Annotated in this window: 49 protein-coding genes (1 of these 49 running past the window's edge); 24 read left to right on the top strand and 25 right to left on the bottom strand. The window is 43.5% G+C overall.

The window, feature by feature from the left end; genetic code table 11:
- Together INT03_RS12420 and INT03_RS12415 are read left to right on the top strand one after the other, a co-directional pair.
- Window positions 1–1,149 carry the 3' portion of a flavin monoamine oxidase family protein gene (locus tag INT03_RS12420; protein ID WP_045452247.1) on the top strand. Its footprint begins 453 nt before the window's first position, so only the last 1,149 of its 1,602 coding nucleotides appear in the window; the start codon falls outside the window, past its left edge; its stop codon occupies window positions 1,147–1,149.
- A gap of 104 nt (window positions 1,150–1,253) precedes the next feature.
- Window positions 1,254–1,886: a c-type cytochrome gene (locus INT03_RS12415; RefSeq protein ID WP_193009199.1), complete on the top strand. Its 633-nt coding sequence runs from the start codon at window positions 1,254–1,256 to the stop codon at window positions 1,884–1,886.
- Window positions 1,887–2,040: 154 nt separating this feature from the next.
- Here INT03_RS12415 and INT03_RS12410 read toward each other — a convergent pair whose 3' ends face one another.
- The 5 genes from INT03_RS12410 to tolQ form a co-directional block, all read right to left on the bottom strand.
- Window positions 2,041–3,342, bottom strand: coding sequence for a PD40 domain-containing protein (locus INT03_RS12410; RefSeq protein WP_109591351.1), 1,302 nt, complete (start codon window positions 3,340–3,342; stop codon window positions 2,041–2,043).
- A 91-nt stretch (window positions 3,343–3,433) separates the two neighbouring features.
- A complete protein-coding gene (locus tag INT03_RS12405; protein WP_193009188.1) occupies window positions 3,434–3,877 on the bottom strand; it encodes a cell envelope integrity protein TolA in 444 nt (147 codons plus the stop codon).
- Between the two features lie 61 nt (window positions 3,878–3,938).
- Window positions 3,939–4,916: a cell envelope integrity protein TolA gene (locus INT03_RS12400; RefSeq protein ID WP_226951695.1), complete on the bottom strand. Its 978-nt coding sequence runs from the start codon at window positions 4,914–4,916 to the stop codon at window positions 3,939–3,941.
- Window positions 4,917–4,976: 60 nt separating this feature from the next.
- Entirely contained in the window at window positions 4,977–5,435 is a 459-nt protein-coding gene (gene tolR / locus INT03_RS12395; RefSeq protein ID WP_193009187.1) for a protein TolR, read from the bottom strand.
- Between the two features lie 4 nt (window positions 5,436–5,439).
- Window positions 5,440–6,180, bottom strand: coding sequence for a protein TolQ (gene tolQ / locus INT03_RS12390; protein WP_045446198.1), 741 nt, complete (start codon window positions 6,178–6,180; stop codon window positions 5,440–5,442).
- 445 nt (window positions 6,181–6,625) lie between these two features.
- Here tolQ and INT03_RS12385 point away from each other — a divergent pair, with 445 nt between their 5' ends.
- The 3 genes from INT03_RS12385 to INT03_RS12375 all read left to right on the top strand — a co-directional run bounded on the left by INT03_RS12385 (window position 6,626) and on the right by INT03_RS12375 (window position 12,612).
- Window positions 6,626–7,921 (top strand): NCS2 family permease, encoded by a 1,296-nt coding sequence (locus tag INT03_RS12385; RefSeq protein WP_055124161.1) that lies wholly within the window; start codon window positions 6,626–6,628, stop codon window positions 7,919–7,921.
- Between the two features lie 744 nt (window positions 7,922–8,665).
- Entirely contained in the window at window positions 8,666–11,908 is a 3,243-nt protein-coding gene (gene putA, locus INT03_RS12380) for a bifunctional proline dehydrogenase/L-glutamate gamma-semialdehyde dehydrogenase PutA (protein WP_193009186.1), read from the top strand.
- An 11-nt stretch (window positions 11,909–11,919) separates the two neighbouring features.
- Complete coding sequence (locus tag INT03_RS12375) at window positions 11,920–12,612, top strand: 1-pyrroline-5-carboxylate dehydrogenase (protein WP_193009185.1); 693 nt, start codon at window positions 11,920–11,922, stop codon at window positions 12,610–12,612.
- Between the two features lie 174 nt (window positions 12,613–12,786).
- Here the strand turns inward: INT03_RS12375 and INT03_RS12370 are convergent, their stop codons facing one another.
- A complete protein-coding gene (locus tag INT03_RS12370; protein ID WP_193009184.1) occupies window positions 12,787–13,959 on the bottom strand; it encodes a cupin domain-containing protein in 1,173 nt (390 codons plus the stop codon).
- Window positions 13,960–14,115: 156 nt separating this feature from the next.
- Here INT03_RS12370 and INT03_RS12365 point away from each other — a divergent pair, with 156 nt between their 5' ends.
- Window positions 14,116–14,310, top strand: a complete 195-nt coding sequence (locus INT03_RS12365) for an NF038104 family lipoprotein (RefSeq protein WP_109591335.1) — start codon at window positions 14,116–14,118, stop codon at window positions 14,308–14,310.
- Between the two features lie 124 nt (window positions 14,311–14,434).
- Here INT03_RS12365 and purB read toward each other — a convergent pair whose 3' ends face one another.
- From purB to mnmA, 3 genes are all read right to left on the bottom strand, one after another.
- Window positions 14,435–15,826, bottom strand: a complete 1,392-nt coding sequence (gene purB, locus INT03_RS12360; protein ID WP_193009183.1) for an adenylosuccinate lyase — start codon at window positions 15,824–15,826, stop codon at window positions 14,435–14,437.
- Between the two features lie 149 nt (window positions 15,827–15,975).
- Complete coding sequence (locus tag INT03_RS12355) at window positions 15,976–17,841, bottom strand: hypothetical protein (protein WP_193009182.1); 1,866 nt, start codon at window positions 17,839–17,841, stop codon at window positions 15,976–15,978.
- Window positions 17,842–17,894: 53 nt separating this feature from the next.
- The gene (mnmA, locus tag INT03_RS12350) at window positions 17,895–19,121 is read right to left on the bottom strand and encodes a tRNA 2-thiouridine(34) synthase MnmA (protein WP_193009181.1); all 1,227 of its coding nucleotides are present in this window, start codon (window positions 19,119–19,121) and stop codon (window positions 17,895–17,897) included.
- 260 nt (window positions 19,122–19,381) lie between these two features.
- Here mnmA and ispF point away from each other — a divergent pair, with 260 nt between their 5' ends.
- The 6 genes from ispF to INT03_RS12320 all read left to right on the top strand — a co-directional run bounded on the left by ispF (window position 19,382) and on the right by INT03_RS12320 (window position 25,614).
- Window positions 19,382–19,885, top strand: coding sequence for a 2-C-methyl-D-erythritol 2,4-cyclodiphosphate synthase (ispF, locus tag INT03_RS12345; RefSeq protein WP_045446213.1), 504 nt, complete (start codon window positions 19,382–19,384; stop codon window positions 19,883–19,885).
- A gap of 201 nt (window positions 19,886–20,086) precedes the next feature.
- On the top strand, window positions 20,087–20,437 hold the full coding sequence (grxD, locus tag INT03_RS12340) for a Grx4 family monothiol glutaredoxin (RefSeq protein WP_045446215.1): 351 nt from the start codon (window positions 20,087–20,089) through the stop codon (window positions 20,435–20,437).
- Between the two features lie 217 nt (window positions 20,438–20,654).
- Window positions 20,655–21,185, top strand: coding sequence for a hypothetical protein (locus tag INT03_RS12335; RefSeq protein WP_193009180.1), 531 nt, complete (start codon window positions 20,655–20,657; stop codon window positions 21,183–21,185).
- A 264-nt stretch (window positions 21,186–21,449) separates the two neighbouring features.
- Window positions 21,450–23,345 carry a tRNA uridine-5-carboxymethylaminomethyl(34) synthesis enzyme MnmG gene (mnmG, locus tag INT03_RS12330; RefSeq protein ID WP_193009179.1) on the top strand — a complete coding sequence of 632 codons (1,896 nt, stop codon included), beginning with the start codon at window positions 21,450–21,452 and terminating at the stop codon, window positions 23,343–23,345.
- A 216-nt stretch (window positions 23,346–23,561) separates the two neighbouring features.
- Window positions 23,562–24,521 (top strand): AEC family transporter, encoded by a 960-nt coding sequence (locus INT03_RS12325; RefSeq protein WP_193009178.1) that lies wholly within the window; start codon window positions 23,562–23,564, stop codon window positions 24,519–24,521.
- Between the two features lie 61 nt (window positions 24,522–24,582).
- Complete coding sequence (locus tag INT03_RS12320) at window positions 24,583–25,614, top strand: ornithine cyclodeaminase family protein (protein ID WP_193009177.1); 1,032 nt, start codon at window positions 24,583–24,585, stop codon at window positions 25,612–25,614.
- A 93-nt stretch (window positions 25,615–25,707) separates the two neighbouring features.
- On the opposite strand, the gene INT03_RS12315 is transcribed toward INT03_RS12320, so the two are convergent.
- From INT03_RS12315 to katG, 5 genes are all read right to left on the bottom strand, one after another.
- The gene (locus INT03_RS12315) at window positions 25,708–25,914 is read right to left on the bottom strand and encodes a hypothetical protein (RefSeq protein ID WP_193009176.1); all 207 of its coding nucleotides are present in this window, start codon (window positions 25,912–25,914) and stop codon (window positions 25,708–25,710) included.
- Between the two features lie 48 nt (window positions 25,915–25,962).
- On the bottom strand, window positions 25,963–26,964 hold the full coding sequence (locus INT03_RS12310; protein WP_193009175.1) for an LLM class flavin-dependent oxidoreductase: 1,002 nt from the start codon (window positions 26,962–26,964) through the stop codon (window positions 25,963–25,965).
- A gap of 354 nt (window positions 26,965–27,318) precedes the next feature.
- A complete protein-coding gene (locus tag INT03_RS12305) occupies window positions 27,319–28,248 on the bottom strand; it encodes a LysR substrate-binding domain-containing protein (RefSeq protein ID WP_193009174.1) in 930 nt (309 codons plus the stop codon).
- A gap of 182 nt (window positions 28,249–28,430) precedes the next feature.
- Entirely contained in the window at window positions 28,431–29,015 is a 585-nt protein-coding gene (locus INT03_RS12300) for an HAD family hydrolase (protein ID WP_060490936.1), read from the bottom strand.
- A 140-nt stretch (window positions 29,016–29,155) separates the two neighbouring features.
- Window positions 29,156–31,333: a catalase/peroxidase HPI gene (gene katG, locus INT03_RS12295; RefSeq protein WP_193009197.1), complete on the bottom strand. Its 2,178-nt coding sequence runs from the start codon at window positions 31,331–31,333 to the stop codon at window positions 29,156–29,158.
- 745 nt (window positions 31,334–32,078) lie between these two features.
- Here katG and INT03_RS12290 point away from each other — a divergent pair.
- The 5 genes from INT03_RS12290 (at window position 32,079) to INT03_RS12270 (ending at window position 38,589) form a co-directional block, all read left to right on the top strand.
- Window positions 32,079–34,061, top strand: a complete 1,983-nt coding sequence (locus INT03_RS12290; protein ID WP_193009173.1) for an AmpG family muropeptide MFS transporter — start codon at window positions 32,079–32,081, stop codon at window positions 34,059–34,061.
- Window positions 34,058–34,969: a peptide chain release factor N(5)-glutamine methyltransferase gene (prmC, locus tag INT03_RS12285; RefSeq protein WP_193009172.1), complete on the top strand. Its 912-nt coding sequence runs from the start codon at window positions 34,058–34,060 to the stop codon at window positions 34,967–34,969. The genes INT03_RS12290 and prmC overlap by 4 nt, the downstream gene beginning before the upstream one ends.
- A gap of 35 nt (window positions 34,970–35,004) precedes the next feature.
- Window positions 35,005–35,799 carry a HesA/MoeB/ThiF family protein gene (locus INT03_RS12280; protein ID WP_193009171.1) on the top strand — a complete coding sequence of 265 codons (795 nt, stop codon included), beginning with the start codon at window positions 35,005–35,007 and terminating at the stop codon, window positions 35,797–35,799.
- An 86-nt stretch (window positions 35,800–35,885) separates the two neighbouring features.
- Entirely contained in the window at window positions 35,886–37,238 is a 1,353-nt protein-coding gene (locus INT03_RS12275) for an ABC1 kinase family protein (RefSeq protein WP_193009170.1), read from the top strand.
- Window positions 37,239–37,332: 94 nt separating this feature from the next.
- Entirely contained in the window at window positions 37,333–38,589 is a 1,257-nt protein-coding gene (locus INT03_RS12270; protein WP_060490941.1) for a YbfB/YjiJ family MFS transporter, read from the top strand.
- On the opposite strand, the gene INT03_RS12265 is transcribed toward INT03_RS12270, so the two are convergent.
- Window positions 38,586–39,074 carry an Lrp/AsnC family transcriptional regulator gene (locus tag INT03_RS12265; protein ID WP_193009169.1) on the bottom strand — a complete coding sequence of 163 codons (489 nt, stop codon included), beginning with the start codon at window positions 39,072–39,074 and terminating at the stop codon, window positions 38,586–38,588. The two genes, INT03_RS12270 and INT03_RS12265, sit on opposite strands and share 4 nt — an antisense overlap.
- A gap of 218 nt (window positions 39,075–39,292) precedes the next feature.
- On the opposite strand from INT03_RS12265, the gene leuA reads away from it, so the two are divergent.
- On the top strand, window positions 39,293–41,077 hold the full coding sequence (gene leuA / locus INT03_RS12260; RefSeq protein ID WP_193009168.1) for a 2-isopropylmalate synthase: 1,785 nt from the start codon (window positions 39,293–39,295) through the stop codon (window positions 41,075–41,077).
- Between the two features lie 259 nt (window positions 41,078–41,336).
- Window positions 41,337–41,957: a hypothetical protein gene (locus tag INT03_RS12255; protein WP_109591303.1), complete on the top strand. Its 621-nt coding sequence runs from the start codon at window positions 41,337–41,339 to the stop codon at window positions 41,955–41,957.
- A gap of 112 nt (window positions 41,958–42,069) precedes the next feature.
- On the opposite strand, the gene accC is transcribed toward INT03_RS12255, so the two are convergent.
- The 5 genes from accC to INT03_RS12230 all read right to left on the bottom strand — a co-directional run bounded on the left by accC (window position 42,070) and on the right by INT03_RS12230 (window position 47,771).
- Window positions 42,070–43,431 carry an acetyl-CoA carboxylase biotin carboxylase subunit gene (accC, locus tag INT03_RS12250; RefSeq protein ID WP_193009167.1) on the bottom strand — a complete coding sequence of 454 codons (1,362 nt, stop codon included), beginning with the start codon at window positions 43,429–43,431 and terminating at the stop codon, window positions 42,070–42,072.
- Between the two features lie 154 nt (window positions 43,432–43,585).
- Window positions 43,586–44,014, bottom strand: a complete 429-nt coding sequence (gene accB / locus INT03_RS12245; protein ID WP_109591299.1) for an acetyl-CoA carboxylase biotin carboxyl carrier protein — start codon at window positions 44,012–44,014, stop codon at window positions 43,586–43,588.
- Between the two features lie 250 nt (window positions 44,015–44,264).
- The gene (locus tag INT03_RS12240) at window positions 44,265–45,632 is read right to left on the bottom strand and encodes an MATE family efflux transporter (RefSeq protein WP_193009166.1); all 1,368 of its coding nucleotides are present in this window, start codon (window positions 45,630–45,632) and stop codon (window positions 44,265–44,267) included.
- A gap of 455 nt (window positions 45,633–46,087) precedes the next feature.
- A complete protein-coding gene (locus INT03_RS12235; protein ID WP_193009165.1) occupies window positions 46,088–47,128 on the bottom strand; it encodes a hypothetical protein in 1,041 nt (346 codons plus the stop codon).
- A 148-nt stretch (window positions 47,129–47,276) separates the two neighbouring features.
- Complete coding sequence (locus INT03_RS12230) at window positions 47,277–47,771, bottom strand: EVE domain-containing protein (protein ID WP_193009164.1); 495 nt, start codon at window positions 47,769–47,771, stop codon at window positions 47,277–47,279.
- Window positions 47,772–48,062: 291 nt separating this feature from the next.
- Here INT03_RS12230 and hemW point away from each other — a divergent pair, with 291 nt between their 5' ends.
- Window positions 48,063–49,361, top strand: coding sequence for a radical SAM family heme chaperone HemW (hemW, locus tag INT03_RS12225; protein ID WP_193009163.1), 1,299 nt, complete (start codon window positions 48,063–48,065; stop codon window positions 49,359–49,361).
- A 112-nt stretch (window positions 49,362–49,473) separates the two neighbouring features.
- Here the strand turns inward: hemW and INT03_RS12220 are convergent, their stop codons facing one another.
- Window positions 49,474–49,614, bottom strand: coding sequence for an entericidin A/B family lipoprotein (locus INT03_RS12220; RefSeq protein WP_045447789.1), 141 nt, complete (start codon window positions 49,612–49,614; stop codon window positions 49,474–49,476).
- Between the two features lie 302 nt (window positions 49,615–49,916).
- Between INT03_RS12220 and INT03_RS12215 the strand changes: the two genes are divergently transcribed.
- Window positions 49,917–50,489, top strand: coding sequence for a tRNA (cytidine(34)-2'-O)-methyltransferase (locus tag INT03_RS12215; protein WP_193009162.1), 573 nt, complete (start codon window positions 49,917–49,919; stop codon window positions 50,487–50,489).
- A 92-nt stretch (window positions 50,490–50,581) separates the two neighbouring features.
- Here the strand turns inward: INT03_RS12215 and INT03_RS12210 are convergent, their stop codons facing one another.
- The 4 genes from INT03_RS12210 to tusD form a co-directional block, all read right to left on the bottom strand.
- A complete protein-coding gene (locus tag INT03_RS12210) occupies window positions 50,582–50,938 on the bottom strand; it encodes a TusE/DsrC/DsvC family sulfur relay protein (RefSeq protein ID WP_193009161.1) in 357 nt (118 codons plus the stop codon).
- Window positions 50,935–51,309 carry a hypothetical protein gene (locus tag INT03_RS12205; protein WP_226950276.1) on the bottom strand — a complete coding sequence of 125 codons (375 nt, stop codon included), beginning with the start codon at window positions 51,307–51,309 and terminating at the stop codon, window positions 50,935–50,937. The genes INT03_RS12210 and INT03_RS12205 overlap by 4 nt, the downstream gene beginning before the upstream one ends.
- Before the next feature lie 114 nt (window positions 51,310–51,423).
- Window positions 51,424–51,747 carry a hypothetical protein gene (locus INT03_RS12200; RefSeq protein ID WP_045454966.1) on the bottom strand — a complete coding sequence of 108 codons (324 nt, stop codon included), beginning with the start codon at window positions 51,745–51,747 and terminating at the stop codon, window positions 51,424–51,426.
- A 71-nt stretch (window positions 51,748–51,818) separates the two neighbouring features.
- Window positions 51,819–52,235: a sulfurtransferase complex subunit TusD gene (gene tusD / locus INT03_RS12195; RefSeq protein ID WP_193009160.1), complete on the bottom strand. Its 417-nt coding sequence runs from the start codon at window positions 52,233–52,235 to the stop codon at window positions 51,819–51,821.
- A gap of 216 nt (window positions 52,236–52,451) precedes the next feature.
- Between tusD and glnE the strand changes: the two genes are divergently transcribed.
- The 3 genes from glnE to INT03_RS12180 all read left to right on the top strand — a co-directional run.
- On the top strand, window positions 52,452–55,331 hold the full coding sequence (gene glnE, locus INT03_RS12190) for a bifunctional [glutamate--ammonia ligase]-adenylyl-L-tyrosine phosphorylase/[glutamate--ammonia-ligase] adenylyltransferase (protein WP_193009159.1): 2,880 nt from the start codon (window positions 52,452–52,454) through the stop codon (window positions 55,329–55,331).
- A gap of 283 nt (window positions 55,332–55,614) precedes the next feature.
- Window positions 55,615–56,544, top strand: a complete 930-nt coding sequence (locus tag INT03_RS12185; protein WP_055124135.1) for a branched-chain amino acid transaminase — start codon at window positions 55,615–55,617, stop codon at window positions 56,542–56,544.
- A gap of 309 nt (window positions 56,545–56,853) precedes the next feature.
- Window positions 56,854–57,671: glycosyltransferase (locus tag INT03_RS12180; protein WP_193009158.1), on the top strand; the 818-nt coding region annotated here is incomplete at its 3' end.

Below are 57,671 nucleotides of genomic sequence, written 5' to 3'. Positions count from 1 at the left end.
GATCGTGCTTATTTGCATCGCAGTACTCATTTCGACGGTGTGCCGCAGCGCTTGGGTGATGTGAAAAACGACATCCAAGGTCATGTTGCAGAGCTGCTATCGAAATCAGTTAATGTCGGTGGTCTTGATCGCTCGGTCAATACTGAGGACAAAGAAAAGCTATTAGAAGGCTTAAAAGGCTGGGGGGTGCTAGATAAAGATTATCGTTACCGCGCCAGTAATGAAACCAGTAAACATCGAGGCTTTAGTGTGTTTCCGGGTGGTGGCTTGATGCCTGATGCGACGCCATCAAAACCTTTGCCGATTAGTGAGATACTAGATTCAGGTATGTGGGCAGATATTTATGGCAACCATATGACTTATGGTCATCAACCGACGATGTTTCAGCCAGTAGGTGGTATGGGGAAAATTGGTGATGCGTTCACCCGTGAATGCCGCGATATGATTGAGTTTAATGCAAAAGTTACTAAAATTCATCAAGATGACAGTGGCGTCACTGTCGATTATGTAGACAGCAACAGCCCAGATGGTGCCACCAAGACCATTCGTGCAGATTGGTGCGTGTGCAATATTCCATTAACTGTATTAACGCAGATGGATATCAATGTCTCAAAACCAATGAAGCAGGCGATGGCCGCCGTGCCTTATGAAACCTCTTATAAAGTTGGTCTAGAGTTCAACCGCCGCTTTTGGGAAGAAGATGAATGGATATTTGGTGGTCTGACTTATACCGACATGCCCATTGCGCAAATTGCTTATCCTTCACAAAATATGTTTAAAGATGGTACGGGCGTGCTACTCGGTGCGTATGGTTATGGTCCGACGTCTTATAAGTTTAATACCTTAACGCCGCAAGAACGTATTAATGTTGCCCTTGCTTATGGTAAATACATCCATCCTCAGTATCCAAAAGAATTCCGCGCAGGGACATCAGTTGTCTGGCACCGCATCCCATGGACGCTCGGCTGTTACGGTATTTGGAATGAGTCGACCCGTCGTCAGCATTACGACACCTTGTGCAGTATTGATAATCGTATTGTGCTGGCGGGCGAGCATTGCTCACATATTCCGGCATGGCAAGAAGGCGCTATTTTATCTGGTATGGATGCCGCCAAGCGCCTACATAAAAAAGCAAAAATGCTGGTTTAATAACGCTTGGGTTATATAAATAACTATAAGATTCAGAGGCTATCATGGACAATGCAATTGTGAAGAAGGCAATCGTGGAGAAAGCAATCTTGAAGAAAAAAGTCATGAAAAACATGACACTCAAACTGCTGACGGTGATGCTGCTGAGTGGGATAAGCAGTGCAGCACTGTTGGGCTGTAGTCAACAGCCAGATGATGAAGTGACGGTTTCCAGTGTACAAGATCAGGATTCCTTAACAACCAATGACTATCAAGCAAGCCGAAATACGGGTGCGTGGGGCGGCGTTTATATGAGCCGTGAGGAGCTTACTGCACCTGCTATCAATATTGTCGATGACAGCTCGTTGCCCAATATGGAAGACGACCCAAGTATTACTGAATGGGATGCAAAGTTTGAAGGCACAAATGGCTTTGTGACGACAGATGGCAAAAAGCTGTATCACGACTCTTGTGCGGCTTGTCACATGCACAAAGGCGAGGGTGCTTACGGTGCAGGCTATTATCCGCCACTGGCGAATAACAGTAAGATGCAATCAAAGTATTACATCATCGATATCTTGATTAATGGCTTTCGTGGCATGCCCTCATTCCATGGAATGATGAACGATGCACAGATGGCGGCGGTTACTCAATATGTGGTCAGTGACCTAAATGGTTTTACCGATACCGTGACTGCTGAAGATGTGGCAAAACTGCGGCATCCAAATCCATCAGCGGGTGATCCGAGTGATGATTAATGGTGTTTACTAATTTAGTCAATAATTGTCCAATACATGCTAGTAGCGAAATGATTTAACCGTACCTTGCTCATAAAAAAGCGCCTAATAAATAATTAGGCGCTTTTTTATGAGCAAGGCTTTATGGATTAAGAAAGATAATGAGAGAGAGGGTTTATTTAGGACTAGATGACCAGACTGGTGAGCGAATCGTGCCTTGACCAGACTTACCAAACGACTCGCCACCATTCAATGATTTGATGGTTAATACGCCTTTGCCACCTTGCTTTGAAGCGTAAACGACACGCTTACCATTAGGCGAAAAGCTTGGCGCTTCATCGATACCCGTATTGCCCAAGTTAGTAGTGACCGCGCCGCCGCTATTCATGATCGCCGCTGAGCGACCACTTAAAAAGGCAATTTGTGAGCCATCGTTACTAAATTGCGGGCTGGTGGCATAGCCGCTACTTGATACCTTAGTAGTACGTCCTGAACCAAACTCATAACGATAAATCTGTGGTTTGTTAAATCCAGTTTTGTCTGATACAAAAACAAAGGATTTGCCATCAGGCGCATAACTTGGTTGCACTTCGCTGCTTGGCCAATTGATAAGCCTTCTAGGTTGACCACCACTGGCACTCATCTCATAAATATCGGCACTGCCTTCAAAGCTACTAGAGAATAATATCTTGCTGCCATCAGGAGAGAATGATGGACTGAGATTGCTGCCAGGGAAGGGGGTTAACGGAGTTGCACCGCCACCGCTCACACTTTGTACATAAATAACGGGATAAGATTTATCACGTTGTACGGAATAAGCAATACGATTGCCATCTGGTGACCATGTTGGTGAAAAGATAGAACCAGTTACTTCAGTAATGGTTTTGGCATTTTCGCCATCGGCATCCATCACTTTTAAACGTGAGACTTTTTCTTTACCAGTACCAGTCTCTTCAATATAAGCAATACGCCCTGAAAAGTCACCTGGCGTACCAGTAATTAGCTCATATACTTTATCAGCGATGACGTGACCAGCATAGCGCATACTTTCTTTGTTATTGTCAGCCGTTAAACTTTGTTTGCCTTCGATTACTCTACCAGATTTAACGTCAATCACTTCGTAATCGGTTACTATTTTACCGCGATTGCTGCGGGTGCTGCCGACCACTAGATAAGGAATCCCCATGCTTTGCCATACCGGCAATGTGCCTGCCAGCTCGCTGCTACTGCGCGGCTGCTGTGGTAGATCTTTGCTAGTCACTTTTAGCTCTGTTTTGCTTAAATCATTTAGAATAATCGGCGATAATACAGAATCACCAGCAAATGGCACAAAGGCGACTTGATTTTGTTGTCTTGGCGCGGTGACAGTCATATCGAGCACCATTGATTCAGCGGCATAAGCAGGCACTGATAACAAGGGAGTGATTAACAACAGGCTTGAAGTGGCACGAAGGATAGAATGTGTAGATAGCTTCATGAAGTAATATCCTAAAATAGAAATAATTGGTTCATCATACAGGCTTAATTATTATTTATAGTGAGATTAACTGTACAACGTTAGGTGTTTTTTATTGAACGTTAATTTTAATTATCAAGTCTTTAAAGCTTTCAGGTTTATTTAAGCCAATGGGTAATGGACTAGCAGATAGAGCAGCTTTTTCCACTGCCTGATTTACAGCAGGATTTGCACCTTGAGCCTTAACAGATAACACATTACCTTTTTCATCCAACTTAAAGTATAAAGTAGTTGTTGATTCTGGGGTAGCAGTGGGTAGAGTAATATTACGTTTAATTTTTTCTAATATAGCTGTTGTTACATGACTCTCATTACTTAAATCATTTTTTCTAGTAGTAATAGCGGCAAACAAGGCTTTTTGATCCATAAACTCATTTTGGACATTATGGCTTTCTGGTAATGTGCCAGCGACAGAGTAGCTAGGTAGTATAGAGAAAGATAGCAATAGCAGCAAAGTTGAGGTATTACGTAATATATGACACTTGCTTAAACTCATAAACCAGAACCTTAAGATAGTAGAAAATCATTAATGATATAGAATTAGAGGCTATGCAAAATCAATTAATAGTAACGTTGATTGTCAAATTTGCAAAACTTTCAGGATTGTCTAAATCAATTGGCAATGGGCTAGCAGCGCGTGCAGCTTGTTCAACTGCTTGGTTGACGACAGCATTTGGACCACTAGCCTTTGCAGATTTCACGTTGCCTCTGGTATCTAATTTGAGCGACAATGACGTGGTTAGACCCTGTGTTTCGATTGGGGTATCAAGTTTGCTTTGTATTTTACTTAATATAGCACTTTTGAACTCACCAGTAGAACGAGAGGTACTGCTACTACCACCATTAGATGTTGTTGAGTTGCCGTCTGCTTGTAGATCATATCTCTGACCTGCGCTACCAGAATCACCTGTATTAATCTTTAAATTTTTATCAGTCGCAATCGGGCGTGTAATCTTAGGCGGATTGTTTTGTTTAATACGGAGATCTTTAAGCTGATTTTGTTCTTCTATTAGCTGTTCTTTTTTGTTTTGCTCCACCTGACCATGCTCTTCTGTCACCGACTCATCTAATTGTGCTGCCCACTCTGCCATTCGACGTTCGTAGTCTTGGTTTTGCTCGAACAAGCGTTGATGCTGCTCTTCACTCATCAGCATTGGTTGACTGGCAGGATCGTTAGAGCGCGTAAAGACAGGTACACGCTGCGAGTTTGGCTGACTGGCGCTATCGCTAAAACTTTCTGACGATGAGGTGCTCGACGCACTGCTTGTACTAGTTTCAGCTTGCATCGCGCTAGCTGCCGCTGCACGATTGGCAAGGATTTGACCTTGCATTTCAGCCAATTGCTCAGGGGAGACCATGACCGTCTCAATACTTTCCACAGTGTCGGTTTTAGTGTGTTGATAAGTATAAACGAGTATCCCAATCACGAGACCATGTGCCAGCACGCTAAGTAGCGTAGGCAATGTTAGCCCATTGCCTTCAGGTTGGGTCGGTACATAAACGACAGGAGCATTATGCATGGTAAAGATACTCAAGGACGAGGTTCATCAAATTATCTACTTTATTATAGCAAGCTGAGCGAGGAATAGGATTTATTACAATGATGGTGTGGGCAAGGGTGCGCCTGTTAATAATCCCACCTTTTGAATGCCTGCTTGTTGTAAGGTGGCCATGAGTGTCATGATAGCGCCATATTGATTGTTTTGATCGGCATTAATCATCACTTGTACGGGCTGCGCCCCAGCGCCGTTACTTTGATTTTGTAAGTTAGATAGAGTATCAATCAGCTCTGGTTCACTAATCGGCAGGTCGACATTGTCTTCATAACTGATAAAAATATCGCCACTATCGGTCAAGGACACAATGACGGGTAGTTGGCTTTGGCTCATGGTATTGGTTTGCTCTTTTGGCAAGTCAACATCGACGCCCGTAATCAGCATGGGCGCTGTGACCATAAATATGACAAGCAGCACCAACATCACGTCGATATAAGGAACGACATTCATCTCCGCATTTAGCGCTTTTTTTTCACGGCGATAGGGACTCTGTTTCATGATTTCATAGTCCTTGTGCCTGATTGGCCGTAGATGTCGTTTCTCTCGTAGCGATATTGTCTCTACCAACAGTGCTTTCTGCACTGGTCTCGCGCTGGAGCATGCCCGTCATTTCATCACAAAATAAAGCACGTGAATCGTACAAGCGACTAGATTTGGCGGTAAAGTGGTTATACGCCAGTACGGCAGGAATCGCTGCAAACAAGCCCATAGCGGTTGCGATTAGTGCTTCGGCAATACCAGGTGCGACAGAAGCTAGGGTCGCTTGTTCCGTTTGTGACAACCCTAAAAAGGCGTTCATGATGCCCCAAACTGTACCGAACAATCCAACATAAGGCGCGACTGAGCCAATGCTCGCTAGCGTGGTCAGTCCTGATTCTAATAATTGCTGTTGACGTCCTAAACCGACTCGTAGCTTGCGCTCAACACCATCGATGATGTCATCTTTGGGTTGGCGCTTTTTATGCATTCTTAAGTATTCAGAAAATCCCACATAAAATATTTGCTCAAGTCCTTGGCGTTCAGGAGAACCTTGCACGCCTTGGTAAAGCTTGGCTAAGTCTTCACCTGACCAAAACCAAGTTTCAAACTGTTGATCGAAATTTTTGGCCGTACCAAGCCGCGCGCTCATACGAAAGATAATTACCCAGCTGAGTAAAGACGCCAATAACAATAATGCCATCACAATCTGCACCAAGAGACTGGCTTGGGTAATAAGGTCGATAATATTTAATGATTCAGGCATGTATGGGACTCATGGGTAATTAATAATAGCTGGTATGGCGCGACACGCAGACCAGATAGGATCTTTAATAACGAAAATATAATATGACAGTCATGATGCATATTGCTATCAGCCGCCTAGTGTACTGCTAAATGTCGAAAAGGTCATTTGTTAAAGTGTTAAATACCAAATAATTAACAGCTGTTTGTACAATTCATAGTATAAGGTTAATTTATATGTGGATGTCTGAAATATTGTCTGGCTGTTATGTCTTAATTGACTGAAAAGGTGGGTTTGTACCCATAAGGCACTGGTAATGATTGAATTTGTACCGCAACTTCTCTAAAATGTTGCACCTTGTTACCGCTGTCTTTTGATAATGACGTCGCCATCCATTGGCTGACGTCATATTTATTTTAGGCATCAATAAATTTGTTCTTTCACTAGCAAGCTGGGCGCGACACTTATGAATGCAATTGAACGCTATTTTGGGATTAATGGTGAAAACACCACAGTCAAAACGGAAATCCTTGCCGGTATAACCACCTTTTTGACCATGGCTTATATCATCTTTGTCAACCCCAACGTATTGGCGGAAGCTGGTATGGATAAAGGGGCGGTATTTGTTGCCACCTGTTTAGCAGCGGCAATAGGCTGCTTTATTATGGGTATCTATGCCAGACTGCCGGTGGCACTCGCACCAGGTATGGGTTTGAACGCCTTTTTTACTTACGGCGTTGTATTGGGTATGGGCTACGCTTGGCAAACTGCGCTAGGTGCTGTTTTCTTATCAGGTTGCTTGTTTATCATTTTGAGTTTGTTTAAGATTCGCGAATGGGTTATCAATGCCATTCCAAATAGCCTTAAGCAAGGTATTGTGGCAGGTATTGGTGCTTTCTTAGCATTTATTGCGCTACAGAGCTCAGGTATCATTGTCGGTCGTGATGCGACATTGGTAATGCTAGGTGACATGACCTCATTTGCACCTATGATGGCTGCTTTGGGTTTCTTTATTATTATTGGTTTGGTCTATAAAAAAGTCCCAGGTGCCGTGACGATTGGTATCTTGGTTATCACCGTGATTAGCTTGTTGACAGGTCATACACAGTTTGCTGGCATCATGTCTGCGCCGCCATCTATCACACCAACATTGATGGAGCTTGATATTGCCGGTGCGTTTGACGTTGGTATGATCAGCGTTATTTTTGCCTTCTTATTCGTCGATTTATTTGATACGACAGGTAGTTTGGTTGGTATTGCCAATAAAGCGGGTTTGATTGATAAAGACGGCAATATTCCTAATATGGACAAAGCGCTACTGGCGGATTCTACTGCTACGGTCGCTGGTGCAATGTTGGGTACGTCATCGACCACCAGTTATATTGAGAGTGCTTCTGGAGTGGCATCAGGTGGTCGTACAGGTCTGATGGCAGTGACGGTTGGCGTATTGTTTGTGCTAAGTATTTTCTTTGCACCATTGGCTGGTATGATTCCTGCTTACGCCACAGCTGGCGCGATTTTCTATGTGTCGGTACTGATGTTATTTACCCTAAAAGAAATCAACTGGGAAGATTTGACAGAGGCGGCTCCTGTAGCGGTTGTTCTGTTATTGACCCCGCTGACGTACTCTATCGCTGATGGTATTGCGCTTGGTTTTATCACCTTTACCGCGGTAAAACTGATGACCGGTAAATTCTCTGAAATTACGATCCCAGTTTGGGTATTGACCGTTATTTTGCTGACCAAGTTGGTGGTTTTATAAGTTTTACTAGGATGCGGTGAGCGTTCGATACTACTTTACTGCTTTCGATATTACTTTACTGCTTTTGAGTTTTGTTACGTTAAATTCCTCTTTATTCGGAAACGATAAAGGGGTTTTTTTTGATTTAAAATGGCTCAAATTTCCCTAAATTTATTCAAGTGTTTGATTTAATAAAACAATTAATCGCCAATAGTAAATAGAAAAGTATAACCAGTGCGTCATAAGGGATAAAGTGCTGGTAACTGATTGTTTTTTAGAAATATATTAATTTGTGAAAATAAGCAATATCGTTAGTTTGAAAATTTTTTTCATGATATTATAGCCGAGTTAAGCGCATCGCCTCAATCAACGCCGTAGAGGTTTTTCTTACAGTGAATTAGCAGCACCCAAGATGGCAGATTTTTTTGCTAAAGCGATTATTTCGTTTTAATGTAGCGATATCTGATCATCACACTCCTTTCACTACAAACAAGAAGAAGGCACTAATGCCGCTTAGCTGTTCGTTGTTGCCTTTGTATTGTTAACGTAGCCCGTTTAACAGTCGAACGACCTACTTAACCGCTTCCAGCCTACGCTGGATTTTCTCGTTTTGTGATGGCGCCGTTTGGACTTTTGATTATTGTTATAAGTATCTATCGATAGCCATCATCTAAATGAATGATGGTGATGGCTAGTTATACCAGACGATCAGACTTCCTAAAGCACTATTTATGATGGTTTTTAAACGATAGTTATGGAGTTGTTATGAACCCAGTAGACCAGTTTACCCCGCAAGAGCCGATTTTGTTTAATCCTGTCGATTTGCTATCGCCAGATTATATTGCCCAGTCGGCAGAAACTCTGCACGCCCGTATTTCGCCGTTGTATAGCGTTGATGAAGAGCGCTGGTTGTCCAAATTATTGCCACTTGCTAAACCTAGCACAGAAGAACGTGACGCCGCTGCTGAGCAAACGCGCCAGCTGGTTGAGCATGTACGTAATGATGGCAAAGCGGTCAAGATGGTCGACTCGTTACTGCTTGAATATAGTCTTGATACCCAAGAAGGTATCTTGCTGATGAGCTTGGCAGAAGCCTTGATTCGAGTGCCAGACAATTATACTGCTGATGCCTTGATTCATGACAAAATGAGTGTGGCTGATTGGAAAAAGCACATCAAAAATGACAACGGTTTTATGGTCAATGCCTCGACATGGGGAATGATGATGACAGGTCGTGTCGTCAGTATTGATAGTAGTACCACAGCATCAGGCTTTTTGGATCGCATGACTAAAAAGATGGGCGAGCCTGTTATTCGTAGTGCCATGCAAAAAGCCATGCGTATCATGGGTCATCAGTTTGTATTGGGCGAGACCATCGAGGACGCCAATAAAAATAGCCAACCTTATCGTAATAAAGGCTATACCTATTCGTTTGATATGCTCGGTGAAGCGGCTATTGCGCATAAAGATGCTGAAAAATACTTCAATGACTACCTGCATGCGATCAGAGCCACTGCCAGTATCAAAGTCAAAGAAGGCATGCCTAAGCCATCAGTATCTATTAAGCTGTCAGCATTGCACCCTCGCTATGAAGCCACGCAAGAAGCCCAAGTCATGGGTTTATTGCGTCAACGCTGCTTACTGCTCATCGAAGCGGCACGTGAAGTCAATGTGGATCTTAGTATCGATGCCGAAGAAGCCGACCGCCTTGAAATTTCTTTAAAACTGTTTGAGTCTTTGTACCGTGACAATTTGACGGCTGACTGGGATGGTCTTGGCTTGGTCGTGCAAGGTTACTCTAAGCGCGCCATCGCTATTTTGGTGTGGCTGGCTCGTCTATCGACTGAGGTGGGAGATCGTATTCCAGTACGTCTGGTAAAGGGTGCCTACTGGGATACCGAGATCAAGCTTGCCCAGCAAAAAGGTCTGTCAGGCTATCCTGTTTGGACACGCAAAGAAGGCACGGATACTGCTTACCTTGCCTGTGCGCGTTTCTTATTATCAGATCATCTGCGCGGCTTGATTTGGCCACAGTTTGCGACACACAATGCGCACACCCTAGCGTCAATTATGACCATGAGTAAGCATAGAGACTTTGAGTTTCAGCGTCTACATGGTATGGGCGATGCGCTTTATGATCATATCTTACAAGCGTATAAAATTCCGGTACGTATCTATGCCCCAGTTGGCGCGCATAAAGACTTGCTGCCGTATTTGGTACGTCGCTTGCTCGAAAACGGTGCCAACAGCTCGTTTGTCCATCAGCTGCTAGACAAGTCTTATCCGATTGAAAAGCTGACAGTACATCCCTATGACAAGCTACTGGCCAATGCGACGTTACACAATCCAGAGATTCCGTTGCCGTTAGAGATTTATGGTGCGCGCCGTGCCAGTTTTGGCCCTAATATATTCGTAGAGTCACAATGGTTGCCCTTTAAATCTGCTATCGATAGCCATTTGCATAAAACTTGGTCAGCGACGTCCATCGTCAATGGCAAAGCAATTGATGAATATGAAGTAGAGGGCGTAACGCATAAGCTTGAGACTCAAACCGTACGTGCACCTTGGAACCACGAAGTAAGTGCTGGTAAAGTCACTTATGCCAATGCTGAAATAGCTGGTCAAGCGATCGATGCGGCAGTGGCAGGGCAAAGTGTCTGGCAAGCAGTATCAGCTGCTAAGCGTGCTGAAATATTGCGTAAGATAGCGGATCTCTATGAAGAAAACTACGCTGAGCTAATGGCGCTATGCCAAATCGAAGCGGGCAAAACCCTTCAAGACGGTATTGATGAAATCAAAGAAGCGGTTGATTTCTGCCGTTTTTATGCCGATGAAGCAGAGCGTTTAGACGACGTCGTGCATGAATTCACTGATTTGGCTGGCAAGCAATCTCGTCAAGTTTATAAAGCACGTGGTACCTTTGTCTGTATTAGCCCATGGAACTTCCCATTGGCTATCTATACCGGTCAAATCGTAGCGGCGCTAGCAGCAGGTAATACGGTGGTGGCGAAACCTGCCGAACAAACCAGCTTGATTGCCCATTTTGGTGCTCAGCTAATGTACCAAGCAGGCGTACCAACACAAGCCTTACAGTTAGTGATCGGTGCTGGCGATGTTGGTGGTGCATTGACAGCGGCTGACAATATAGCAGGTGTGATATTTACGGGTTCAACCCAAACGGCTCAACGTATTAACCAAAGCCTAAATGATCATGCCCAAGCCAGTGGTGAGCTACCTGTTTTTATCGCCGAAACTGGTGGTCAGAATGCTATGATTGTCGATTCAACGGCATTGCCAGAACAAGTGGTTAGAGACGCTGTCTTATCTGCATTTGGTTCAGCAGGTCAGCGTTGCTCAGCTTGTCGTATATTGTGCGTGCAAGAAGAAATGGCCGATAATTTAATTGAGCTATTACAAGGTAATATGGCTGAGCTATCGGTCGGCAATCCTTTATATGCTGCTACAGATGTGGGTCCAGTGATTGATGCGGATGCCAAACGTAGTCTTGAAGCACATATCGAGCGTATGGACGCTGAGCCAACGGCGACTATCTTGGCACAGACGCCAATGAGCTCAAGCTCAGTTGTCAGTCAAGAACAGTCTACCTTTGTATTGCCAACAGCGATCGAAGTGAAAAGTATCGACGTGATAGGTGGCGAGCATTTTGGTCCAATTTTGCACGTACTGCGCTATCAAGCACGTGATCTGAATAAGCTGATTGATGCCATCAACGCGACAGGCTTTGGTTTGACCCTAGGTATTCATAGTCGTATCGAAAATACCGTTGAGCACATCGAGCGCCGTGCGTTTGTTGGTAATACTTATATCAACCGCAACCAAATCGGTGCCGTCGTAAACGTACAACCATTCGGTGGTTGTGGTCTGTCTGGCACGGGTCCTAAAGCTGGTGGCCCGCATTATGTCGCACGTTTGATGCAGCTTAGCTTAGAGTCAAATAGCGGCAACCAGACAACTGCTAATACCACCACTCAAACAGAACTCGCATAAGGAGTAGCAACATGGCGACTGAATTCAAAAAAAATCATGCCCAGGTTTGTGAATCTTGGCGATTACTTGGCGCAGTGAATCGCGCAACATATCTGCAAGCGGCTATTCCGAAGTTGGCGCTGCTGACTGGTGATGCCAATAAAGCAAAGCGTTTGTTCAATCATCTATTGAGCGCCGCGCCTAGCTTGGATGAGGTGCATCGCATGACTGGTGCAACTGGTGAATCCAACGATCTATATGTCACTGGTCGTGGTAAGACCATGGTTATTGGTGGTGAATCTGCTAGAGCCATGGCGGTATTAGGACAGCTCATAGCGGCACTATTGACAGGTAATGAAGTCATTCTGCATTGCCCAAGCCAAGATGAGATGTGCAATGAAGCTGCCAAGATACTATACGATACAGGTATCAGCGAAGATGTGTTGAGTGTGGCGAATGACTCGCAAACCGTCACGCTTTTATATATCGATCGTCTGGCACAGGTGGCAGTCTCTGGCAATCGAAGCGAAGTGCAGACTATCAGTCAAGAGCTTGCCAATACAGACGGTATCTTAACGCAAGTCATTAGCGTCACCGATATGGAAGGCTTATCAGAGATGCTAACGCCTGATTATTTGCATCGTTTTGTCACTGAGCGTGTCAAAACAATCAATACCACAGCGATCGGTGGTAATGCTAGCTTGCTTGAACTTGGTACAGAATAACCGTATTAATTACAAACCCGCTTGGCTCTTATATCCGTTTTGATAAGTGCTAAGCAGTGTTTGGTATAGCTATAAATACCGAATACGATTTATAAGAAAAAACCGCTATCTGAGTAATTGTCGGATAGCGGTTTTTTTATTTGCGTTATTTGATTAATGTCTGATTAATAGATATTATTCAGCAATATCAATCCACACCCAGCCGTTCTCTAGCCATTCGCTCAAATCATCTGCATCAACATCGGTGACATCTTGACTATTTAGGTGTTCGCCATTAGCCAAACGCACCAATACCGCTACTGCTGTATCATCAAGGCCGTCAATGCGCTGACCATTGGCATATAGCACAATGCCATCATTAGTCTGGCTATAGAGCAAACGATTGCTATAATCCGCTTGCAAGGTGGCACCTTCTGCTAGAGCTTGCATGAGCTCATCCGTATCTAGTGTATCCTCTGGCATCAGCGCATCATACTGGCGTTTGCTGACGACTTCAGAAACTGCTTGACGAATGATATCATCACCACGCTCAGACTGTAGCATTTGTAATAGCTGATCTTTGATCGCATTAATGCTGCTCGCTTGCAATTCACCTGACGCTTGCAGCGCTTGTGGCAACAGCATTGGGATAAATAAATCGCTATCGTTGGTAGCGATATCAGCTAAGTTGTCGATGATTTGCATCAAGTTAGGACGACGGCAGCCAAATGAAAAGGTTAAGCAATCGTCTTGTGCCACACCAAAATGCGACAGCTTCGGCGGTACGTAAAGTACGTCACCGGCTTCTAATATTTCATCAAAAATAATTTCACCCATGTCATCAAAGAGGCGAATCGGCTCATCGGCGACAAACTCGGTATTTTTATCACAGAATTTGCCCAGTTGCCAACGTCTAGTGCCGTAGCCTTGTGCTAAAAACACATCATAATCGTCATAGTGTTTGCCGACTGAGCCACCTTTTGGCGCATAAGAAACCATGATGTCATCACGTTGCCATTGTGGAATAAAGTCAAAGGCTTGCCACAATTGACCAAGCTCAGGCGACCACTGTTCCATATTCTGCACCAATACCGTCCATTGCTCAGGTAAGTTATCGAAATCAGTTTCAGTCAATGGGTTTTTCTTGAGTTGCCACTGCGCCTGACCTTCTTTTTTACTTGCTGCTTGAGTCAGCAGGCGCGCTGCGGCATCTTCTTCTAGTGCTAGACCAAGCATGTCGTCAGGTTCAAACATGCCAATTAGCTGTGGTAAGCCTTGTTTAATTAAGAGTGGCTTTTTTTGCCAGTATTCGCTTAAAAATTGCTCAGGCGTGATAGAGTCGGGTAAACAAAGCGGTATAGAAGTCATGGGTAGATCCGTGTGTTTAAGTAGAAAGGATATCAAGGTAGACAGAATATAAAACTAGAACAGTGCTTTATAGCTGACGTGTATTGGTTTATGATTAGCGTCTAGCTGATGGTCAAATTATAGCCATCAGTGCCTCTCATTATCCGTAGGAAATTTATGAAAAAATTACAGTTTATCGTCATTATCGCCAGTATGTTTATGCTGCAAGCTTGTGTGCATAAAATCGTCACTGTACCTGTAAAAGTCGCCTACAAAACCACTAAAGGTGTCGTCAAAGGTACTGTTGCTGTTACCAAAGCGATCATACCGGGTGATAGCAGTGATAAAAAAGATGAAGACGATAAAGAATAAAACCTCACCCATTAACTATGTATTTAACAAATCATAGTGTTTAGAGTAAGGTTTTTTTAAAAAGATATAAATGAATGCTCGTTTATATCTTTTTTACATTTTATAAAGATAAGATTGTTACCAGTTAAATCTTAGCAATCCACTCTTTAATGGTACGTGCTTGCTCCGCCGCATTACCGATATAAGTGGCTGGCGTCATCTCACGTAGTCGCGCTTTATCCGCATCGCTCACCGCAGATAGCTCATCACTTTCAACGAATGTCAGCATGGCTTCGCGAGTCATGGCATTGCCACGAGTCAGAGCTTTAAGCTTCTCATATGGGTTCTCAACACGATAGCGACGCATGACGGTTTGAATCGGCTCTGCCAATACTTCTTGTGCATTATCCAAATCGTCATTTAAGCGCTGGGCATTCAATTCAAGTTTGCTGACACCTTTTAAACAAGCATCATAAGCAATCATGCTTTGTGCCAGACCAACACCGATATTACGAAGTACGGTAGAGTCTGATAAATCACGCTGCATACGCGAAATTGGCAGTTTTTCACCCAAATGAGCCAGCATGGCGTTCGCAACGCCCAAGTTGCCTTCAGAGTTTTCAAAATCAATCGGGTTGACTTTATGCGGCATGGTAGAAGAACCAACTTCACCATCTTTTAGGCGCTGTTTAAAATAGCCTAAGCTAATATATTGCCAAATATCACGGTTAAAATCGATTAAGATAGTATTAAAACGTTTGACAGCATCAAATAGCTCAGCGATATAATCATGCGGCTCAATTTGCGTGGTATAAGGGTTAAAAGTCAGCTCAAGACTTTCATCAATGAAGCGTTCTGCATGTGCTTGCCAATCGACGTCAGGGTATGAGGCGTAATGAGCGTTATAGTTACCAACCGCGCCATTAATTTTGCCCAATAGTTCAACTTGACCGACTTGTTTGATTTGACGGGCTAGGCGATAAGCGACGTTTGCCATTTCTTTGCCTAGCGTCGTTGGGCTGGCGGTTTGACCATGGGTGCGTGATAGCATCGGTTGGTCGGCATGAGCAATCGCCAAATCAACGATGCTATCAGTCAATTGCTGCATTTTCGCAACCACAATCTTGCGGCTGTCTTTTAGCATTAACGCATAAGACAAGTTGTTAATATCTTCACTAGTACACGCAAAATGAATAAATTCTAATGAATCTTCAAGTGCTGCCTGACCACGGAACTTGTCTTTGATAAAGTACTCAACGGCTTTTACATCATGATTGGTCGTCGCTTCGATGTCTTTGATGGCTTGGGCATCTGCTTCACTAAAGTCATCAACGATACTGTTTAAAAAGGCATTGGTATCGGTATCAAATGCTGCCAATTCACCAATCGCGTTGTTATCAGCCAATGACTGTAACCAGCGAATCTCGACAGTGACGCGGGCTTTAATGAGACCAAATTCAGATAAATAAGGACGCAAGCTGTCAGCTTTGGAGGCGTAACGACCATCGATTGGGGAGAGTGCGGTAAGTAAGTTCATAATAATGCCTTTAAATTAAAAAAGTAAAAGTGATGAAAACTGTGAAATCCCACAAATGAACACATCATATAAGACTGTGGTCAAAAAAATACGGGTAGTGTAGCAAATGTAGCCGTTGATAAAATCAAAATATGCATATAACGCTATTATTAAGGGGTATCGGGTGTATTAGAGTGTGTCGAGCCATACTTAGTATTAAAGTAAAAACTACGTTTTGTCCTTGGATCTAAAATTGAGGTTACCGTTTTAACAGTACCGTTATTGCCGATAGCGACACTGTCTGCGGCATATTCGCTTGTTTGATGGATTGGATTCGCAAGTTTTGACGTCACTATCGCGCCATTCACATTTTTTTCTTGCAAGACGTCTTGTAGAACAAAATTATTGATACTAAGGTTGGCTCGATTGGTCGCAGTAATTTTGTAGGCAATACATTGTCCTGGAGTTACTTCAGATAGGGAGGCTTTACTATAGGCAAGCTTGTTTTCTAGATTTGGTAACAATGAGGCAGTTTTGCAATCGTTAAGTGCTTGTTCTTTTTCAAGGACTAAAGCTGCATTTTTATCAATCACTCTGCCAAAGTTATTATTTTCATAGTTATACTGGTTAGTAGTCAAGGAAATAACAGTTTTTTCATTAGTAGTACGAATGGGATAAGTGCTACCACTATTTTCTTCAATCAGGCAGACAGTAATTTTGCCAGTTAGAGAAGCGATAGGTATTTTAATCTCATATTTACCGACAATATTAGTAGGAATATTGATAGTTTCAAGAGGAGCATTGGTTGTACAGTCAACCAGCTTGACTGTGCTACCTGCAATACCACTTTCAGCAGAGTCAAAAGTACCACTGAAGAAGTTGGTATTGTTATATATACCGCTGCCTATCGTAGCGTTATCTTTTTTGACATTGGCGTCGCTATCGTTTATACCGCCATTATCATTGAATACAGTGCCTGAAAAGACGTAATTCAACGGTTCACTTTCTACCCCAAAGCTGATCCATTCGTTATAGGTTTCACCGATTACGTTACGCGCAATGCCGATATTACCATTCATAATACCTTCATAAGTCAAAGTCACGGCGTTCGCGTTTCTTACCGCGACCACATAATTGCTTTGACTGTTTTCAATACCATAACTGACATAAGTACCGCCATTGGAAATAGCGGTATTAGGTGATAGTGCAGAATACGTGCTGCCATTATTGATACTTTTAATAATATTTTCAAAAGTTGGCGTCGATGGTAAAACCCCGTTATTTGAGCTAAGGGCGACTAGATTGTCAGTTAAAGTAGGGCTATATGGATTTTGGCTACCAGTAGCACCCGCTAGATTAGTAATATTATAATAATATAAACCACTACCATTCATATTTGAGCTATCGGTACGCAGCTGCGAGCCAGAACTAAAAGCAGGCCTCGGGTCTTGTGAATTCAGCTGGGTACTATTGACTTTGCTGCCCATAAAGTAGTCGCCCATTGCATTATAGTAATAAGGGACATCTGGGTTGTTTTTGATAGTAGCTTGCGCAGGTAGACTAATTTGACTATTTTGGGTAAAACTTAGCGTTTGACGTGCAATTTCTGAGTTACCACCCATTGAATAGCTGGCTTGAGCAATTTTTATAGTATGTATAGAGGCCTTATCGTCAGGAGTAATAGTAAAAGTGTACTTAAATTTATCTCTATCAACACTAGTATTAGAATCATTCCTGATCTCAATACCATTGATACGCGTACCACTAGATGGTGTTATCTCAGCATTACTGTTATAACCAATATTTTCATTGCGAACCAAAGTAAAACGACCAGTAGCACCAGAACCTGCTGCGATATAGGTGCCAGAAGCACTACCAGTCGAAGCATTAGAGCTGATAACCGTAATACTACCCATCTCTGCTGGTGCTGACTGTGCACTAAATGACGCAGCAATGAAAGTAAGCGTAAGACCTCTCTTTACCCATATCGAACAAGAAAATGAGATATTCAGTAAGGCTAAAAGGCGAGCGGGCATTCAGTATCCTAAAAAAAGACAAATCATTGTATTAATTAATGTTAAATGAGATGTCAAATCCCGCAAGGCGCGTCAATAGAGGCAATGACACCGCCGCCCAAACAAACCTCATCGATATAAAATACTGCTGATTGACCTGGCGTCACTGCCCGTTGCGGCGCATCAAATATCACTCGTACCTCTAAACCTTTATCATCAACAGCAAACACTCGGCACGCTTGGTCTGGCTGACGGTAGCGCGATTTTGCCATACAACGTAAGCCGTCTTCGCTAAATATATCTGCAGGCGGTAAACCATCGACCCAATCGAGCTTATAAGCTTGCAGCTCATTACTCAGCATCATGGGATGCTCGTGACCTTGTCCAACGATCAAACGGTTGTTGTCCAAGTCTTTTGCCAATACAAACCACGGCTCTTCTGGGCGATCTTTGACACCGCCAATGCCAATACCACCGCGCTGACCTAACGTATAATACATTAGCCCGTCATGCGTACCAATGGTATGACCATCGTCAGTGACGATATCGCCTTTTTGTGCCGGCAAGTACTGTTGTAAAAAGTCTTTAAAACGGCGCTCACCAATAAAGCAAATACCCGTTGAATCTTTTTTATTGGCAGTAATAAGATCATGTTCTTCAGCGATTTGACGAACCACTGGCTTTTCAAGCTCACCGACTGGGAACAGCGTCTTAGCGATTTTATCGCCGCCAACCGCATGTAAAAAGTAACTTTGGTCTTTATTGTTATCAAGCCCGCGTAATAGCTGCGCAACCTCAGTGCCATTAGCATTCGTATAGTTCATACTACGGCGCGTGTAGTGACCGGTGGCGATATAATCTGCACCCAGCGTCAAAGCATAGTCTAAAAACGCTTTAAACTTGATTTCTTTGTTGCACAAAATATCTGGATTGGGCGTACGACCCGCTTTGTATTCTGCTAAGAAATGCTCAAAAACCCGATCCCAATATTCCATGGCAAAATTGGCCGTATGTAGCTTCATACCAATTTTGTCACATACCGCTTGTGCGTCCGCTAAATCATCCATTGCCGTACAGTATTCGGTGCCGTCATCTTCTTCCCAGTTCTTCATAAACAGACCTTCGACTTTAAAGCCTGCTTGTTGAAGTAAAACGGCTGATACAGAAGAATCAACGCCACCTGACATACCGACAATCACGTGTTTGGCGCTAGGATTTTCGATATCGGCAAGTGTTAATGGACGATGAGTCGTAAAAGACTCAGAAACGGCTATGCTTGAGGTATCTTGTATGGCTGACATAAAGCGGCTCAACTATTTGTACGTTCTCCAAAATAGATATTGACGCCAAAAATCATGCCATTGCTACAATAGGTAGTATCAGCAGAACGACGTCAGCTTATCTTTTGGATCTGGTATTATGATAAAATAAACGTCATATTATACCAGTTAATTGAAACTGGTGGCGACCGATGATGTCTAGGCATTGGTAAAATCGCTTTAGAAATTTAGATAGGGGTTTTGAATTATTTTAATCACGTTTCACTCATCTTGGAATAATAATGATAAAAATTGGTCAAGGTATCGATGTTCACGCTTTTCATAATAATGGTCAGCAGCAGCAATATGTGGTGCTAGCAGGTGTGCCTATTGAACACACGCACAGTTTGCTGGCACACTCTGATGGAGATGTGGTGCTGCATGCGCTTGCTGATGCACTGCTTGGCGCATTGGCGCTTGGCGATATCGGTCAGCATTTTCCTGATACAGATGCCGCCCATGCAGGGTTGGACTCGCGGGTGCTGCTACGTTATGTCTACAGTAAGGTGCAAGAGGCTGGCTATAGTCTAGGCAACGCTGATATCACTGTGATGTGTGAGCGTCCAAAGCTGGCACCGCACAGTCAAGCCATGCGTGATAATATTGCCAGTGATTTGCAGACGGCGGTCAATAATATTAGCGTTAAAGCCACTACCACTGAAAAGTTAGGCTTTACCGGTCGGCAAGAGGGCATTATGGCCAATGCCGTGGTATTATTAGTCCCTAATGTTGTCGAATCTAGATAGCTTGGATCGGGTGTCATCGCTGCTTGAGCACTCCGAGTCATATTGACTTGGTGAGTTGCGCGTAGATTTTATATATAGAGTCTATAGAGTTGTACTTGTAATACCGTGGCGCTTGCCCCATTTATCAGCTATCTCTTTTTTCAATCATTTTGTAATATCAATCACTGTTTTCAATGAACCGCTTTATCAATAGGAGCTTTTATGAGTGAGCAAACCCCAAATACTGCTGCAAACGACGTTGAACAATTGATCCGTGATCAAATCCGTGACAATAAAGTTATTATTTATATGAAAGGAACGCCGCAATTTCCGCAGTGCGGTTTTTCTGCTAAATCGATTGAAGTTCTTACTCAAATCGGTCGTCCATTTGCGTTTGTAAATATTTTAGAAAACCCAGAAATCCGTGCGACGTTACCTAAAGTGGCTAATTGGCCGACTTTTCCACAGTTGTGGATTGATGGTGAATTGATGGGCGGATCAGACATTATTTTGCAAATGTATCAATCAGGAGAGCTTAAGCCATTGGTTGAAGCAAACAGCCCTGCTGCTTAATACTTGAGAGTATGCTTTGGATGTCTTTGATATCCAAATAAACTTGATAAGATAAAGCACAGTAAACCCAAATGGTCAGTTAATGGCTATTTGGGTTTTTTATTGTCTTTAAGCTTTAGTGTCTTTAGGCTTCGTTGTTTTTATCGAATTTACCCCCATATAGTGTGCAAGATATCAGCGATATAGATAATAATTATCATACGAGTGAGAGAGCTTTATGAATAGTCAAGCAACGGAACAGCCGAACGTGCAAAAAGAAGCTGCTGAGCAAGCGGTAATCGAAAAACGCCGTGAGCATTTAAAAAATGAATCCACGCGCATCATTGAAATTGCTGGCAATGAGCCACATTCAGCGCTGAAATGTATTCATCAGCTTAGCGTGGCAGGCGGCGCAACAGAAGCCACTTATATTGCGATTGAGCAGCGTATCGTTGCGGATCAAGATTCTGCGGGCGCTTATCATTTGGCATTATTGGCACAGAATACGCCAGATTTACCCATCGATGCGCGTCAACTTATCGAGATGGTCGTTAATAAAGGCGATAACCAGCAGCGTTTGGCATTGCTAAAAAACTTGCTGCTACCGCCAGTGGACATGATTAAAGAGCAAATTCTGGCCAGTAATGATGGCGATGCCATTGGCTTGATGAATACTTATTTGCAGATCAATCCAGAAGGTTATGGCAGTCAGCATATGCTGAGCAGTGGTCAATCAGATCAAATCGTACCGCTGAGCCCTGGTAACTAGGCGCTAATTATTAAGTTACTAGTTACTAAGTTTAAAAATGATGCTTAACACTTAATGTAAATAGTTTCTACTGCGGCGTTTTTTAAGCATCAAAAAATTGTTATAATGATGGGTTAGCAATCCAATATCTAGCGGCTTTTCCAAGTCGTTAACTTTTTAAATCCGACTGACGTTTATTTGCTGATGACCATGCTATTTAGCCATAAAATTCTGGTAATGATAGTTTTTGGCTAAAAGCAGCGTTATGAGTCAAGTGAGGCGTATATGCAATACCCAAAAAATTACGACGTGGTAGTGATCGGTGGTGGTCATGCTGGCACAGAAGCTGCTTTGGCAGCCGCACGTATGGGCGCGCAGACCTTGCTGTTGACACATAATATTGAGACGCTTGGGCAAATGAGCTGTAATCCAGCAATTGGTGGTATCGGTAAATCGCATCTGGTGCGTGAGATTGATGCGCTTGGCGGTGCAATGGCATTGGCAACGGATAAGTCAGGCATTCAGTTTCGAGTGCTTAATAGTCGTAAAGGTGCTGCCGTTCGTGCTACGCGTGCGCAAGCAGATCGTATTTTATATAAAGCAGCCATTCGCCATACGCTTGAGAATCAGCCAAATCTTGATATATTTCAACAAGCGGCTGATGATATCTTAGTTGAAAATGGTCGTGCGACGGCAGTGGTTACTGCAACGGGTATTATCTTTAATACGCAAACGGTGGTACTGACCTCAGGAACCTTCTTGGGCGGTGTGATTCATATTGGTCTCGAGAGCTCAAAAGGTGGTCGCGCAGGCGATCAGCCATCTATCAAGCTTGCTGATCGTTTGCGTGAGCTTAAGCTGCCAGTCGGGCGTTTGAAAACAGGTACGCCCGCGCGTATTGATGCGCGTAGCGTTGATTTTAGTGTGATGACCGTACAGCCGGGCGACACGCCGCTACCAGTGATGAGTTATATGGGTGATGTGTCTATGCATCCAGAGCAGGTCAATTGCTACATCACGCACACCAATGCGCGCACCCATGACATCATCCGTGAGAATTTAGACCGTTCGCCGATGTTCTCTGGAAAAATCGAAGGCGTGGGTCCACGTTATTGTCCATCGATTGAAGATAAGATTCATCGTTTTGCGGATAAAGACAGTCATCAAATCTTTATCGAGCCAGAAGGTCTGACGACACATGAGCTATATCCAAATGGCATCTCAACGAGTTTGCCGTTTGATGTGCAGTTAGAGTTTATTCATAGTATGAAAGGCTTAGAAAACGCGCACATTACTCGTCCCGGTTATGCGATTGAGTATGATTATTTTGATCCGCAAAACCTAAAGCCAACGCTCGAAACTAAGTCCATCGATCGCTTATATTTTGCTGGTCAGATCAATGGTACGACTGGCTACGAAGAAGCTGGCGTACAGGGTTTGCTAGCAGGTACTAATGCGGCATTGGTTACGACTAATAATAGTGAGTTTGACGTGTGGACACCGCGGCGCGATGAAGCTTATCTTGGCGTGCTCGTTGATGATTTGATTACCCATGGTACGACTGAGCCATATCGTATGTTTACGAGCCGCGCAGAATATCGTCTATTATTACGTGAAGACAATGCCGATCAACGCCTAACTGAGACGGGTCGCAAGCTTGGTCTAGTAGATGATGTGCGCTGGCAGGCTTACCAACAAAAAATGGAAGCCATTGCCACAGAGACCTCACGTCTCAAAGATATGTGGGCAACCCCTGCCAATACGTTAGGCAAAAAAGTCACAGAGCAAACGGGCGAGGTGCTGTCAAAAGAATCGACTGCTTTTGATTTGCTCAAGCGTCCGCAGATTCATTTTGCTGATATCGCTGTCATCACTGATTCGCAAGTCGATGCCCAAGTAGGCGAGCAGATAGAAATCTCTGTGAAGTACGCAGGCTATATTGATCGTCAGCAAGAAGACATTGATCAGATGAAGCGTCTAGAAAATACAGCGCTGCCACTGGACTTTGATTATAGTGTGGTATCAGGCTTATCAAATGAGATTGTACAGAAATTGACGCAAATACGTCCTGCGACGCTTGCTCAAGCAGGACGCGTGAGCGGTGTGACGCCTGCCGCCGTTCAATTGCTAGCCATGACAGTGAAGAAACATAAAAAAGCGAAGGCCGCGCTAGATTCGTAATAGTAGTATAACTAGTATAACAAAAGCCCATAACGGTATATCGTTATGGGCTTTTGTGTATTAATAATACAATTGCTGTTAAAAGAAAATAGAGCAGGTGCTTGTCTTACTTGCTATTTTGTCTCTATACTAGGCTAGAAAATTTAATGATTACTTGTTAATTTAACTCGCTGATGTCCATATCATGATGGGCTTGTCAACGAACTGAGCCTATTTATGATTGATGCTATTGTCTTTGCTATTACCATTGTCTTGCCCAACCTTGCCTTAATGTGGTTGGGTTTTTTTATGCAGAGACGCGGTGAGGCGAGCCAGACTTTTATTGACCAAGCATCGAGCTTTGTCTTTAATTACTGTTTACCCTGTTTGCTTTTTTTTAGCGTCGTTGATAGTGATGTCGATTACAGCAAACAAATCACGCTGATAGTGGCTGGTATTCTGGTGACATTCATGTTGTTTATAGGTGCAGAGATTTACGCCAAATATTTTGTGAGCAAACCGGCTGATCAAGGGGTGTTTGTACAAGGGATATTTCGAAGTAATATGGCTATTATTGGACTGGCAACGGTTGCTAATGCCTACGGAGAACGTGGCTTAAGCATCGGTGCTGTCTATATGGGTGTGGTGACGATACTGTTTAATATCTTAGCGGTTATCACTCTCAGCCGTGTGTCCAAAAGTGTGGATGATACTTGGCTCAGTCGCAGTACCATGATTATCAAAAAACTATTTACCAACCCACTGATTATCGCATTGGTAGCAGCATTTGCTTATAAGGCGTCACCGCTGCCGCCTATTACAGGTGTGATTCATACGACTGGCGATCTACTGGCCGCAGTGGCATTGCCCTTAGCATTGATTTGCGCCGGTGCCAGTATTGATTTGAAGTCGATGTTGCACCCTTCAGGGCTGTCCATGCAGGCGAGTATCGGACGTATTATTGTTGCGCCATTGATTGCCATCGCTATTGGATTGGGATTTGGTCTATCAGGTGTGCATATGGGTGTGTTGTTTTTGATGGCAGCCTCACCAACAGCCGCCGCCAGCTACGTAATGGCAAAAGCCATGGGTGGCAATGATGTGTTAGCTGCTAATATTTTGGCTTTTACCACCGTGGTAGGTATGTTTGGAATGGCGATTGGTGCGGCAATATTACGCGGGTTAGGATTAATGTAGTAGCCGTTTTGGCGTGATAAAACATGTTCTAATAGTAAATCTATAAATAGGAGTACTCAAATTGCAATTACTAAATAAAGCAATCGTGACCGAACATCTCAATATGCAATCTGCCATTGGGGCTATAGAAGCATTGTTGCATCAACAGGCAGCGCACCCCAATTGGATCAAAGCGCCTGAACGTTTGGTCATTGAAACTTTTAGTGAAGATGACGCCCATCGTTCAGGTTCGCATTTATCAATGCCCGCGACGATTTATGATGGTAAGAATGAGTATACAGCCGTAAAATTGGTCACCATTTGTCCTGATAATCCGAGCCGAAATTTACCAACCACAACGGCGATTATTACCGTGTCAAACAATGATACTGGTGAGATATTGGCAATTATGGATGGGGTTTATATTACCCAAGTGCGTACGGCGGCATTGTCAGGCATTGCGACCAAATATATGGCAAACGCTGACTGTCAAAGCGTGGCGGTGGTCGGTTGTGGTGGCATGGCTTATGAGCAATTACATGCGGTAATGACTGTACGTCCTGAGATTGAAACAGTATATTTATGGAATAGAAGCAGGGAAGGCGCTGAGATTTTCAAAGTGAAATTTACTCGTGATTATCCGCAATGGGACGTTACTATAACGGTTTGCGAAAATATCAATGATGCTATCCGTAATGCAGATGTTATCAATGTCGCAACCCGCGCAACAGAAGGCTTGTTTGATCTCAACCATATTAAACTTGATGTACACATCAACGCAGTCGGCGCCTATCAGCCTTCAATGAAAGAGATAAGCAATGATGTCATTGCAAACAGTCGCATGGTCGTTGTCGATGATTTGGTTGGCAGTCGTCATGAAGCGGGCGATTTAATCCAAGCTCACGATAGTGTCGATTGTGCATGGACATGGGACGACCTCAGTGGTGACTTACAAGCGCTAGTCACAGGGGCGCTACAAGAAAAAACCGCTAGGTCTAATAATGGTGTTACGTTATTTAAATCGGTTGGTGCAGCCAGTTTTGATGCAGCAGTCGCTCTATATGTCGCACAACAAGCCGCACAAAAAAATCTTGGCTCGTCAGTTGAATGGTAATGCCATTTATAGTGACCGTACGTAAAGATTGCTGTGTTTTTCTTATGTAGCAAGCCAAAAAAAGCCCTCTTTCTAAATAAGAAAGAGGGCTTTTTATATTGCTTTAAACGTTAAATTAATACGTCTCAGCATGTTTCGAGAGCGGTTATTAATTTGGATTGTCTTTATTACGTTGGTCTTCGCGCCGCTGCGGTAGGTCAAATAACCACCGACAGCCATCACCGCCAGAAAAGCCACAATGTACATAAATATTGATGAGCCGATAAGCAGTGAGGCACCGATAATAGGAGTTGCGTCCATGTCAAACATCCAGCTAAGGTTTATCAATAATTATGCAAGTGTCTGATTTCATTGTAAAGTAAATAAATTTAACTCAGGTGTAAGTTCCAGTGAACGCATGCGCGCTGCCTGATCGTAAACGTTAGCCGTCACAATCAGCTCGTCTGGCTCATACTGGGCAAGGAATGCCGCCAGTCTCGGTTTGACAGTTTCTACAGAGCCGATGAATGACACCGATAATGCGCTATCCACCATCATTTTTTCAGCAGGGCTCCAGATACTGTCCATATCGTGAGTAGGTTTCGGCATTTGACCTGTTTCACCACGGCGCAAGCGTACGAAGCTTTGCTGCGCAGAGGTAAAATGATACTGTGCAGTAGCATCGTCATCGGCGAGTAATAAATTAGCCGCCAGCATGACATAAGGCTTGTCCAAATAGGCTGATGGTCTGAACTGTTCACGATAAGCTGTAATCGCTTGCCCAAGCATTTGCGGTGCAAAGTGTGAGGCAAACACATAAGGAAGTCCCAAATGCGCCGCTAACGTAGCCCCAAAAAGAGAAGAGCCTAATATCCAGATAGGAACGTTTGACTTTGCCCCAGGAAATGCTTGTACTGGGCTATTATCTGTACCGTTCCCTAAAAAGTACATCAATTCTTGGACGTCTTGCGGAAAGCGATCAGCATCTTGCATCTGACGGCGTAGTGCCTGAAAGGTTGCGCCATCAGTACCCGGCGCACGACCCAGCCCTAAATCTACGCGATCACCATATAATGCCTGCAAAGTGCCGAATTGCTCAGCGATGACGAGCGGTGCATGGTTCGGAAGCATCACACCACCAGCACCAATACGTATATGCTTGGTTTGGCTACCGATATGCGCTAGTAGTACTGACGTCGCTGCACTAGCGATGCCCGGCATATTGTGATGCTCTGCCATCCAATAACGGTTTAAACCAACTTTTTCTGCTTGCTGTGCTGTCTCAACCGTTTGGGCAATGCCCTCAGCGATGGTTTTACCTTCAGGCACGGGTGCTAGGTCTAAAAAGGATAAGGGAATAGCGTTACTCATAAATCACCTGTTTTTATGATGCCGCCTTTCAGCGACATGGTTATATGGTTATATTGGTATTTGATTCTAGTTATAAAAGAGACTAGCGACAGCAATGATGAACTAGCACCTCAAGAATCTAGTGCTAATTCAATATTGCTGTAACTAGTCGCTCAATAGTTCATATAATGGGGCGGTTCTATTGAATATAAAGGTTATAAGTTAAGACGATAACAAATCTTAATAATGGGGTAGCGTTATAAGAATCACATGCGCGCCAGTCGATTTTGAGTAGAAATAAGAATAGAAAATGGCATCATTATCTGTTGATAACGATGCCATTGATGTTTAGTGAAAATATGAATGAATGGTTCTTTACTGGCTAAATTGTTTTTGACACAGTTCCATAAATGCTCGACCATACTGACGAATTTCTGCATCATCACGTACCGCCATCCAACTGGTAAAGCGCCCAAAGTGATCCACTGGTATCGCGGTTAAATTTTGATAGTGACTTGGTTCAAACGCCATCTCTGCGATAATGCCGATACCCAAGCCCAAACCTACATAAGTACTAATTACATCAGCATCGAGTGCTGCTAGCACGATATCTGGTTCCAATCCTGCTTCTTCAAAAGTTTTGTCAATCGCACCGCGCCCCGTAAAGCCACCGTGATAGGTCACAATCGGATAGCTGGCGAGGGTCGGCAAATCCACAGACTCGTGATTGGCCAGTTCGTGATCGCTTGGCACAATGACGCGATGCGTCCAGTCATAATAGCGATAGCAGCGTAAATAATTGTTATGAAGTAAAGACTCGGTTGCAATGCCAATATCTGCCTGCCCGCGAATGACCATCTGCGCGATGGTCTCTGGATCTGCTTGTTGTAGTATTAGGTTGACTTTGGGGAAACGCTCTTTAAACTCTTTGACGACTTGCGGCAATACATATCGCGCTTGCGTGTGAGTGGTGGCAATCGTCAGCGTGCCAATATTCGGATTATTAAAATCAAGACTAAGATTTTCAATGGTACGAATTTCAGCGAAGATAGATTCGATATGCGGCATTAGTGCTGTGCCCATGGTGGTAAGACCCGTTAGGCGTTTGCCTTGACGGACGAATACTTCCGTTTTGAGCTGATTTTCAAGTGCCGCAATATGTTTTGATAGGCTAGATTGACTGGTGTGCAGTACGGTCGCCGCCTGACTTAAGTTATAGCCATTAATCACCGTATGCCATACTGTCTCCAACTGCTTGAGGTGAATCTGTAAATGCCGCTGATTGACCACTACGTCGATTGCCATAACTAAATCCTATTGTATAAATATACAAACCCTGTCTGTATACAAAAGTGAAAATGTACCAATATGCAGTAAGCAAGTAGTGTAAAACAAAGTGTTTATTCTTGTATATACTTAATGGTTATCTATTTATACGTATTTGGAATATGTGATTAAAAGTATACATTGAAATTGTTTTTGAGTACTCAGAAGTACTGATAGAATCTTTCATCTGCTAGACTCAGCAACTCTTCATCTTCTAATGTGTCTCCATAAGCATATATAGTGTCAAAATTACTTAGATTATATTTTTGTTCAACCAACTGCTTTTTCGTTATTCCGCTACAGTCATCATTCAGATAGTTACCCGTCAATATACCATCAACGACATCTACCTTAGTACATATCAAGTCTAGTCCATATTTTATACACCATGGATTGAGATATAAATCCAAAGATGCAGAGACGATAACGACGATGTCTCCTCTTTGTTGATGCCATTTTATTTTTTCGAAAGCATTAGCTCTTATATAATTAGGTATCATCAGCTCAGAAAATGCTTCACCTTTTATTCTAAGCTGTCCCTCATTTGTCCCTTTAAAAGCGAAGTTATAAACTTTTTTTCGAATCTCGCTACCGTGTAATCTACCTAGCTTATATTTAACGATAGTTGGTAATAAAATGATTTTACCTACATTAATTTTTCTTTTATTTGCTGCGAATAATATAAATTTGGTAAAGGTGTCTGTGTTCGTTATGGTGCCGTCAAAGTCAAATAAGGCTATATTCATAATTTAATTCTCTAATAAATAGGGCGTATTCATTATAATATTTACTTTGAATTAGATGTGATACAAACATAAAAAAACAGCCATCTTCCGATGACTGTCTTAGCTTACAACTTCAATAATGATACGATTTGCGGCTGCCTCTAGCGAAAACGATCCGTATTCATCACTTTATTCCAAGCCTTTACAAAGTCAAGAACGAATTTTTCTAGGTTATCGTCCTGTGCGTAAAGCTCAGCGTAAGCGCGTAGTATGGAGTTTGAGCCAAATACTAGGTCTACGCGGCTGGCTTGCCATTTTACATTGCCAGTAGTACGCTCACGCACTTCATAGAGGGCAGGGGCATCATTACTGTCTGTCTTAACGGGATGCCAAGAATATCTCATGTCTGTTAAGTTCACAAAGAAGTCATTGCTAAGTGTCCCCGCACGCTCAGTAAAGACGCCTTGTTGGCTCTGAGCGTAGTTGGTATCCAAGACACGCATACCACCGATTAAAACGACCATTTCGGGTGCAGTCAAGCCCATCAGCTGAGTACGATCTAATAGCATCTCTTCAGGTGATATGGCATAGCTGCCTTTGATCCAGTTACGGTAGCCATCATGTCGTGGCTCTAAATCAGAGAAGCTCTCTGTTTCAGTCATCTCATCGCTCGCATCGCCACGACCCGCATCGAATGGTACTTCAATTTGCACACCTGCATTAGCTGCTGCTTTTTCAATGGCGGTGTTACCAGCGAGTACCACTAAATCCGCGATGCTGACGTCTTTATCAAAGTTCGTCTGGATGGCAGTGAGCGCCTCAAGTACGCGAGCCAATTGCTCAGGCTCATTACCTAGCCAGTCTTTTTGCGGGGCTAAACGAATGCGTGCACCATTGGCGCCGCCGCGATAGTCTGAGGCGCGGAATGTACGAGCGCTATCCCAAGCGGTAATAATAAATTCGCGATGGTCGATACCACTGCCTAGTATCTGTGCTTTTAAGATCGCAATATCATCAGCGCTCAGATCAACATTGCCTTGTGGAATTGGATCCTGCCAAGTGAAGTCCTCGCTTGGCACATCCGCTCCTAAATAGCGAGATTTTGGCCCCAAATCACGATGGGTAAGCTTAAACCAAGCTTTTGCAAATACCTCATCGAAATATTCTGGATTTTGATGAAAGTTCTCTGAAATTTTACGGTAAGCAGGGTCTTTAATCATTGCCATATCAGCGTCGGTCATGATAGGGTTGCGGCGTACACTTGGATCATGTGCATCTAAAGGACGATCCTCTTCCTTGATATCGATAGGTTCCCATTGCCAAGCACCAGCAGGACTCTTAGTCAGTGCCCACTCATGATTTAGCAATAACTCAAAATATTCATAATCCCATTGGGTTGGATGCGTGGTCCATGCGCCCTCGATACCACTTGAGACGGTGTCGCCAGCATTGCCTGTGCCTTTAGGGTTGCGCCAACCTAGACCTTGCTCTTTGATATCAGCAGCTTCTGGCTCATCTTCTAATAAGGTAGCGTCACCATTACCATGACATTTACCAACCGTGTGACCGCCAGCAGTCAAGGCGACCGTTTCTTCATCATTCATTGACATACGCGCAAAAGTGGTACGAATATCTTGTGCCGTTTTAATAGGATCGGGGTTGCCGTCGACGCCTTCAGGGTTGACATAAATCAAGCCCATCTGTACCGCTGCTAAAGGGTTTTCTAGTGATTCACGCTGATTATCATTTTCATAACGATTTTTGGTAGCCGCCAGCCATTCACGCTCAGAACCCCAATAGATATCCTTTTCTGGATGCCAAATATCGGTACGTCCACCAGCGAAACCTAACGTCTTAAAGCCCATAGATTCATAAGCCATATTGCCCGCTAGTATCATCAAATCTGCCCAAGAAAGTTTGTTACCATATTTTTTCTTGATTGGCCATAATAGACGACGTGCTTTGTCCAAGTTGACATTGTCCGGCCAACTGTTTAATGGCGCAAAGCGTTGATTACCAGTGTTAGAACCACCGCGGCCGTCGGAGCGTCGATAAGTACCGGCAGAATGCCAAGCCATACGAATCATCAACCCACCATAATGACCCCAATCTGCTGGCCACCATGCTTGTGACTCAGTCATTAGATCTTTTAAATCTTGCTTGACGGCTTCTAAATCTAATTGCTTAAAGGCTTCTGCATAATCAAAGTCAGGATCCATTGGATTGGTTTTGTGATCCTGCTGATGCAAGATATCTAAGTTTAAGCTATTCGGCCACCAATCGGTTGCTGCCGAGGCGTTCGTAGTATGTGCTTGGTGCATGACAGGACAGCCACCCATGCTTGGACGTTGTGGCTCGTGCGAAGTATCTATATTTTCACTATGAATGGTTGGTCCATGTCCATCTCCATCTCCTTTATCATAAGTGGTGTTACTTGCAGCATCTGATGTTGAGTTTGAGTTAGTCATCATGTGGCTCCTAGGCAGTAATCAGATAAATGGCAATCGAGTGTGTTATCTACTATTGTTCGCAAAAATTATTTGTCATCCCTAGCATATAGAATAATGATTGATTTAGGGAAGCAATTTATACAAACGCGTTGTTTTATAAAATAAATGGTATGTCAAATAACATTTTAATTTATAAATATATAAAAGTAAGAATGTAGCAAGAATTTCTGGTTATTAAAGCATTAATTATTAATAACTTATCAGGATGATGATTGGCTAATCACAAGAGAAAGGGGTTTATATAAAACGGTTATGATGCAAAATACGATATTTTCCTTATTTTTATAGCTATTCTTAATATGAAAGTAAACCCTAGTCTATCAGCTAGGTTTTATTAACCAGTGGAAAGAAAGGTTAATGCAAAAATATCGTTAGAATGTCTAGTCAAGGTCAGCGTTCTCAAGTACCATAATTCAATTTTGTTGTAATGGCTGTATTTGTGCAACGTTAAGCAATTTTTATCGATCCCGTTTATCAGTGCTATTTATCAGTGTCAATTACCGATAGATGATGCTAATGATTGATAAAAATTGTGCGCGGTTGTGTTTTTTTTCTTAAGTGCTAGTGAGCGATTATGTCTGCTGTCAAATCTGTGCCACCCAATCAACCAGCTGTCAAAAAATCATGGGGAGAGGCTGCAAAGGCTTATTTAGACCCTCGTGTCATTATCATGTTGTTTTTGGGCTTTTCAGCGGGTATTCCTATACTGCTTATTTTTTCAAGTTTATCACTTTGGCTTAGAGAGGCAGGCATTGATCGTAGTGTTGTGACCATGTTTAGTTGGGCGGCACTGGGTTATTCGTTTAAGTTTATTTGGGCGCCATTAATAGATGCGCTTCCTGTGCCATTTTTGACCAAATGGTTGGGTCGTCGTCGCAGTTGGATGGTGGTATCACAGATGCTTATCATATTGGCTATCTTTTTGATGGCAAATGTTAATCCAGTTAGTGAAGACGTTTTAGTCTACATGGCAGGCGCTGCGGTTTTGCTTGGCTTTTCTTCTGCCACCCAAGATATCGTGATTGATGCTTACCGCATCGAGCTTGCGCCGCCATCGATGCAATCTATTCTATCCTCTATTTATGTGTCGGGTTATCGTATCGGCATGATCGTTGCGGGGGCAGGCGCGTTATATTTGGCAGATTTTTTTGGCTCGAATGAGACTTTTTATAGTTATGAGGCATGGCGAAATACTTACTACATTATGGCAGGTGTCATGACCTTAGGAGTATTAACCACGTTTGCCAGCTATGAGCCAACGGCTGAAACGTTGCAAAGTAAAAAGCAAAAGGGCAATTTAAAAGTATTTCTTATTTATTCTGCTTTACTACTTATCCCAGGTCTGATTTTTGGCATTATTTATCTGATCAATATTTTGATTAATACAGTGTTCGATAGCACATTGGCGATGATACCGTTAATGGTCATGCCAGCGATTAAGTTTTACTTTTTGGCGCTGGTCGCTTGTGCTCCTTTACTGCTGTTGTACTTCATTATCAATCAACCAAAAATTATCAATAAAGCGCCATTGGTTGCGGAAACTCGCGAAGACTACGTGAGATTAGTAGCATTGTTTGTGTTTTCAGTGATCGCATTTATCGCTGCTTATATATTGATGGGACCAGTACTGCCAGAGTTTGAAGGCGCGTTTTCTAGCTTCTTTGTAGAAACATTACATCTGCTGATAAGCTTGGGTGTGGCGATGGCTGCAGGTTATGCACTCGTACAAGTAGGTTTGGTCAAAAAAGAAGTGGCAATGTCCACTTGGGTTGAGCCAATTTTAGATTTCTTTAGACGCTATGGTAAAAAGGCATTTTTATTACTGGCACTCATTGGCCTGTATCGTATTTCAGACATTGTGGCAGGCGTGATCTCCAACGTCTTTTATCAGGATATGGGCTTTAGTAAAACAGATATCGCCAATGCAGTGAAACTCGTCGGCGTGATTATGGCGATTGCGGGTGGGTTTTTAGGTGGGCTATTGGCACAGCGTTTCCGTATGATGCATGCCATGATGATCGGCGCAATTCTTGCGTGTGCTACTAACTTGCTATTTGTGCTACTAACTTACAACCCAGGCAGTTTGCCGTTTATGTATGTTGCGGTCATATTTGATAACTTAGCAGCAGGGCTGGCCAGTGCGGTATTTATTGCTTTTTTATCAGCGTTGACCTCCATTCGTTTTACGGCAGTACAGTACGCTATTTTCTCATCACTCATGACGTTGATTCCTAAAGTAATGGGCGGATATTCAGGCGCTATCGTCGATAATATGGGCTATCCATTTTTCTTCATTTTTACCTTTGCGATTGGTATTCCGATTCTAGCGCTGATTTACTATGTCGATAAGCATATCGTCATTGGTGACAACGACGACATTTATGGTGATGATGACAACAGTGATGGAAACAGTAGTAATGGTATGGGGGATAAGTTATCCAAGTCTAATCCAAACTTAAGTGATACCAAAGAGCGGCCACGTGTTTCAGAGCGGTGGTTGTATCTGGTTTTTATCTTATTATTCGCTATGTACGTTATTTTTAAGAACTATATATGACCGCATCAAATATTCGTCAGATAAAGCAGCACATCCAGCAATGGATGAATGAGGCTGAGAACAGCAAGCTACCGTCATTTTGGCTAACGGACTGGCTGTTGTATGTCGTTGATAAGCCTGCGATAGCGTTGATGACAGATGAAGGTTATCAGCTAACAGACAGCGAATTTGAGCAATTCAATGCAGGTGTAACGAAGATGCAGCAAGGAATGCCACTTGCGTATTTGACGGGTCAGCAAGAGTTCTGGTCGCTGATATTTACTGTCAATGAGCACACTTTAATTCCGCGACCTGATACTGAGATACTGATTGAGCAAGTATTAACTTGGATAAAATCTCAGCCAAACAGTGTCAGCAGCCCAAAACGGTTACTGGATTTAGGGACAGGTTCAGGCTGTATTGCGATTAGTCTCGCTCACGAGTTAAATACGCAGCGTTCAGACAGTGAGGCAGAAAGCTGGCAAGTCGTTGCGGTGGATATGTCGCCAGCAGCGCTCAAGGTTGCTCAGCACAATGCAGCTATCAATGATGTTGCTGATATTGAGTTTATACAAAGCAGTTGGTATGACGAGCTGCCCAGTCATGACGAGCTATTATTTGATGTGATTGTATCCAACCCTCCTTATATCGATGAGGAAGATGAGCATTTAGCACGCCTTGTAGCCGAACCTATTAGTGCCTTAAGTGCCCCCAATCATGGGCTTGCCGATATAGAGCATATCGTAGGACAGGCACCGAAATACTTGCGTGTCGGTGGGCTACTGGCTATCGAACATGGTTTTGACCAAGGTGATGCCGTTCGCAAGTTGTTTGTAGATAGTGACTTTGAATCTGTGCGTACCGTACAAGATTATGGTGGTAATGATCGTGTTACGCTAGGTCAAATTAAGTCATCAGATTTTTGTTAGTAGACTTCTTTAATAATAGGTTATTGGTAATAAATATGGCGCACACATCAGATGAAGGGCAGTTGTTGGATGAAGAGCTGCTGCGTTATGCAAGGCAAATATTATTAGACGGTTGGGATATTGACGCTCAATTACGCTTAAAGTCAGCTCGTGTGGTCATGATAGGGGCAGGCGGGCTTGGTTGTCCTGCTTCTGAGACGCTGGTGCGTGCAGGACTTGGGCAAATTCATCTGATAGATGATGACGTCATTGAAGCCAGCAACTTGCAGCGCCAAACGCTGTTTTTACCTGAGGATATCGGTAAACCTAAGGCGCTAACAGCTGCGCAAATGTTAGAGCGTATTAATCCTTTAATTACCGCTCGCGGTACAGTGGCAAGATTAAGCGAAGACAATGCTTATGAATTGCTCGATATGGCGACAGGCAAGCCTGACTTGCTTTTAGATTGCACTGACAATTTTGCGACGCGTGATGTCATCAATCGTATTAGCGTGCGCTATAAAATCCCGCTATTATCTGCCTCAGCAATTGCGATGCAAGGTCAGTTGGCGCTGTTTGAGCCGCAACTAAACACTGGTTGTTATCACTGCGTGTTTGGTTCGGTAGTACTTGATGCAGCGGCTGATGAGCGTACGTGTGCTAACTCAGGTGTGCTAGCGAGTACCACTGCTATCATGGGTAATTTGCAAGCGAATGCTGCCTTGCAGTATTTGGGATTAACCAAAAATCCACTGACAAATAAACTATTAATATGGGATGGTAGCCAGATGCAGCAACGGCTGATGGGCTATCGCCAAGATGCGCAGTGTCCTGTCTGTAGTAGTCATTAGTGATTGTTCATTAGTAGCTGTGTAACTTGTCATTATTTATAATCGCCTATTCTCAAAAACCTTTCTTATGGCCATAGTTGTTTTTTATGAAAATTCATCGTCCGCATTTATTAAAGCATACCTTCAATGTCATGAACCGTGTTCGCCAAACAGCCAGCGTGGCAGGTTTATCTGCGCTGAGAGTGGCAAAAGGTGAAAAGCCTGATGCCACATTATTAAAAGAAACGTTTGAGCAGTTGGGCACGACTTATATCAAGATTGGTCAGTTTATCGCCAGTACGCCGTCACTGTTTCCACGCGAATATGTAAAAGCTTTTCAGAGCTGTTTGGATCAAACCACGCCATTGTCCTATGCTTATATCGAGCAGGTATTGAAAGAAGAGTTAGCGGTTGATGGTATGACGCTCGCTGATAAGTTCGCCCATATCGACTCAAAGCCACTAGCGTCAGCCTCTATTGCGCAAGTGCATGCGGCACGGTTGCATAATGGCGATGAAGTCGTATTAAAGGTACAAAAGCCTGACGTCGAGACCATTATGCGGACCGATTTGGGCGTATTGCATGGGGTGACTAAGTTACTTGAGATTCTGATGCCGTCGATGAAGTTTGCCAGTATTGCGCCGATTATCGATGAGATTCGCCTGCGTATGCTTGCCGAGACTGACTTTATCGCTGAGGCACAAAACATCCGCGATTTTCAGCAGTTCTTAGCCGTATCAGGCAATACGCGCGTGGTAGCACCCAAAGTATATGAAGAGCTGACGACCAAACGTGTACTAACCATGAGCCGCTTGTACGGCGTCTCTATGGTCGATGAGTCGCTCATGCGTCAGTATTGTGCTGATCCTGCGCAAGTCATGGCGGATACCTTGAATACGTGGTTTGCCAGTCTCATGCTGTGCAACAGTTTCCATGCTGACCTGCATGCGGGCAATTTGATGCTATTAACCGATGGTCGTATTGGCTTCTTGGATTTTGGTATTGTCGGTAAGCTAAAAGCTGAGAGTTGGCGTGCGTGCATGGGTATGATGCAAGCCATGCAGGACAGTGACTATCAAGCGATGGCGCGCCATATGATTGATATGGAAATGACCCATGGTGGCAATAAAGTCGATGTAGTGGCGTTGGGTAATGATTTGCAGCGTATGATGAAGACTATTATGGCGGAGGACAAATCCTTTACCAGTGGTGTGCCTTTTAATAGTAAAGAGCAAGCCGATGAGTTAAATAAAATGATGCTTGAGATTGTAGAAGTCGGTAAGCGCCATGGCATACATTTCCCACGTGACTTTGCTTTATTGACCAAGCAGATGCTCTATTTTGATCGCTTTATGCGTACGCTGGCACCTGATATGGATATGTTTAGTGATCAACGCGTACAAATGCTAGGACACACAGAAACAGATGTGACCATGCCGCCAACAGTAAACGTATCGTAGTTTTCGCTTGTATGTTTGATTATTAATCTGCCGCTGCTCTTGAATGCTCTAACACAAAGGATTGTGTGCTAATTGCCGCAAAAATGGCTCTGTCATGATGACTGCTCTCAAAAGCCGTGCTTTTCCTCATATTACCAATGAAGCTGCCATTGCCTGTATCGGTATGTACTGCATGGCAGTCGTCATGGGCTATGGACGCTTCCTCTTTACTGCCACCTTGCCCGATATTATGGTGCAACTGTCGATTTCAACGACGATTGCAGGCTGGCTTGCCTCTATCAATTACATCGGTTATTTTATCGGTGCCCTCATCGCCATGTTTGTGCCTCAGCGTTCGACGTGGCAAGCGCTGACACTGTGGGCAATGATAAGTGTCGTCACAACGATGCTACTTGTCGTACCTGATATGTCATTAACTCTATGGTATCTCATTCGTCTAATCGCAGGTATTGCAAGCGGGGTAGCGATGATTTTAAGCTCATCGTTTGTCATTCAAAGCTTAAGTCCTGAACGCCGCTCTGTACTGTCGGCAGTACACTACGCAGGTATTGGTGTAGGCATCAGTGCCTCTGCCATACTGACGTGGTGGTTGTTAATATTGGGCTATCATTTTAATGTCATTTGGTTGGTAGCAGGCTTTACAAGTTTACCTCTGTTATGGCTACTCTATGCGGTAAAACCAAGACAAGCACAGGGTTCCGACTCGCTGCAGACTGATCCTACACAGCACGTGTCAGTGCATCAAACCTATTTGAGCTTTAAGCGCGCTTTGTATGAGGCCATTGCTGGTCATCGTAAGGCTATTGCTTTGCTGTCAGCGAGCTATGTACTGGCAGGCTTTGGTTATATTACCTCTGCAACATTTTTGCCAGTCATGGCAGCACAGCGCCTCACGACGCAGACGTATGCTGGATTGCTCATTTGGCTAGTCGTTGGTGTATTTGCGATGTTATCAAATCCACTGTGGGGCGCACTTGCCAAGCGAATTGGTGAAATTAAAACGTTAATAGGCTTAACGATATTACAAGCATTTGGGATGTGCCTGCCCATATGGTTCGATGGCGCTATTGGTTTGTACGGCAATGCTGCTATTTTAGGTTTGACCTTTGTGGGTATGGTATCGATGACGCTCACTTTGATTAAAAACATCAATCCTGCTTACTCAAATTTGCTGATAGGATTGGCAACTTTGGCTTATGCATTGGGTCAATTCTTGGGGCCATTGGTGACGGTAGCATTGGCAGGGCAGGACGACAATTTCAATGCAGGGCTACTCGTTGCCGCCGCTGGATTGATGGTTGGATTGGTGCTGTTGCTATTGTTTCGTCGACAGCCACCGACTACCATTTAAACCACACTACGATTAAATATTTCTCGCAGCTCAAAACTGGTATGCACTTGAGCGACACCTTCGATACGATTGAGCCTGTGTAATAAAAACTCCTCATAATGTGCCATATCGCGTACTCTTACCTTTATAAGGTAGTCTTCCGTACGACCCGTGACAATGCTACAGCTAATGACTTCATCAAAGCTCTGAATCTTACGCTCAAATTGCTCAAAGCGTTCAGCCGTATGGCGATCCATACTAATCGCAATAAAGACGGCGAGCGGGTAGCCAAGTTTTTGCGCATCCGTTTTGGTGTGATAACCTGTGATAATACCAGCATCTTCTAAGCGTTTAATACGGCGCGCACAAGGCGTGGCTGACAGGTTGACGCGTTCGGCAAGCTCGGTGATACTCATACGTGCCTGAGTTTGCAATACGCGCAAGAGCTGTCGATCGATCTCATCAATATCGGCTAAATGTGGACTATCCAGATGACTGTTTGTCATGATCTGTTACTTTATTAGTGAATTCAGCTAATTATACTGATTAAATTGTATTTTTTCACTAAAATAGCGCGATATATTATAGAAGAAAGCTGATTTCTATTGCATAAACTCTGATATTATTATGGTATAAACATTGGTTATCTCGTATGATAAACATTGATCTAATCACCAGCCGTCCAGCTAAAAACATAAATTCCCATATCATCTAAGGATTGATTATGTCTGACCAAGCCAAACGCACTGTAGCCTCAACGACTGCAAAGATTACACCCAAAAATGCTGCTTTTGATTATAAAAAGTATCGTCCATTTGCTTTTGCGCCCTCGCTGTCAGATCGTACTTGGCCGAGCAAAACGATTGAAAAGTCACCAATCTGGGCAAGTGTGGATCTGCGTGATGGCAATCAAGCACTGATTGATCCGATGACGATCGAACAAAAAATGCGTTTTTTTAAAACGTTGGTTGAGGTTGGTTTTAAAGAGATTGAAATTGGCTTTCCATCAGCGGCGCAGGTTGAATTTGATTTTGCTCGTAAACTTATCGAAGAAAATCACGTCCCAGACGATGTGACTTTGCAGGTATTGGTGCAGGCTCGTGAGCATTTGATCGCCCGTACGTTTGAGTCATTGAAAGGCGCGAAGCGTGCGATTGTCCATGTTTATAATTCAACCTGCCGTATCCAACGTGAAAAGGTCTACGGTAAAGACAAAGCTGAGATTAAAGAAATTGCTGTTACTGGTGCTAAATTATTGGTTGAATATGCGGCTAAATACCCAGAAACAGAGTGGGTATTCCAGTATTCACCAGAGAGCTTTAGTCAAACAGAAACTGAATATGCAGTAGAAGTCTGTGATGCGGTCTGTGAAGTATGGCAACCACAACAAGGGCAGGAAGTGATTTTAAACTTGCCAGCGACGGTTGAAGCGTCTATGCCCAATGTTTTTGCCGATCAAGTGGAGTATTTTTGCCGTCATCTTGCCCGGCGCGAGCATGTCATTATCAGCTTGCATACACATAATGACCGTGGCTGTGCGGTTGCAGCAGCAGAGCTTGGGGTATTAGCGGGCGCCGATCGTATCGAAGGTACGCTATTGGGTAATGGTGAGCGTACGGGTAATATGGATATCATGGTCATGGCGATGAACTTGTTTAGTCAAGGTATCGATCCAGAGCTTGATTTTAGTAATATGAGTGAAATTGTACAAGTGGTCAGCGAATGTAACAATTTGCCCTTACATCCGCGTCATCCATACGTCGGCGAATTGGTCTTTACGGCCTTTAGCGGCTCACATCAGGATGCCATCAAAAAATCTCTCGATTATAACGAAAAGCATCAAAACGAGACGGATAACGTTTGGGATGTGGCTTACTTGCCAATTGATCCGGCGCATATCGGTCGTAGTTATCAGGATGTGGTACGTATCAATAGCCAGTCTGGTAAAGGCGGTGTGGCTTATATCTTGCAGCGCAACTATGGCTTTAATTTGCCGCGCTGGATGCAAATTGACTTCAGCGGCGTAGTACAGAAGCAAGCTGAATCAGCTGCTCGCGAATTGCAGAATGATGAAATCTTACAAACCTTTGAAGACACGTATCTACAGCAAGGCAGTTTTGAGCTATTAGATTATACGGTCAATAATAAAGGCGGTGAAGTCTACTTTACTGGTCAAGTACAAATGAATGGGGACATCATTAATATTGATGGCACTGGTAATGGTCCATTATCATCGTTTATAGACGGCCTTGCCCAGCACACTGGTAAATCTATCCATGTCATCAACTACGCTGAGCATGCGATTAATCCGCAGCACAATAGCGGTGATGGCATCGATGATGATACCAATAATGACAACAAAACTAATGCAAATGCGGCGGCTTATATCCAACTAAATGTAGATGGTGAAGTTTATTCTGGCATTGGCACTTGTAGCAGTACTGTATCAGCGATGCTTAAAGGCGCATTATCAGCGTTTGCTCAAGCAGTTAGTACTGCCACTGCTTAATATTTTTATGATCGTTTTGATAACTTGTAGCTATAACGCTGTCGCTTCTTGTCTTTGGCAAGTAAAGCGATGGCGTTATTTTTTGCATGAAAAAAGACAGTCTATATGCAGAAAGTAGACATTTATGACTATCGCCTATCTTGCAGTTGGCTAAAGCATCACGACTAATAGCATAATGTTACTTGTGTTTTTGATGTCTAAGACTTACGCTAATGTACATAACTCATACTATTATATTATTATAAACAAAAGGTTAATTATGGAACCTATCTCACTTGCTTCATTTTCATTGGCTGCTATTTTGGCGTCATTGCCAGTAAATGGCGAAGTGGTCACTAAACCAACTATTACCACTCATATCAGCCCAGCTATCGCAGGACAATGGGAAATCGACTTAGACAGTAGTATCACGATGACCAAAGAAGCCAAAGCCAGACAAGCTGTAGCAAAAGAGCTGAAACAGACAAAAAGTGATGAGCCAGAAGTGACTGCTGGCACAGAAGGCGGTGTCCTTGTGCAGAGTGAAAAGCGCGTCCTTAATATTAAGCCAAATACCAACAACCAGTTAAAGGTCTCTGCTAAAAAAGCAAACCAGTGCCGCGAGCTGTATAATTTTGCGGCCGATAATGAGATGTGGGCAGTGAGTGGCAAAGAGTGGACATATGGTCGTTACCTAATCACGCACCGCGAAGAAGGGTTGCCCATTATTGCGCTAAAAACAGTCTATGACAACAATGAGGTAGATTGTTCAGGTAACCAAATCGACCAAACTGACGAAGCGTTGATTGCGTTTTTAAACCACGATGGCAACCAAATGCAATGGTGTGCGGATCCTGATGGTAATGAATGCTTTATGAATTTTAATAGAGTGTTGCCATAGCACTTTATCGTTAATTATAAGACTTAAGACCGTTTTTTTCTAAAATAGAAACATAAAAAAACCGCTATCAATGATCGATAGCGGTTTTTTTTATGCTCAACAATAAAATAGGTTATACATCCGTCTTCGTTTTATTGCCAGTCAGAAGCTCTCTTTCAAGGTAATGAATATTTTGTGCTTCATTGATGAAATTGTCATCTGCCAAAATTACATCACGATGTAGTGGGATATTGGTTTTAATACCCTCAATTACCAATTCATCGAGTGCATGTAGCGTCTTAGATACGGCTTGCTGCCGCGTTTGACCATGGCAGATCAGCTTGCCAATTAATGAGTCATAATAGCTTGGAATCTCGTAGCCAGGGTAGAGGTGCGAGTCAAAGCGTACACCAGCGCCACTGGGTGCAAACAGCTGAGTGACTGTACCAGGACAAGGCATAAAGGTGGCTGGATCTTCAGCATTGATACGACATTCAATCGCATGACCTTGAATCTCAATCTCACTTTGACGATAAGACAAACCGTAACCGGCTGCGATTTTTAGCTGCTCGACGACCACGTCGATGCCAGTAATCATCTCAGTCACTGGATGCTCAACTTGCACACGAGTATTCATCTCAATAAAAAAGTATTCATTATTTTCAAATAAAAACTCAAAAGTACCCGCACCGCGATATTTCACCAACTCACATGCTTTAACGCAAGCATCTAAGATAGGCTGACGCACATCGTCAGGAATATCAGGCGCAGGGGCTTCTTCTAATACTTTTTGGTGACGACGTTGCAATGAACAGTCTCGATCGTATAAGTGAATGGCATTACCGTTACCATCGCCAAGCACTTGTATCTCTACGTGGCGCGGATTTTGTAGGTAACGTTCCATATACACGGTATCATCGCCAAACCACAGCTCAGCTTCTTGCTTAGCTGCCTGTACTTGACCGATGACTTCTTCGAAGCGTTCAACCACACGCATACCGCGACCGCCGCCGCCAGAAGCGGCTTTGATCAATAAAGGAAAGCCGATATTGCGTGCTTGTTCTTCAGCATTATGCAATGTCACCGCGCCTACTGAGCCAGGGACGGTGGGTACGCCAGCCTTTTTCATCGCATTAATAGCAGAGACTTTGTTACCCATTAATCGGATGTGGTCAGCATTAGGACCGACGAAAGTGAGACCTGCTTCTTCGACGCGTTCAGCGAATTCAGCATTTTCAGCCAAAAAACCATAACCCGGATGGATAGCATCGGCACCAGTGATTTCAGCTGCGGTTAAAATAGTATTGATATCAAGATAGCTTTGATTGGCATTGGGTTTGCCAATACAGATTGCCTCATCAACAAAGCGCAGGTGCATCAAGTTTGCATCAGCTGTAGAGTAGACACCGACGGTCTCTATGCCAAGGGCTTTGCAGGCTCGAACGATACGTAGGGCAATCTCACCTCTATTGGCGATGAGCAGTTTTTTTATCATGGGGTCATCCTTGTCGAAGCGGCGGTCATTGATAGAGTCGTTATTTTAGGCACTATTAAATTGAGCTACGATAAAGATAAAATAACTCAAGCTAAAATGCCAAATGATAACGAAATCTCTATCATAATGAGGTAAAGGTTGGTAAATAGTGTCGTTAAGCTTTATAGCGTATGACGGGTTGACCAAACTGTACCACTTCGGAGTTATCGACTAAGATTTCGTCAACGACACCACTTTGCGTTGCCTCAAGAGGATTCATAATTTTCATGGCTTCGATGATGCCCAATGTGTCACCAGCTTGCACCTTTTGTCCGACCTTTACGAATGGCGGATCATTAGGGCTAGGGGCTGAGTAATAAACACCAACCATCGGCGATGTCTCAACGCTACCCGCTTTTACCGCTGGCTTTGCTTCAGCAGTGATAGGGGCAATGCCAGCAGCAGGTGCGGCCATCATGGTCGGTGCAGGCGCATCATAGTGACGAGTTAAGCTGATGTGTTCATCATCTGAGCTGATTTCTAAATTAACCAGTTCACTTTCTTCCATGAGGGCGATTAGGGTGCGTATTTTTTCAATATCCATAGTTTTAATTTTGCCTTCTACTAATTTCAAGAAATAGTGTAACTAAATATTGTGTAGGTAATTGCTAATGATACCTATATTCATGGCAATGAGCAATCGATGTACAGTTGTTAACTGAGTTTTTTTACATATTATGACGTAAGCATTTCTTACGAGTAAGAAATGCTTAATGATTTATCATAGTCTATGTGACCATGTAGCGCTAGTCATGGTTAGTAGATACTGCATTTACATCAGTATCGCTGCTGCATTAACCCCACATCGCCGTCAGACGCTTTTGTTGATAGCGCAGGCGTAGGGTGAGTAGAATAGACGATAAGAATAAACCTGTGATTAATGCCATCCAAAACCCTTGTGCGCCTATATCGGTGAAGCGCACCAAATAAACACCGAGTGGCAATGCCACCAGCCAGTAACAAAACAACGTGACCCACATTGGTATCGTGGTGTCTTGCATGCCGCGCAATATACCAGCGACGTTGACTTGCCAGCCATCGAACAGCTGATAACCAAGGGCAAAAATAAGTAAATGCATAGATTGCGTGATAACGGCTGGGTTATCAGAGAATGCAGCTGCCAATTGTGGCCTAAATAGCCAAATACCAAGCATACACGTGAGTGCAATCAATACTGTCCAGATAAGACCAGTGGCTTGCACTTGACGTAACGCCATGAGGTTTTTTTCGCCAAAACGATTGGATACCATGATTGTCAGTGCCATAGCGACTGATATCGGAATCATAAACAGCTGGGAGGTTACCGCTAATGCCACTTGATGCGATGCGGTTGCTAGCTCACCTAATGGACTGATAACAAGAGCGCCCAAGCTGAACAAACTGGCTTCAAAAAAGATAGAGATACCAATCGGAATACCAAGTTTAAGGAGCTTTTTAATCTGTGCACGGTTAGGGCTGGCAAAGGCATAAAAGAAGCGCGTGCTGGCAAACTGCTGTCGCTTAGTAAAGCTGGTATAAGCCGCCAGTAATAAAACATTTATCCATAACACTATTGCTGTTGCGACCCCGCAGCCTGCGCCGCCCATTTCGGGCATGCCAAACAGACCGTGGATAAATATATAGTTAAGGGGAATATCGGCAAGTAGCCCGATAATACTAATCACTGTCACCGGCTCAGGTCGCCCAAGTGCTTCGCAATAACTGCGTAGCACCGCATAGACAGCCAGTGCGGGAAAACCAAACGACACGCCATGCAAATACTGCGTTGCTATCGGTTGGATGTTTTCAGGCACACCCATGACCCCAAGTACATTGGGTGCTAAATTAACGATGATAAAGCCCATAATACCAATGACACTTGCGGTCCATAAAGACTGCTGCGTGATATGCGGTACTTGATGGTGCTTATTTTGACCAATCGCCTCACCAATAAGAGGGGTGGTGGCGATTAAAATACCAGTGGCTAATAAAAACAGCGGCAGCCAAATACCAGAGCCAACGGCGACGGCTGCTAAATCAAGCGCGGAGACTTGACCTGCCATGATAGCATCGACCACACCAAGTGCTGCTTGGCAAAACTGAGTAATTAAAATAGGAAGCGCGAGCACGCCTAAGCGTAAGCTGTAGCTTTTAAAATCTCTAAAAGATAATGGGAAAACCATAGTGAGCAACTTTTTATTCTTTGCGGTAATTATGATAGATGAGCAAATATTGCCATCAACAAAACAATAGCGAGACGGTCATACCATGACCAAAAATTTGAGCAGAAAAGCAAATGAGGACACGCCCTAAGCAAGTTTAACCAAGCCAATCCAGTTTTTTGGCTGGATGTAAAAGGGGGAGTCGTGCCGACGATAATACTCCGATAAATAATATGAGCAAGCCCATATAGACAGAGTATGCAAAAAAAGTCAGGCACAAAAATAAAAATAACCTGTCAATCCAAGCAGTGGATTGACAGGTCATAAATAAATAGAATGGTAAAGAAGCCACGCTATGATGTCAACGCTTTAAAAGCGTTGTATTGATCTTAAAAACTGACTGTGAAAGGTAATCGATTCAATAGAGTGTGCACTGGACGATAACCATTCTAACTTATAGGCACATCAGCAGGCATTTATAGCGACTCAGGCAAATCTTGCACCACTGCTTGATAGCCAATCAAGGTATTATTGGCATCAAATGCTTGCACGACAATCACGTAATTGGTGAACATGGCTGGAATGACAGGGGCAAACTGCGTTTCAAGATTACTTAATATCACGTTCTGCACATAGCCGTTGGCACCAGACTCGGCCTTGTTGACATCAATTTGGCTGACCAGTAAATGCTTGGTATTGGCAGGATTTTGCCAAGTGACGGTCTTTTGACTGCCATTACCGATGACATCAAGAGTCATTTTGCCCAGACTATAATCAAGTGGGTACGTCTTAAAATTAGAGCGATCGCTGATGGTGTAGGTGACGTTGCAATTTTTTTCGCTACTGGTTAGTTTTTTACCGCCGATGCCATCCTGATACTCAAAGCTACCTCTCCAAGGTGATCCTGCTTCTTTTTCCTCAAAGCTCCCCGCAAAGGTGGTTAATAAGTTCGGTGTTTCTACGCCCAAATCATTGATATACTTAATGTCTAAAAACGCTAACGTATCGAGACTGCCTGTTATTTTACCCGCGATATAGTTGTCAACCTTAATGGCTGAGTTGATGCCCAGAGTGTTATTTTCTTGGCAGGCTTGCTGCTGATAACTAACGCTACCATCTACGCTGCCAGCGCCATCTTTGCTGATGTCAAAGTAAACGGCACCGATATCGATATCGTCGCTGTCACCATCGTCAATCTCAATAAAGTGTCCGACATATAAACCGCCGCGACCGCCTTCTGGGGTTATTTTATCCAAGAAATTATCGAGCGATTCTTCTGGTAAAAATACCGACTCCAGAATCTCGGCCATGGATTTTTCATCATCGCTCAGCTTATCTTCGACTTCTTTATACTTCTCTTTGACCTTGTCTTCCACACGATCATATTCATTGTTCACCTGATCTTCTATTCGGTCATATTCCTCTTTGACCTTGTCCCCGTCACTGCCACAGGCGCTAAGGGTAAGACTGAACATGCTGACAGTTAATACAGATAATAGCAGTTTGGGTGCGCTCATAAGCGGGTCCTGATAATGGGGATAAAGGTGTGATAAAGAAAATCGAGAAATGAATTGTTGAGCATAAATGGCAAATATAGCAAATTTTTTGCAGACAGCGCATCAATAAGTGTTCGTTGATAACACTAAAAACCTTACTCAATCGTTACTATCTAACCACTGGTTGCTCAGATAGTAGATTAAGTGTTTCTGCCATATCCATAATGGCGTACCAGTGTTTGGCGTCTAGTGGAATCACGGTAAGTTGCTCACAGCCTTTTCTCATTAATAGTGAATCCTCAAGTGCGGGTAAAAATTTAAGGGCTGATAGTGGTAGAATATCAATAAATACTTGCTCAAAAGTGACGTCTACCATATACCAGCGTGGCTCATCTTCGGTGGCAATAGGATCGTAATGACGGTGCTCAGGATGGAACTGGCAAGGGTCAGGGTAGCCTGCTTTGCTTACCGTCATGATGCCAGCGACGCCAGACGGCTTAGCGCTAGAGTGATAAAAGAATACCTTGTCGCCGACCTGCATCTCGTCACGCATGAAGTTACGAGCACGGTAATTGCGCACACCATCCCAACTGTCGGTCTCTAGGCGTTGCAAATCATCAATACCAAAAAACTGGGGGTTGGATTTCATCAACCAATAAGCCATATCTTTATCCTATTTATCATTATCAGCCATTCATTATTTGCAATATCACTGTATGCAATGTCATTTAATACAATATCATTTAATACAATGTCACTTTATGCCATCATTCTTCACTATTTTGCCTATAAAAGTACAGGGTTAACATGAATGTTTGTGATTGGTTTTGTTATTGATCGGCTTTTCTTTAAGATAGCCTTTTTTTTAATCACATTAGCCGTTATCCTAGCGCTACTTTCTGCTAGTGACAGCAGTCATCCATTTATGTAACCTTTTTTATAGATACCTTCGTTTATGTCAAATATTACACCTGCTCATTTTTCTGATAATCTCAGCGCTTTTAATAATACTGCGAGTGGGATACAGGTAAGCGCCATTCCACTGGCGCTTTATATTCATATCCCGTGGTGTGTCAAAAAATGCCCTTATTGTGATTTTAATTCGCATGAGCTGCCGATGGATATGCAGCTATCTATGTATGACGAATATGTGGATGCGCTGCTGTCAGATGCCGCCATGCAGCAGTCGTTAACCCAAGCGCGTGAAATCAGTTCGATTTTTATCGGTGGTGGTACGCCTTCACTGCTACCCATTGCGCAATACCAGCGATTGTTTACTGGCTTACGCAACATTTTTAAGTTTGCTGATGGCATTGAAGTGACGATGGAAGCCAATCCGGGCACGCTTGAGCATGCGCCTTTTTCCCAATATTTAGAGGTGGGTATCAATCGTTTGTCGATAGGTGTACAAAGTTTTGCTGCTGATAAGCTCAAAACCCTTGGTCGCATACATGACCCTGCACAAGCATTGTCAGCGATTCGTGCAGCTTGCGCAGCTGGGTTTGAGCGAGTCAATGTCGATTTGATGCATGGGCTACCGCAGCAAACGATGAATGAGGCGCTGAACGATATCCAGATGGCGCATGATGCTGGGGCGACGCATATCTCTTGGTATCAATTAACGATTGAGCCCAATACCGTATTTTACCGTAGCCAGCCGATTTTACCAGATGAGGATAACTTGGCAGATATTGAGCAGGCAGGTCAAGCGTTGTTGCAGCAGTTGGGCTACCGCAATTACGAAGTATCCGCGTGGGCAGGCGCGTCAGATGAGGCATGCTGTCACAATGTTAATTACTGGCAATTTGGTGACTACCTAGCGATTGGTGCGGGCGCGCATGGCAAAGTAACGATTGCTCATGAAGCATCAGCATTGACAGAGAATGGCTTAAAGAATGACTTGCTAGCAGACTCTGGTATTTATCGTTTTAGTAAGTCACGACTGCCTAAAGATTATGTGGATTATCAAGATAACACTGACTCTTCTGTTAAACGAAATTCACCAAAAATGGTGGGTTGGCAGGAAATTGACAGTGATGAATTGGTCAGTGAGTTTATGCTGAATGCGCTACGTCTACATGATGGCGTCGCTTGGTCTATGTTTACTGCAAGGACAGGGCTGAGTTACGATGATATTGCTGTACAAGTGGCGCAATTGATTACTCAGGGATTGCTAGTAGACAATACCGAGCGGCTACAGCCAACGCTATTGGGTCAACGTTATCTCAATCAGATATTGCGAGCTTTCTTATAATTAGAGATATTTACTGTTCTTTAATGTCAGTCTTTACTATCGAAAAATAAAGTCATAAAAAAGGCTTATCACATAAATGATAAGCCTTTCAAATACGCAAAAAAATCAATACTTAGATTTTATTTTGTACGTCTTGTGCGCCGCCAGTAACAGCTTCGCCAGCGCTTGATACGTCTTGGCCCAAACCTTTAAAAGTGTTGCAACCAGTTAGAACAAACATAGCAGTTAAAGATGCGATGATTAATTTTTTCATAATAGAATCCTCAAAAATGGGTCGTTATAAATAATAACAGTGATGCTAAGCATTAGGCTTGAGCCTCACTGAGGGGTTATTGGATAAGATAATAATTGATAAATACTATCTCGATATCCGTTAGAGACATCATAGTGAAAGTTAAAAACTGTGCAAAGTATCAAAATGTAATTATTGGCAGTAAACTGTAACTTTTAATTACCTTTTGCTCAGAAATTCAAATAACCATCATTTTAGTAGAGTCTGTCTACGTTATCTCGGATCGACGATAATATGCAGATTTGACGACTTAAGGAGTCGATATGACCACTCATATTGTGTTGGTAGCGCCAAAAATGCCTAGTAACACGGGCAATATTATCCGCTTATGTGCCAACACGGGCGCGCAGCTACATTTGGTAAGGCCATTAGGGTTTGAGCTTGATGATAAAAAGCTGCGGCGTGCAGGTTTGGATTATCATGAATACGCGCACCTACAAGTACATGATGATTGGGCGACAGCAAAACTGGCGCTACAGGCAGCGGATTGTCATATTGTCACAGCATTGACCACCAAACTGAGCAAGCCTTTTTATGACTATGACTTTGGTGGGCAACAGATGGCTGCCGAATCTGATCGTGCTCTGATGCCTGAGCAGATACCTAATGTCGCCTTAGTATTTGGCTCTGAAACAGCAGGTTTGGCAGATGATATACGTGAAGATATCGGCGCTGATCACTGGTTGCGATTGCCTATGCTGGCTGATTCACGCAGTTTGAACTTATCGAATAGTGTGGCGATATGTCTGTATGAGGTATGGCGTCAGCAAGGCTTCACTGGTGATGAAGGTCGTAGTATCGGTTATGAAACCTTAACGGTATATGATCCAAAATAGCCGTGCATTTTTTACTGATTGCAGGCGATGATCCAACATTCAGGTATTCATCGCCATTCATGAGCCCTTATCAATCATATAAGCCATATATCTTACAAACAGTTGGGTGGTTTGGGCAGACCAGCAAGGCGATTGACATGGCGGGCAACCAAGCCAGTGTTGAATAACTGCTGTAGTTTCTGATTGCTGATATCATGCTCTGGCAAGGTTTTCTGTAACCATTTAATCAGTGGGCGCGTGGCTGGTGCGTGATTAAACTGAGTAAAAAATGCCCGTACCTGTTGTAAAATTTGTAAATGCTCAGTTTCTAGATGCACCTCTAGAGTGTTGGCCAATTGCTGAGCGATATCAGGGGTCCAGAAGTTATGGTCACATAAATGACCGTCTTGATCTAATTCAACGTTGTTTGCCGCTGTTATATCATGATTGATCGTATTGTCGTTATTCATAGGGCGATGGTCACTACTTTGTCAAACCCCGCATTATTAGCATCGGTATTACTAGTACTGGTATTACTAACACTAGTACTCTGAGTTAGATTGACCCACTCTTCATCCGTTAACAGCCCACTCAACTTGGTTTCTAGATTGAGCTTCGCGCTGGTATTGGTACTTAGCTGCGCCACATCATCGGCTAAGGCATAGATATCAGTGATGCCTTGTATTTCACTGTCACTCAAATAGGCATCAAGCCAACTGATAAAAGCCACGGTTCTACCGAGCAAGAGAATGCTGTCACCAGTGCGCCATGTCCGTGACATCTCATCGACACTGCGCCTGAGCGTATCCATTGTGCTGTGTATTTGATATAAAGTTGCCATAACAGTGTCCGATTTTTTGCTAGATTTAGGATAAGGCGTGTCCTCATTTTCATCTCTATTTTTAAAATGAGGACACGCCCTAGTATTTAAAGTATTACAAATAAAATTGCGAGGCTAAAAGCGTAGTATTTGCTCAAAGTCTGAAGCGTTCACCACTTCAGGTATCAATGTCAATTGTGAAGCCAAATCAATAGGCAGCATACCTGTGACCCACCCGCTAAAGACATCGTCAGGTAGCCAAGCGGCTGGCATGTCATATAGCTCAAGCGACTGAATCATACCATGCAAACGCGACGCAGGCTGCATCAACAAGCCAAAAACAGGCGCATCCAAATACAGCTGTACTTCATGACCAAAGGTCGCTAGCGTTAATGCAAGCGCACAGCCTTCATAACTCGCCATTTCAGTCGGCGTGAGCAGCTGAATTAATAATTTCATGGTTAATTCCTAATCTAATTGGTCGCTGACAGTTATTATCATAAGATGTAATCTGTCTGCACGGCAAGTCGTCAAAATTGCATCAAACGACAGTCGCCTTGCATCATCATCGCCAGCTCACTCAGTCCGACCAGTGAAAAGCCAGTAGCAAGGTTGTCACCATTAAGTTGATGGCGTTTGCTGTTATCCGTGTCGCTAATGCCGCGACTGAGTGCAGTACTGACACAGACAGGCAGCGCTAACCGGAACTGCTCAGCGAGCGTTTGCCACTCTTTGGTCAAATTAATTTGATCTGCCGACTGCCAGCGTAAACCGTTGGCTGTATGCGCCGCATCGCCATAAAAAAACACGTTTAAGGTGATATTATCATTGGTATCTTTATTATTGGCGGCATTTTTGAGATAAGCGCGTGCATAGCGTAGCGCTAAATGGGCAAGTGGGTGGCTAGGATCAGCAGTAATCAGAAGCAATGGGGTCATGGTTGTCATAAGAGCTCTTTTCAATCATCTGCGCTAAAGTTGTTTATGCTACCATAAAGCGCTCAAAAGCAAATAGGGTCACTGTCATTAAACGTAGTTTTATATTAAATACTGACATATTGCGTATCGTTAGTTGATGCTGTGACTGCTTCGTAAGAAAAAACGATAAACTTATGCGCTAAGTTCACGTAGTCTTATCACTCTATGCAAGGAGTTATGTTCCCTATGTCACCCGCTATGCCTTCACGTGCGACCCATGGTACAGATTGTCAGTATACAACCGAACAGCTGCAAATATTGCAGACGGCAAGCGAGTTCGCTTATCAAATTTGGGAGAGTCGAACGGTTTCATGCCAAACGTTTTTACGTAGCTACCCGTTAGATCGAACCTTAACTCGGCAGCAAATCGATGATTTGATTCAAGATTATACGTTAGATGATAATTACCAACTTGCTGATGAAGTGAAGGTGATGAGTGGCCTGCGTCATCTACGTACACTGCTGATGATGCGCTGGATTTGGCAAGATGCCTTACAACTGATAGCACTTGAGCAATTGACCGACGAGCTGTCTGAGTTTGCAGATGGTTGTATCTCATTTGCCAAAGATTATACCTACCAGCATTTGATTAAACAGTACGGCGAACCAACGTTTGTCAATGCTAAAGGTAACGTGCAAATTGATGATATGGCGATTATGGCGATGGGCAAGCTTGGCGCTCATGAGCTGAACCTATCGAGTGATATAGACCTTATCTTTGTTCATAAGGCTCGCGGTGTAACCAGCGGTGATAAATCAAAAGGCACGCGCAGCATAGATAATAAGCGGTTTATGACAAGGCTTGGTCAAGGTATTATTAAATTACTGGATCAAAAGACGGCTGATGGCTTTGTTTTTCGGGTCGATATGCGTCTGCGCCCTTGGGGTGACGGTAGTGATTTGGCCATTCATCTATCTGCATTACAGAAGTACTTCTCTCAACATGGACGTGCATGGGAGCGTTTTGCATGGTTAAAAGCGCGAGTAGTCGGGCAGATAGAACAGCCGTTTTATGATGAGATACAAGCGCTCATCAAGCCCTTTGTTTTCCGTTATTATGTGGATTATAGTGCTTTTTCAGCGCTCAGGGAGATGAAATCCCTTATCCAAAACCAAGTCGCTCAGCGGGAGGATTTGGATAACATCAAGCTGGGTGCTGGTGGTATCAGAGACATTGAGTTTATTGTGCAGGCCTTTCAGTTGATTTATGGTGGCAGGCATCCTCAATTACAGGTGAAATCTTGTTTACAAGCAATGCAGGTATTACATAAGCTTGAGTATTTAGAGAGGACTACTTATCAGGAGCTCCAAGCCGCGTATCGTTTTTTACGTCGGCTTGAACACGCCATTCAAGCGATCAATGATCAACAGACTCAGCGTTTGCCACATGATCCGCAGTGGCAGTATAACTTGGCAGTTACCCTTGGGTTTGACGATTGGAACGCACTGTTAGATACCCTTAACCACCACCGAGACAATGTCAATGTTCCCTTTGAGCGTATGGTGACCGAACGTCAGGTACCGGATCATGAAGACACAGATCTTGAGCCCGAACATCTTGATGAACAGATTGCACGATTGAATGATGTGTTAACGGCAGAAAACCGAGTGCTATTACAAGATTTTTGGCAGTCAAAGATGGTCGCTAACTTAAGCGATGAGGCTCGCGAGCGGTTGGATGACGCTTATCCTGTGATTATCCATGCGTTACTCGCTCATCAAGAGCAGCAGCAATTGGCCAATACCGCTTTGCCGCGTCTCATTACATTGCTCGAAGCGATTTGTCGTCGTTCTATCTATTTGGTGATGATTGCAGAAAATCCCAATGCAACGATTGAGCTGATACCCATGCTGTCGGCGAGTCCTTGGATTGCCAAAGAGTTGGCACATTATCCTGTGCTTTTAGATACTTTTTTACAGCAGCGCTATCGCCACTTGCCGGACAAGCCAGAGTTGCGTGATATTTTGCGTCAACAACTATTGCGCGTAGAGCCTAATGACGAAGAAGAGCTGCTCAGCGTATTAAGACTATTTAAGAAGAACCAAGTGTTGGCGGTCGCCGCCAGTGATGTATTGGCTGAGCGTCCGATTATGAAGGTGTCGGATTCTCTCACTTATATCGCAGCGGTAGTACTAGAAGCCGCATTAGAACGGGCTTTTGCAGAAATTGTCAAACGCTACGGCTATCCTATTGGTCAAGATGGCGATCCAGTGACCGAGGCAGACTGCGGTTTTGCCATTATTGGTTATGGCAAGCTTGGCGGACTGGAGTTGTCGTATTCTTCAGATTTGGATCTGGTGTTTTTACACAAGATAAAAGAGCAGGGCATGACCACGGGTGAAAAATCAGTCAGCGGTATGAAGTTTGCTGCCCGTTTGGTACAAAAGCTGATGAACTATCTCAATACCCAAACTCGAGATGGCCGCGCTTATGAGATTGATATGCGTTTGCGCCCTTCAGGTAATGCTGGCATGATGGTGGTGTCTTGTCATGCTTTTGAAACCTATCAGCTAGAAAAGGCATGGTCGTGGGAGCATCAAGCCTTGGTACGGGCGCGAGCGATTTGCGGTGATAAACGAGTGACGGCACGCTTTTGTGATATTCGCCGAGACGTATTATCATTACCGCGCACGATAGAGCAGGTGCGTACAGAAGTCACCAGTATGCGTATTAAGATGCAAAAACATCTGGGCACCAGTCAATGGCAACAACAAGCAGGTAAGTTTCATCTTAAACAAGATGCAGGTGGGATCATTGACATTGAATTCTTAGCGCAATTTGCAGTATTGGCTTATTCGCATGAGCATCCGAGCCTGACCAAATGGAGCGACAACGTTCGTATTTTTGAAGAAGTGGCATCACTGGGTATTTGGGAGGAGCAAGTTTGCCAAGATTTAACGGATGCTTACCTCAGAATTCGTGCTGCTACTCATCAATTGGCACTATCAGAGCAATCGCTATTGGTGGATGAGTCACTGTGGAAAGAAACACGAGCATTAGTACAAGCGCAATGGCAACATTTGATGGGTGTTAATTTGGCAGATGACGATTCGCCTCATTCTTAAGAAGGTTTTTGCTTATAAATAATAGCCTGTGATACTCAAAATAAAAGATTTCATTTGCTAGCACCGCCAGTGATATAATCGGCGACACATTACGATAAAGCTGTCAGTTGTTGGTTGTTTCTTAGTAAGGATAATACTATATTTTAGCAATAAAATTTGACGCTGCGGTGTTATCATATGATGTTGATAAATATGATTAAACAAAACCTCTAGTCGAAGCATTTATACGTGCGTCGACTATACCTAAAAAAATAGCCGTTAGTGCTAACATAAGGATTATAAAATGAATATGGCAACACAAGATGGTAAGCTTTGGATGAATGGCACAATGATTGAGCAGCCAGATGCCAAAGTCCATGTGCTGACGCATAGCTTGCATTATGGCATGGCTGTGTTTGAAGGTGTGCGCGCGTACCAAACTGCTGACAATCGCACCGCTATTTTTCGTCTGAAAGAACACACAGAGCGTCTGTTAGGCTCTGCAAAAATCTTTCAAATGAATGTACCGTTTGATGCAGCGACTCTGGAGCAGGCGCACAAAGATGTGGTCAAGCAAAACAACTTGGCAGAAGCCTATATTCGTCCGCTCATTTGGGTCGGTGCAGAAAAGCTTGGTTTATCGTCACGTGATAATAGTATCAATGCGATGGTTGCTGCTTGGCATTGGGGCGCTTATCTGGGTGAAGAGGGTATCAAGAACGGCATCCGTGTAAAAACCTCTTCATTTACTCATCATATGACCAATGTGACCATGTGTAAGGCAAAAGCCTCGAGCAACTATCCAGTGTCCATCATGGCAAACCAAGAAGTCACTCGTAATGGCTATGACGAAGCTATCTTGATGGATCCGCAGGGTTACGTTTGCCAAGGTGCAGGCGAAAACTTATTCTTAGTAAAAGATGGTGTATTGCATACACCGGACTTAGCAGGTGGTGCACTTGACGGAATCACGCGTCGTACTATCATTCAATTTGCCGATGATCTAGGCATCAAAGTCGTTGAACGCCGTATCACTCGTGATGAGTTTTATTTGGCGGATGAGATATTCATGACGGGTACGGCGGCTGAAGTCACACCTATTCGTGAATATGATGACCGTACTATCGGCAATGGTGGACGTGGACCTTTGACTGAGCAGCTACAAACCTTGTACTTTGATGTAGTACATGGTCGCAATGAGCAATATATGGATTGGTTAAGTTTTATTGATTAATATTTAGAATTATGTTGTATGAGATAAAAAAGCTAAGACTGTTTTAAGTCTTAGCTTTTTTGTTGAGTGGTATTAATCGGTATTCTAAAGTAAAGTTCATACACTATAACTATACGCTCGCACATAATTTATGGATGCGGTATCATAACGTCGCTTAGTTTCAAGCTATATCTAGCTATGGTGTCCATCTACAAACACGGCTGCTTAGCATATCGATTCTTAAAGCAGGTGCGTTCAAATTGAGAGCGTCACAAAACATTATTTTTAGCTAAGTCTGGCTTTACTTTGAATAGATTAATGGAGAAGCCGTTGAGAGTCTTACATTTTGTCACTGGTGGCTTTTCAGGAGCCACGAAAGTTGCTATTGATTTGGTTGAGGCACACAATCAAATAGAATCGACTGAAAACCTGTTAGTACTGCGTCGCAAAAAAACGACCGTACCAGAAAAGCTTGCTGAACTTGAAGGTAAAGATATCGATTACAAGCTTGTCACAAGTACTAACCATCTTGCGACCCTTCACGAATTAAAAAAACTATGTGTGCAATGGCGACCTGATATATTGGTTGCGCATGGGTTTCCTGAGCATTTACTGGGAAGACGGGCAGGGCTATTGGCACAAGTACCTTGCTTGGTACAAGTGGAACACAACTCTAAAGAGCGCTATACACCTTGGAAGATATACCAAACGCGTAAACTAAGTAAATCAACTGCTAGAATTGTGGCTGTCTCTGAAGGCGTAGCCCAAGTCTTATCTGAGCAGGGTCTTCACGCACCCATTCAAGCCATCCCAAATGGTATTGATACCACTCGATTTGGCGGTGTGAATCTTGCACCTGTTAATGAAAGGTCGCATGATCTGATTATGGTGGGAAGATATGCTAAAAGTAAGGATCACGTTACTTTAATTGAAGCACTGAATCAGTTAAAGCAAAAAGGCATCAATCCCACTCTTACCTTAGTTGGTAGTGGGCGCAAGCGTTACCAAAGAGAAGTACATGATTTGGTTGCTCGCTATGAGCTGCATGAACAAGTGACCTTTATAGAGTACAGTAGCGAAGTTGAAAAGCTATTGCTACAACATAAAGTATTTGGTGGTGTTCTAAAAAGTATGCTGACATCAGACAT

It is taken from the genome of Psychrobacter sp. PG1, from assembly GCF_014897815.1.
Lineage (GTDB): Bacteria > Pseudomonadota > Gammaproteobacteria > Pseudomonadales > Moraxellaceae > Psychrobacter.
Note: the sequence above shows the minus strand (reverse complement) of the source record. Positions and strands in the feature narration are given on the sequence as shown.

Bases quoted from the DNA above. Each gene is read 5' to 3' on its own strand.
- tusD (WP_193009160.1), bottom strand. From the start codon at position 52,235: ATGACAACCATGACCCCATTGCTTCTGATTACTGCTGATCCTAGCCAC.
- INT03_RS12280 (WP_193009171.1), top strand. From the start codon at position 35,005: ATGGCGCACACATCAGATGAAGGGCAGTTGTTGGATGAAGAGCTGCTG.
- INT03_RS12355 (WP_193009182.1), bottom strand. From the start codon at position 17,841: ATGCCCGCTCGCCTTTTAGCCTTACTGAATATCTCATTTTCTTGTTCG.
- tolQ (WP_045446198.1), bottom strand. From the start codon at position 6,180: ATGCCTGAATCATTAAATATTATCGACCTTATTACCCAAGCCAGTCTC.
- INT03_RS12270 (WP_060490941.1), top strand. From the start codon at position 37,333: ATGATGACTGCTCTCAAAAGCCGTGCTTTTCCTCATATTACCAATGAA.
- INT03_RS12375 (WP_193009185.1), top strand. From the start codon at position 11,920: ATGGCGACTGAATTCAAAAAAAATCATGCCCAGGTTTGTGAATCTTGG.
- accB (WP_109591299.1), bottom strand. From the start codon at position 44,014: ATGGATATTGAAAAAATACGCACCCTAATCGCCCTCATGGAAGAAAGT.
- purB (WP_193009183.1), bottom strand. From the start codon at position 15,826: ATGAACTTACTTACCGCACTCTCCCCAATCGATGGTCGTTACGCCTCC.
- INT03_RS12315 (WP_193009176.1), bottom strand. From the start codon at position 25,914: ATGGACGCAACTCCTATTATCGGTGCCTCACTGCTTATCGGCTCATCA.
- grxD (WP_045446215.1), top strand. From the start codon at position 20,087: ATGAGTGAGCAAACCCCAAATACTGCTGCAAACGACGTTGAACAATTG.
- INT03_RS12300 (WP_060490936.1), bottom strand. From the start codon at position 29,015: ATGAATATAGCCTTATTTGACTTTGACGGCACCATAACGAACACAGAC.
- leuA (WP_193009168.1), top strand. From the start codon at position 39,293: ATGTCTGACCAAGCCAAACGCACTGTAGCCTCAACGACTGCAAAGATT.
- INT03_RS12335 (WP_193009180.1), top strand. From the start codon at position 20,655: ATGAATAGTCAAGCAACGGAACAGCCGAACGTGCAAAAAGAAGCTGCT.
- INT03_RS12210 (WP_193009161.1), bottom strand. From the start codon at position 50,938: ATGAATAACGACAATACGATCAATCATGATATAACAGCGGCAAACAAC.
- INT03_RS12205 (WP_226950276.1), bottom strand. From the start codon at position 51,309: ATGGCAACTTTATATCAAATACACAGCACAATGGATACGCTCAGGCGC.
- tolR (WP_193009187.1), bottom strand. From the start codon at position 5,435: ATGAAACAGAGTCCCTATCGCCGTGAAAAAAAAGCGCTAAATGCGGAG.
- INT03_RS12215 (WP_193009162.1), top strand. From the start codon at position 49,917: ATGACCACTCATATTGTGTTGGTAGCGCCAAAAATGCCTAGTAACACG.
- INT03_RS12365 (WP_109591335.1), top strand. From the start codon at position 14,116: ATGAAAAAATTACAGTTTATCGTCATTATCGCCAGTATGTTTATGCTG.
- mnmG (WP_193009179.1), top strand. From the start codon at position 21,450: ATGCAATACCCAAAAAATTACGACGTGGTAGTGATCGGTGGTGGTCAT.
- accC (WP_193009167.1), bottom strand. From the start codon at position 43,431: ATGATAAAAAAACTGCTCATCGCCAATAGAGGTGAGATTGCCCTACGT.
- INT03_RS12265 (WP_193009169.1), bottom strand. From the start codon at position 39,074: ATGACAAACAGTCATCTGGATAGTCCACATTTAGCCGATATTGATGAG.
- INT03_RS12235 (WP_193009165.1), bottom strand. From the start codon at position 47,128: ATGAGCGCACCCAAACTGCTATTATCTGTATTAACTGTCAGCATGTTC.
- mnmA (WP_193009181.1), bottom strand. From the start codon at position 19,121: ATGTCAGCCATACAAGATACCTCAAGCATAGCCGTTTCTGAGTCTTTT.
- katG (WP_193009197.1), bottom strand. From the start codon at position 31,333: ATGGGTGGCTGTCCTGTCATGCACCAAGCACATACTACGAACGCCTCG.
- INT03_RS12240 (WP_193009166.1), bottom strand. From the start codon at position 45,632: ATGGTTTTCCCATTATCTTTTAGAGATTTTAAAAGCTACAGCTTACGC.
- INT03_RS12385 (WP_055124161.1), top strand. From the start codon at position 6,626: ATGAATGCAATTGAACGCTATTTTGGGATTAATGGTGAAAACACCACA.
- INT03_RS12405 (WP_193009188.1), bottom strand. From the start codon at position 3,877: ATGAGTTTAAGCAAGTGTCATATATTACGTAATACCTCAACTTTGCTG.
- INT03_RS12200 (WP_045454966.1), bottom strand. From the start codon at position 51,747: ATGAAATTATTAATTCAGCTGCTCACGCCGACTGAAATGGCGAGTTAT.
- glnE (WP_193009159.1), top strand. From the start codon at position 52,452: ATGTCACCCGCTATGCCTTCACGTGCGACCCATGGTACAGATTGTCAG.
- putA (WP_193009186.1), top strand. From the start codon at position 8,666: ATGAACCCAGTAGACCAGTTTACCCCGCAAGAGCCGATTTTGTTTAAT.
- INT03_RS12255 (WP_109591303.1), top strand. From the start codon at position 41,337: ATGGAACCTATCTCACTTGCTTCATTTTCATTGGCTGCTATTTTGGCG.
- INT03_RS12220 (WP_045447789.1), bottom strand. From the start codon at position 49,614: ATGAAAAAATTAATCATCGCATCTTTAACTGCTATGTTTGTTCTAACT.
- INT03_RS12325 (WP_193009178.1), top strand. From the start codon at position 23,562: ATGATTGATGCTATTGTCTTTGCTATTACCATTGTCTTGCCCAACCTT.
- INT03_RS12415 (WP_193009199.1), top strand. From the start codon at position 1,254: ATGAAAAACATGACACTCAAACTGCTGACGGTGATGCTGCTGAGTGGG.
- ispF (WP_045446213.1), top strand. From the start codon at position 19,382: ATGATAAAAATTGGTCAAGGTATCGATGTTCACGCTTTTCATAATAAT.
- INT03_RS12230 (WP_193009164.1), bottom strand. From the start codon at position 47,771: ATGGCTTATTGGTTGATGAAATCCAACCCCCAGTTTTTTGGTATTGAT.
- prmC (WP_193009172.1), top strand. From the start codon at position 34,058: ATGACCGCATCAAATATTCGTCAGATAAAGCAGCACATCCAGCAATGG.
- INT03_RS12370 (WP_193009184.1), bottom strand. From the start codon at position 13,959: ATGACTTCTATACCGCTTTGTTTACCCGACTCTATCACGCCTGAGCAA.
- hemW (WP_193009163.1), top strand. From the start codon at position 48,063: ATGTCAAATATTACACCTGCTCATTTTTCTGATAATCTCAGCGCTTTT.
- INT03_RS12305 (WP_193009174.1), bottom strand. From the start codon at position 28,248: ATGGCAATCGACGTAGTGGTCAATCAGCGGCATTTACAGATTCACCTC.
- INT03_RS12410 (WP_109591351.1), bottom strand. From the start codon at position 3,342: ATGAAGCTATCTACACATTCTATCCTTCGTGCCACTTCAAGCCTGTTG.
- INT03_RS12310 (WP_193009175.1), bottom strand. From the start codon at position 26,964: ATGAGTAACGCTATTCCCTTATCCTTTTTAGACCTAGCACCCGTGCCT.
- INT03_RS12185 (WP_055124135.1), top strand. From the start codon at position 55,615: ATGAATATGGCAACACAAGATGGTAAGCTTTGGATGAATGGCACAATG.
- INT03_RS12275 (WP_193009170.1), top strand. From the start codon at position 35,886: ATGAAAATTCATCGTCCGCATTTATTAAAGCATACCTTCAATGTCATG.
- INT03_RS12290 (WP_193009173.1), top strand. From the start codon at position 32,079: ATGTCTGCTGTCAAATCTGTGCCACCCAATCAACCAGCTGTCAAAAAA.